The organism is Thermatribacter velox (genome assembly GCF_038396615.1).
Classification (GTDB): domain Bacteria; phylum Atribacterota; class Atribacteria; order Atribacterales; family Thermatribacteraceae; genus Thermatribacter; species Thermatribacter velox.
In genome coordinates this window covers 346,028-403,698 of record NZ_CP121689.1, presented here as the reverse complement: position 1 = coordinate 403,698, position 57,671 = coordinate 346,028, and the positions used below count along the sequence as shown (strand labels likewise).

The 57,671-nt window shown below is 45.8% G+C and carries 57 protein-coding genes, 2 tRNA genes and 1 other RNA gene (2 of these 60 running past the window's edge); 10 read left to right on the top strand and 50 right to left on the bottom strand.

What is annotated here, in order from left to right:
- Nucleotides 1–2,689, bottom strand: the 5' portion of a protein-coding gene (locus QBE54_RS02000; protein WP_369018691.1) for an MG2 domain-containing protein. Its footprint begins 2,666 nt before the window's first position; only the first 2,689 of its 5,355 coding nucleotides appear in the window; it begins with the start codon at nucleotides 2,687–2,689; the stop codon falls past the left edge of the window.
- Between the two features lie 28 nt (nucleotides 2,690–2,717).
- Nucleotides 2,718–3,959, bottom strand: a complete 1,242-nt coding sequence (locus QBE54_RS01995) for a uroporphyrinogen decarboxylase family protein (protein ID WP_369018690.1) — start codon at nucleotides 3,957–3,959, stop codon at nucleotides 2,718–2,720.
- Nucleotides 3,960–4,177: 218 nt separating this feature from the next.
- Between QBE54_RS01995 and QBE54_RS01990 the strand changes: the two genes are divergently transcribed.
- Nucleotides 4,178–5,020: a lysophospholipid acyltransferase family protein gene (locus QBE54_RS01990; protein ID WP_369018689.1), complete on the top strand. Its 843-nt coding sequence runs from the start codon at nucleotides 4,178–4,180 to the stop codon at nucleotides 5,018–5,020.
- Nucleotides 5,021–5,094: 74 nt separating this feature from the next.
- On the top strand, nucleotides 5,095–5,970 hold the full coding sequence (locus tag QBE54_RS01985; protein ID WP_369018688.1) for a cation diffusion facilitator family transporter: 876 nt from the start codon (nucleotides 5,095–5,097) through the stop codon (nucleotides 5,968–5,970).
- Nucleotides 5,971–5,974: 4 nt separating this feature from the next.
- Here the strand turns inward: QBE54_RS01985 and glmS are convergent, their stop codons facing one another.
- The 18 genes from glmS to smpB form a co-directional block, all read right to left on the bottom strand.
- Nucleotides 5,975–7,792: a glutamine--fructose-6-phosphate transaminase (isomerizing) gene (gene glmS, locus QBE54_RS01980; RefSeq protein ID WP_369018687.1), complete on the bottom strand. Its 1,818-nt coding sequence runs from the start codon at nucleotides 7,790–7,792 to the stop codon at nucleotides 5,975–5,977.
- 3 nt (nucleotides 7,793–7,795) lie between these two features.
- Nucleotides 7,796–8,434 (bottom strand): V-type ATP synthase subunit D, encoded by a 639-nt coding sequence (locus QBE54_RS01975; RefSeq protein ID WP_369018686.1) that lies wholly within the window; start codon nucleotides 8,432–8,434, stop codon nucleotides 7,796–7,798.
- Nucleotides 8,435–8,439: 5 nt separating this feature from the next.
- Nucleotides 8,440–9,810, bottom strand: a complete 1,371-nt coding sequence (locus QBE54_RS01970) for a V-type ATP synthase subunit B (protein ID WP_369018685.1) — start codon at nucleotides 9,808–9,810, stop codon at nucleotides 8,440–8,442.
- Nucleotides 9,800–11,584 carry a V-type ATP synthase subunit A gene (locus QBE54_RS01965; RefSeq protein WP_369018684.1) on the bottom strand — a complete coding sequence of 595 codons (1,785 nt, stop codon included), beginning with the start codon at nucleotides 11,582–11,584 and terminating at the stop codon, nucleotides 9,800–9,802. Before QBE54_RS01965 ends, QBE54_RS01970 begins: the two co-directional genes overlap by 11 nt.
- A complete protein-coding gene (locus QBE54_RS01960) occupies nucleotides 11,584–12,183 on the bottom strand; it encodes a hypothetical protein (RefSeq protein WP_369018683.1) in 600 nt (199 codons plus the stop codon). The genes QBE54_RS01965 and QBE54_RS01960 overlap by 1 nt, the downstream gene beginning before the upstream one ends.
- Nucleotides 12,180–12,491: a V-type ATP synthase subunit F gene (locus tag QBE54_RS01955; protein ID WP_369018682.1), complete on the bottom strand. Its 312-nt coding sequence runs from the start codon at nucleotides 12,489–12,491 to the stop codon at nucleotides 12,180–12,182. Before QBE54_RS01955 ends, QBE54_RS01960 begins: the two co-directional genes overlap by 4 nt.
- 14 nt (nucleotides 12,492–12,505) lie before the next feature.
- Nucleotides 12,506–12,943 (bottom strand): ATP synthase subunit C, encoded by a 438-nt coding sequence (locus tag QBE54_RS01950; RefSeq protein WP_369018681.1) that lies wholly within the window; start codon nucleotides 12,941–12,943, stop codon nucleotides 12,506–12,508.
- 5 nt (nucleotides 12,944–12,948) lie between these two features.
- Nucleotides 12,949–14,886 carry a V-type ATP synthase subunit I gene (locus QBE54_RS01945; RefSeq protein WP_369018680.1) on the bottom strand — a complete coding sequence of 646 codons (1,938 nt, stop codon included), beginning with the start codon at nucleotides 14,884–14,886 and terminating at the stop codon, nucleotides 12,949–12,951.
- Nucleotides 14,876–15,970: a V-type ATPase subunit gene (locus QBE54_RS01940; RefSeq protein WP_369018679.1), complete on the bottom strand. Its 1,095-nt coding sequence runs from the start codon at nucleotides 15,968–15,970 to the stop codon at nucleotides 14,876–14,878. Before QBE54_RS01940 ends, QBE54_RS01945 begins: the two co-directional genes overlap by 11 nt.
- Entirely contained in the window at nucleotides 15,967–16,284 is a 318-nt protein-coding gene (locus tag QBE54_RS01935) for a hypothetical protein (protein WP_369018678.1), read from the bottom strand. Before QBE54_RS01935 ends, QBE54_RS01940 begins: the two co-directional genes overlap by 4 nt.
- A gap of 444 nt (nucleotides 16,285–16,728) precedes the next feature.
- Nucleotides 16,729–18,114, bottom strand: a complete 1,386-nt coding sequence (gene aglA, locus QBE54_RS01930; protein WP_369018677.1) for an alpha-glucosidase AglA — start codon at nucleotides 18,112–18,114, stop codon at nucleotides 16,729–16,731.
- A gap of 66 nt (nucleotides 18,115–18,180) precedes the next feature.
- Entirely contained in the window at nucleotides 18,181–19,029 is an 849-nt protein-coding gene (locus QBE54_RS01925; protein WP_369018676.1) for a carbohydrate ABC transporter permease, read from the bottom strand.
- A 36-nt stretch (nucleotides 19,030–19,065) separates the two neighbouring features.
- Nucleotides 19,066–19,884 carry a carbohydrate ABC transporter permease gene (locus QBE54_RS01920; RefSeq protein WP_369018675.1) on the bottom strand — a complete coding sequence of 273 codons (819 nt, stop codon included), beginning with the start codon at nucleotides 19,882–19,884 and terminating at the stop codon, nucleotides 19,066–19,068.
- Between the two features lie 127 nt (nucleotides 19,885–20,011).
- Nucleotides 20,012–21,298 carry a sugar ABC transporter substrate-binding protein gene (locus tag QBE54_RS01915; protein WP_369018674.1) on the bottom strand — a complete coding sequence of 429 codons (1,287 nt, stop codon included), beginning with the start codon at nucleotides 21,296–21,298 and terminating at the stop codon, nucleotides 20,012–20,014.
- Nucleotides 21,299–21,414: 116 nt separating this feature from the next.
- Nucleotides 21,415–23,007: a sensor histidine kinase gene (locus QBE54_RS01910; RefSeq protein ID WP_369018673.1), complete on the bottom strand. Its 1,593-nt coding sequence runs from the start codon at nucleotides 23,005–23,007 to the stop codon at nucleotides 21,415–21,417.
- Between the two features lie 110 nt (nucleotides 23,008–23,117).
- Complete coding sequence (locus tag QBE54_RS01905; protein ID WP_369018672.1) at nucleotides 23,118–23,921, bottom strand: helix-turn-helix domain-containing protein; 804 nt, start codon at nucleotides 23,919–23,921, stop codon at nucleotides 23,118–23,120.
- A 236-nt stretch (nucleotides 23,922–24,157) separates the two neighbouring features.
- Nucleotides 24,158–24,515: a transfer-messenger RNA gene (gene ssrA / locus QBE54_RS01900) on the bottom strand.
- Between the two features lie 7 nt (nucleotides 24,516–24,522).
- Nucleotides 24,523–24,969 (bottom strand): SsrA-binding protein SmpB, encoded by a 447-nt coding sequence (gene smpB, locus QBE54_RS01895; protein WP_369018671.1) that lies wholly within the window; start codon nucleotides 24,967–24,969, stop codon nucleotides 24,523–24,525.
- 129 nt (nucleotides 24,970–25,098) lie between these two features.
- On the opposite strand from smpB, the gene QBE54_RS01890 reads away from it, so the two are divergent.
- Nucleotides 25,099–26,025, top strand: a complete 927-nt coding sequence (locus QBE54_RS01890) for a tetratricopeptide repeat protein (RefSeq protein WP_369018670.1) — start codon at nucleotides 25,099–25,101, stop codon at nucleotides 26,023–26,025.
- Here QBE54_RS01890 and QBE54_RS01885 read toward each other — a convergent pair.
- From QBE54_RS01885 to QBE54_RS01810, 16 genes are all read right to left on the bottom strand, one after another.
- Nucleotides 25,995–26,417 (bottom strand): DUF1667 domain-containing protein, encoded by a 423-nt coding sequence (locus QBE54_RS01885; protein ID WP_369018669.1) that lies wholly within the window; start codon nucleotides 26,415–26,417, stop codon nucleotides 25,995–25,997. The genes QBE54_RS01890 and QBE54_RS01885 overlap by 31 nt on opposite strands.
- A complete protein-coding gene (locus QBE54_RS01880; protein WP_369018668.1) occupies nucleotides 26,380–27,582 on the bottom strand; it encodes an NAD(P)/FAD-dependent oxidoreductase in 1,203 nt (400 codons plus the stop codon). The genes QBE54_RS01885 and QBE54_RS01880 overlap by 38 nt, the downstream gene beginning before the upstream one ends.
- A 46-nt stretch (nucleotides 27,583–27,628) precedes the next feature.
- Nucleotides 27,629–29,062 carry an NAD(P)/FAD-dependent oxidoreductase gene (locus QBE54_RS01875; RefSeq protein ID WP_369018667.1) on the bottom strand — a complete coding sequence of 478 codons (1,434 nt, stop codon included), beginning with the start codon at nucleotides 29,060–29,062 and terminating at the stop codon, nucleotides 27,629–27,631.
- Between the two features lie 33 nt (nucleotides 29,063–29,095).
- On the bottom strand, nucleotides 29,096–29,701 hold the full coding sequence (locus QBE54_RS01870) for a glycerol-3-phosphate responsive antiterminator (protein ID WP_369018666.1): 606 nt from the start codon (nucleotides 29,699–29,701) through the stop codon (nucleotides 29,096–29,098).
- 185 nt (nucleotides 29,702–29,886) lie between these two features.
- The gene (locus QBE54_RS01865) at nucleotides 29,887–30,054 is read right to left on the bottom strand and encodes a hypothetical protein (RefSeq protein ID WP_369019449.1); all 168 of its coding nucleotides are present in this window, start codon (nucleotides 30,052–30,054) and stop codon (nucleotides 29,887–29,889) included.
- 14 nt (nucleotides 30,055–30,068) lie between these two features.
- Nucleotides 30,069–30,875 carry a histidinol-phosphatase HisJ family protein gene (locus QBE54_RS01860; RefSeq protein ID WP_369018665.1) on the bottom strand — a complete coding sequence of 269 codons (807 nt, stop codon included), beginning with the start codon at nucleotides 30,873–30,875 and terminating at the stop codon, nucleotides 30,069–30,071.
- A gap of 94 nt (nucleotides 30,876–30,969) precedes the next feature.
- Nucleotides 30,970–31,239, bottom strand: coding sequence for an HU family DNA-binding protein (locus tag QBE54_RS01855; RefSeq protein ID WP_369019373.1), 270 nt, complete (start codon nucleotides 31,237–31,239; stop codon nucleotides 30,970–30,972).
- Between the two features lie 61 nt (nucleotides 31,240–31,300).
- Nucleotides 31,301–31,561: a stage V sporulation protein S gene (locus QBE54_RS01850; RefSeq protein WP_369018664.1), complete on the bottom strand. Its 261-nt coding sequence runs from the start codon at nucleotides 31,559–31,561 to the stop codon at nucleotides 31,301–31,303.
- A gap of 169 nt (nucleotides 31,562–31,730) precedes the next feature.
- Nucleotides 31,731–32,174 (bottom strand): NUDIX hydrolase, encoded by a 444-nt coding sequence (locus tag QBE54_RS01845; protein WP_369018663.1) that lies wholly within the window; start codon nucleotides 32,172–32,174, stop codon nucleotides 31,731–31,733.
- 26 nt (nucleotides 32,175–32,200) lie between these two features.
- Entirely contained in the window at nucleotides 32,201–33,079 is an 879-nt protein-coding gene (locus QBE54_RS01840) for a DUF89 domain-containing protein (protein ID WP_369018662.1), read from the bottom strand.
- Between the two features lie 17 nt (nucleotides 33,080–33,096).
- Nucleotides 33,097–33,795 carry a TrkA family potassium uptake protein gene (locus QBE54_RS01835; protein ID WP_369018661.1) on the bottom strand — a complete coding sequence of 233 codons (699 nt, stop codon included), beginning with the start codon at nucleotides 33,793–33,795 and terminating at the stop codon, nucleotides 33,097–33,099.
- Between the two features lie 50 nt (nucleotides 33,796–33,845).
- Complete coding sequence (locus QBE54_RS01830; protein ID WP_369018660.1) at nucleotides 33,846–34,247, bottom strand: thioesterase family protein; 402 nt, start codon at nucleotides 34,245–34,247, stop codon at nucleotides 33,846–33,848.
- A complete protein-coding gene (ftsH, locus tag QBE54_RS01825; RefSeq protein ID WP_369018659.1) occupies nucleotides 34,234–36,162 on the bottom strand; it encodes an ATP-dependent zinc metalloprotease FtsH in 1,929 nt (642 codons plus the stop codon). The genes QBE54_RS01830 and ftsH overlap by 14 nt, the downstream gene beginning before the upstream one ends.
- A gap of 22 nt (nucleotides 36,163–36,184) precedes the next feature.
- On the bottom strand, nucleotides 36,185–36,751 hold the full coding sequence (gene hpt, locus QBE54_RS01820) for a hypoxanthine phosphoribosyltransferase (protein WP_369018658.1): 567 nt from the start codon (nucleotides 36,749–36,751) through the stop codon (nucleotides 36,185–36,187).
- Nucleotides 36,752–36,758: 7 nt separating this feature from the next.
- Nucleotides 36,759–38,138 carry a tRNA lysidine(34) synthetase TilS gene (gene tilS, locus QBE54_RS01815; protein WP_369018657.1) on the bottom strand — a complete coding sequence of 460 codons (1,380 nt, stop codon included), beginning with the start codon at nucleotides 38,136–38,138 and terminating at the stop codon, nucleotides 36,759–36,761.
- A gap of 30 nt (nucleotides 38,139–38,168) precedes the next feature.
- Nucleotides 38,169–38,245: transfer RNA gene (locus QBE54_RS01810), tRNA-Met, on the bottom strand.
- Nucleotides 38,246–38,802: 557 nt separating this feature from the next.
- Here QBE54_RS01810 and QBE54_RS01805 point away from each other — a divergent pair.
- Nucleotides 38,803–40,197: an ATP-binding protein gene (locus tag QBE54_RS01805; RefSeq protein WP_369018656.1), complete on the top strand. Its 1,395-nt coding sequence runs from the start codon at nucleotides 38,803–38,805 to the stop codon at nucleotides 40,195–40,197.
- Nucleotides 40,198–40,270: 73 nt separating this feature from the next.
- Here the strand turns inward: QBE54_RS01805 and QBE54_RS01800 are convergent, their stop codons facing one another.
- Both QBE54_RS01800 and QBE54_RS01795 read right to left on the bottom strand, forming a co-directional pair.
- Nucleotides 40,271–41,431: an ATP-binding protein gene (locus QBE54_RS01800; RefSeq protein ID WP_369018655.1), complete on the bottom strand. Its 1,161-nt coding sequence runs from the start codon at nucleotides 41,429–41,431 to the stop codon at nucleotides 40,271–40,273.
- Nucleotides 41,432–41,954: 523 nt separating this feature from the next.
- The gene (locus tag QBE54_RS01795) at nucleotides 41,955–42,302 is read right to left on the bottom strand and encodes a desulfoferrodoxin family protein (protein WP_369018654.1); all 348 of its coding nucleotides are present in this window, start codon (nucleotides 42,300–42,302) and stop codon (nucleotides 41,955–41,957) included.
- A gap of 112 nt (nucleotides 42,303–42,414) precedes the next feature.
- On the opposite strand from QBE54_RS01795, the gene QBE54_RS01790 reads away from it, so the two are divergent.
- From QBE54_RS01790 to QBE54_RS01780, 3 genes are read left to right on the top strand one after another with little or no spacing between them, the layout of a single operon-like run.
- The gene (locus tag QBE54_RS01790; RefSeq protein ID WP_369018653.1) at nucleotides 42,415–43,362 is read left to right on the top strand and encodes a TIGR00269 family protein; all 948 of its coding nucleotides are present in this window, start codon (nucleotides 42,415–42,417) and stop codon (nucleotides 43,360–43,362) included.
- Nucleotides 43,340–44,542, top strand: a complete 1,203-nt coding sequence (locus tag QBE54_RS01785) for an acetate/propionate family kinase (RefSeq protein WP_369018652.1) — start codon at nucleotides 43,340–43,342, stop codon at nucleotides 44,540–44,542. Before QBE54_RS01790 ends, QBE54_RS01785 begins: the two co-directional genes overlap by 23 nt.
- A gap of 12 nt (nucleotides 44,543–44,554) precedes the next feature.
- Nucleotides 44,555–44,983 (top strand): C-GCAxxG-C-C family protein, encoded by a 429-nt coding sequence (locus QBE54_RS01780; protein WP_369018651.1) that lies wholly within the window; start codon nucleotides 44,555–44,557, stop codon nucleotides 44,981–44,983.
- A gap of 35 nt (nucleotides 44,984–45,018) precedes the next feature.
- Here the strand turns inward: QBE54_RS01780 and QBE54_RS01775 are convergent, their stop codons facing one another.
- Both QBE54_RS01775 and QBE54_RS01770 read right to left on the bottom strand, forming a co-directional pair.
- On the bottom strand, nucleotides 45,019–46,527 hold the full coding sequence (locus tag QBE54_RS01775) for an FGGY family carbohydrate kinase (protein WP_369018650.1): 1,509 nt from the start codon (nucleotides 46,525–46,527) through the stop codon (nucleotides 45,019–45,021).
- Nucleotides 46,528–46,541: 14 nt separating this feature from the next.
- Complete coding sequence (locus QBE54_RS01770) at nucleotides 46,542–47,273, bottom strand: SDR family oxidoreductase (RefSeq protein WP_369018649.1); 732 nt, start codon at nucleotides 47,271–47,273, stop codon at nucleotides 46,542–46,544.
- A gap of 120 nt (nucleotides 47,274–47,393) precedes the next feature.
- Here QBE54_RS01770 and QBE54_RS01765 point away from each other — a divergent pair, with 120 nt between their 5' ends.
- Both QBE54_RS01765 and QBE54_RS01760 read left to right on the top strand, forming a co-directional pair.
- Nucleotides 47,394–48,599: an FprA family A-type flavoprotein gene (locus tag QBE54_RS01765; protein ID WP_369018648.1), complete on the top strand. Its 1,206-nt coding sequence runs from the start codon at nucleotides 47,394–47,396 to the stop codon at nucleotides 48,597–48,599.
- A gap of 24 nt (nucleotides 48,600–48,623) precedes the next feature.
- Nucleotides 48,624–49,115 carry a ferritin gene (locus tag QBE54_RS01760; protein WP_369018647.1) on the top strand — a complete coding sequence of 164 codons (492 nt, stop codon included), beginning with the start codon at nucleotides 48,624–48,626 and terminating at the stop codon, nucleotides 49,113–49,115.
- An 18-nt stretch (nucleotides 49,116–49,133) separates the two neighbouring features.
- On the opposite strand, the gene QBE54_RS01755 is transcribed toward QBE54_RS01760, so the two are convergent.
- Together QBE54_RS01755 and QBE54_RS01750 are read right to left on the bottom strand one after the other, a co-directional pair.
- The gene (locus QBE54_RS01755) at nucleotides 49,134–49,559 is read right to left on the bottom strand and encodes a PaaI family thioesterase (protein ID WP_369018646.1); all 426 of its coding nucleotides are present in this window, start codon (nucleotides 49,557–49,559) and stop codon (nucleotides 49,134–49,136) included.
- A gap of 21 nt (nucleotides 49,560–49,580) precedes the next feature.
- Nucleotides 49,581–49,654 (bottom strand) — tRNA-Gln (locus QBE54_RS01750).
- Between the two features lie 177 nt (nucleotides 49,655–49,831).
- Here QBE54_RS01750 and QBE54_RS01745 point away from each other — a divergent pair.
- Nucleotides 49,832–50,263, top strand: coding sequence for an OsmC family protein (locus tag QBE54_RS01745; RefSeq protein ID WP_369018645.1), 432 nt, complete (start codon nucleotides 49,832–49,834; stop codon nucleotides 50,261–50,263).
- An 85-nt stretch (nucleotides 50,264–50,348) separates the two neighbouring features.
- Here QBE54_RS01745 and gltX read toward each other — a convergent pair whose 3' ends face one another.
- The 8 genes in view from gltX to QBE54_RS01705 are tightly spaced (at most 36 nt apart) and all read right to left on the bottom strand, a layout consistent with a single transcriptional unit that may run on beyond the window.
- Entirely contained in the window at nucleotides 50,349–51,824 is a 1,476-nt protein-coding gene (gene gltX, locus QBE54_RS01740) for a glutamate--tRNA ligase (RefSeq protein ID WP_369018644.1), read from the bottom strand.
- Nucleotides 51,821–52,228 (bottom strand): PaaI family thioesterase, encoded by a 408-nt coding sequence (locus tag QBE54_RS01735; protein ID WP_369018643.1) that lies wholly within the window; start codon nucleotides 52,226–52,228, stop codon nucleotides 51,821–51,823. The genes gltX and QBE54_RS01735 overlap by 4 nt, the downstream gene beginning before the upstream one ends.
- Nucleotides 52,229–52,235: 7 nt before the next feature.
- Entirely contained in the window at nucleotides 52,236–53,366 is a 1,131-nt protein-coding gene (locus tag QBE54_RS01730; protein WP_369018642.1) for a divergent polysaccharide deacetylase family protein, read from the bottom strand.
- Entirely contained in the window at nucleotides 53,335–54,510 is a 1,176-nt protein-coding gene (locus QBE54_RS01725; RefSeq protein ID WP_369018641.1) for a S41 family peptidase, read from the bottom strand. Before QBE54_RS01725 ends, QBE54_RS01730 begins: the two co-directional genes overlap by 32 nt.
- 22 nt (nucleotides 54,511–54,532) lie before the next feature.
- Nucleotides 54,533–55,762 (bottom strand): murein hydrolase activator EnvC, encoded by a 1,230-nt coding sequence (locus tag QBE54_RS01720; RefSeq protein ID WP_369018640.1) that lies wholly within the window; start codon nucleotides 55,760–55,762, stop codon nucleotides 54,533–54,535.
- Nucleotides 55,762–56,625: a cell division protein FtsX gene (locus QBE54_RS01715; RefSeq protein ID WP_369018639.1), complete on the bottom strand. Its 864-nt coding sequence runs from the start codon at nucleotides 56,623–56,625 to the stop codon at nucleotides 55,762–55,764. The genes QBE54_RS01720 and QBE54_RS01715 overlap by 1 nt, the downstream gene beginning before the upstream one ends.
- Nucleotides 56,622–57,329, bottom strand: a complete 708-nt coding sequence (locus QBE54_RS01710) for a cell division ATP-binding protein FtsE (protein ID WP_369018638.1) — start codon at nucleotides 57,327–57,329, stop codon at nucleotides 56,622–56,624. Before QBE54_RS01710 ends, QBE54_RS01715 begins: the two co-directional genes overlap by 4 nt.
- A gap of 36 nt (nucleotides 57,330–57,365) precedes the next feature.
- Nucleotides 57,366–57,671, bottom strand: the 3' portion of a protein-coding gene (locus tag QBE54_RS01705) for a WecB/TagA/CpsF family glycosyltransferase (RefSeq protein ID WP_369018637.1). 447 nt of this gene lie beyond the right edge of the window; 306 of the gene's 753 nt are visible here — the last part of the coding sequence; its start codon lies beyond the right edge, outside the window; the stop codon is at nucleotides 57,366–57,368.

Below are 57,671 nucleotides of genomic sequence, written 5' to 3'. Positions count from 1 at the left end.
AACGACCATACACATCAAAGTAGGTGGAAGAAACCACGCCTGTCTCGGGGTCTCTGACTTCAAATAAATAGCGCCCAAATTCCCGAGGTCGGAAAACCATCTCACCCCTTCCCGATACAAGCTCAACAGGGGCTTCTTTCTCGAGCGCAAACTCTTCCTGCATACGATAGCGAACGCCTGTTTCCTCTTCAACCAGAACGTAATGGTGAAACACTTTAAATATGCGCACCAGAGCTGAAGAAAGAGGGAAAGGTATGCCTTGAGGATCCACCGCACAAATTGTAAACGGGACTTCCTGCCCGGGCTCGTATTGCATAGAGGGATAAAATATGCCTAAGTAGAAAGGATAGGGATGGAAGGGAAGGCTAAGACGCTTGCTCACCGGCCGACCCTGCGGGTCCAGCAACGTAACCAGCAAGGTTAGTTCAAGAGTCGAGGGTGGCCTCAGGTTCGAAGGGGCGTTAAAAGCAATTGTGGTTTTTCCCTGGGAATCCAGCTGATACTCGCCCAGCGTAATTTCTACCGGTGCAAAATCGCGGCGGGAATCACCAAAGGTGAACTGTCCCCAATCAGGATGTTTGAATTCTTTAGTACTAAACCTTGCTGAAACTTTAACAGGCATGTGAGCAGCTGGTGCGCCAAAAAGATACTCCCCAAAAACCTCAAGACTGAATTCTTCCCCAGCATGCAACTCGCGTAAAGGTGTAGAGAGGTTAAGGCGAAGACGAGGAGGCACAAAATCTTCCACCAGGAAACTAGCCTCTCCCAAAAACCCTTCCTCACCTTGCCCTGGAAGATAACAGAGAAGTTGATAATTGCCAGTTAAAGCTTCCTGAGGTAGCTCAAATTCAAAGATGGCACTCCCTTCCTCAGAGAGCATTGTCGTAGTTTCAAAAAAAGTCCTTCCCAGAGGCGAGACAACTTTGAAGGCTATCGGAAAACGCTCTGGAACCTTGAATTCTGGGCCACGCAACAAAGCCTTGGCCAGGACTTTTTCACCAGGCCTGAAAATGCCTCGAGGTAAAAACAAAAAGGCCCGGTAGCCTCGACGTAAATAGGGCACCCCTCCTATTTCAAAATCGCCCTGAGAAAAGCGCTCTTCTTCAAGTACAAGAAACGAAACATCCTCTCCTTTTTGAACGGTTATCAGGAAAGGACGTTCGTCATTTGCTGGCCACGCTCTGTCTTTTTCAAACAGGAAAACTCCCCGGTCATCGGTAACCCCCTCAGCAAGCAACTGGTTGGACCTTGAAAACACCTTTACTTTGGCTCCTCCGCAGGGAAGAGCATCGTGCAAAGAGTTGGCCCATACCAGTACCCCATGTTCAAAAACCTTCGAAACCACGCCAATATCGGTGAGGGAAACCACTGCCTGGTCTCTAACCCAGGGATCGCCTTCGGCACTCTGGATTACCACCAGGTAAGTTCCCGCTTTTCCTGAAACTTCCGAAAGCACATCCACCGCCCGACGCACGGGAACGTTGAAGGGTGCATCAACTACAACTTCTCGCTCTACTACTAATCTGGAAAGGTCCTGAAAGGCAATGTTGTCTGGAAAGGCAAAGGCAAAGGGGATGTTGTTATCGTATAAGCGGAAAATTCGCAAATACACACGGCTCACGTTCACCAGCTCTACGGGTAATCTGGCCTCCCCAAAATAGGAAGCGTAGCTACCGGAAGCAGGAATCGAAATTGAAGGTTCCAAGTCGGGCATCAAGAAAGCCTTTTTAAATTCCTGGGCTAAAACTGCTCCCGAGCGAGCAGGAAGTCCTTTTTTCAGGCGCACCAGAACCCGATCTCGGGGTTTGAATTCTCCAGTGATTTCGAATCCCCAAAAGTAGGCCCGCACCGAAAATGGATACTCTGGCTCAAGCTCTACAAAGGCCGAAAGCGCATCGGCATCTGGTGGAGTTGAGGTATAAAAATAAATTACTCCCTGCTGTGCTCCCCGAAAGTAAGCACCACTACCCGTTATCTCCATAGCGTAGAAAGCCTGCATTTCCTTACGGAAGCTCCCAGCAAGTCCCAGAGGACCGACTTCCGAAGTCAAGCCTTCTGCAATTTCCAGGTAGAAAAGTGGTTCTTCAAGAGGCGCAGTATAAATTAAAATCTTTTTACTTGGCGGACCAAGAGGTATGTGGACGGGTATTTCCTGCCCCTTGCTGTTTTTCACGATCAGGAAACCTCGCAATCTTTGCGGAGACACCGGAAGTGAAAATTCAGCTTCAAGCACGATACTTCCGTCTCTTTGATAGTCCACCTGACGTACGTCGAGGACCTTCAAAGGAGCGGTTCGGATATGGAAACTTGAGGAACCAGATAGAAAACGACCAGCAAGGTCCGTAAAGTCAGGGCGAAAGGAAAAAGTATACAAAGTTGCACTACGGAGTGTCTCGCTGGTTTTGAAAACCAGCGTCTTTGGATCTTCAAAAACACATTCCCCGGCAAGTGAGGGAGAAATGTAAAAAGGCGCTTCGCTCACCGGGAACGGTTTACCAACTTTTTCAGAAGAAACCACTGGTTGCGAAAAGCTAAAACGTACTTCTTCAAGATACTCAGAGACCGTAGCTCCTTCCCCGGGAGAAAACCCGACTACCTGGAAAACATCCCCCTCAAAAGCAAACGCACAACTACCACACACCAGGACCAAAAGGAAAACCAGCCAGAACCAGCACCAGATACTTTTCATCTTTCCCCTCCTCCCTTAAAAGAGAACCTCAATATCGAAAGTTATGAACCTCTTCAAACATGGCAATGATATTCTGGGGTGGTACGCCAGCCATTATGTTGTGCACCTGCTGAAAGACATAGCCACCCGCAGGAGCAAAAGCCTGCAAGTTACGGCGTACATGTTCACGTACTTCTTGAGGAGTGGCAAAAGGAAGTACCGTTTGAGTGTCGCATCCTCCACCCCAGAAAACGATATCTTTGCCAAACTCTCTTTTCAGGCGTTCCGGCTCCATATCCTTGGCAGCAATCTGTACTGGCTGAATAATATCCAGACCAGCTTCGATTAAATCGGGCAAAAGTTGATAGATGCTTCCACAACAATGCAAAGCTACCTTTAGATGAGGATACTTCTTCTTTACAGTCTGCCAGAGAAGTGTATGGCGGGGCTTGAAAAATTCCCGATACATTTTGGGGGAGATTTGGGGTCCAGTTTGCATGCCCAAATCGTCGCCAAAACCAATAATATCCACATAGGGACCTACAGCGTCCAGATACTTCTCAAGATTGGCCAGGTGATACGCTACCAGCTTATCCAGAAAACGGTGTACACGAGGGGGGTTAAGCGCAATCTCGGTTAAAAAATTGTCCATGCGAAAAGCAAATTGCGCCGTCTCCAGAAGGTTACCGCCAAAAGCTGCATATATTGCCCGGTTTGTCGACCGGCGAACCCTTGCTGCATTTTCCCGATGAATGCGCAACCCTTCATCGTCAAAACCAGCCGGTGCAGGAGGAGTTCCCAGACGAAACCACATAATTTGCTTTAGGTAATATTCAAGACGTTCAAATTCTTGATCAGGGTTCTCTAAAAGAGGAAAGTAACACTGCTCAAAGTACAGGCAACCCGGACGCTGAACACATATGGGTTGTCCTTCATCTCCCCGAACAATCCAGCCTTCATCGGTCTTTTCCACCTCAATAAAAGCAGGGATTTTGCAGGGAGTGCCATCAGGAAGTACCCAGTCTTTCCAGTACCACTCGTTCTTGTAATAAAGGTACCCCACATCCACTACGTCAACGCCAAAAAAATCCAGCACATCGTCTTCAACAATGGCAAGCTGCTGGATAAAGTCGTAAACATAAAGAGGACTATCAGGAAGCCCTAAAGCTTTGCGCAGGTCCCGATAGGCCAGGGCCATAATACCTGAGGAACGATGACCACCAAAGTCAATGGGAATCCGATCGGGTTCCTGATGATTACAGGACGTAAGCACTCGTTCTCGTGAAGTCATCACCAACACCTCTTACTTAAGAGCATAGCACCAAAAACCAGATTTTTCCACTACCACTTGCAGAGTTGCTTATACCAGGAAAGTAATCTTCGGGTCATACTGTGTTACAATGCTTAAAGCAAATGAAAACCCTTGTCTTTTGAAAGGGCGAACAGCCATCTCCAATGGGTGCTATTTTAACTTTATTGCAAGTTGTTGCTTTCCTGCTTCCCGTTTCTTTGAGCAGAAAATGCTTTCTACTTCTGGGAGAAATTCTCTTTCTCTCTTTCCGTAAAAAACTAGACTATGTTCGTAGGCAATGGCAACTGATCTTTCCCGGTGTTTCATCTTCTCAAATAGAGAGCAATCTTCGAAAAGTTTTTCGTCATCTTGCCCTGTCTTTACTGGAAGTTATACTCATAAAATACAAAAAAGAAAAAGCACTCTATTTCCTAATTGAAAAAGTAAGAGGAGCAGAATTTCTGCAAAGAGCCTTTCAGGAAGGAAAAGGAGTAGTCCTCGTAAGTGCTCACCTGGGCAACTGGGAATTGCTTGCTGCTTGGCTGGGATATCACAATTACCCCGTAGAAGTGGTATACAGAGACCTAATTCCTCCTTTAGTGAACAACTTCATGAAAAGCTGCCGCAGCGTTTACCGAACAGGCTGGATCCAGTGGAACAAAATAAATGAAGTCCGCAAGGCTTTGCGTCAGGGTAAAGCGGTGGCTATTCTAGTCGACCAGAAAGGCGAAGGCAAGGGAATGAATTGCCCTTTTATGGGAATTACGACTCTCAGTCCTACCATCCACGCCAGACTGGCCAGGCTCTTTGGATGTCCTGTGATACCAGCCTTTATAACTCGGAAGGATGAAAAGTTGAAACACGAAATCGTCTTCTTACCTCCCTTTTTCACCCCGCTTTCGCAGAACAGGAAGTACGATATCTTTTCTGCCGTTGCTCTGTGCAACCAGATAATTGAGGTTTTTATTCGTCAGTTCCCAACCCAGTGGTTGTGGTTCACAAGGAGATGGAATATCAAAAACCCCTCCGAGAGTAAATTCGAGCAGAGATTTTCTTTTTAAAAAAAGTTTTTCGTGGTAACATATTTAACGTTTCGCAAACCACAAAAACCCAATTCTATAAAAAAGGAACGAACATGCCACTAACCGAAAAAGAAAATACGTTTCACTATGTGAAATACGCCGTATTGCTCAGTGTTTTTGGTAATCTGATTTTGTTCTTTCTCAAGGTGTATTTTGGCATTATCTCCCACAGCCTCGCCATGATAAGTGATGCCTTTCATACCCTATCAGACCTTTCTACTTCAGTCATCGTGCTTTTCGCCGCTCGCGAAGCCAGGCGCTCTCCTGACTCAGAACATCCTTTTGGCCATGGTCGAGCAGAAGACATTGCCATCGTCTCCATGTCAACCTTGCTTATTGTGGTCGCCTTTGAATTCTTGCGCAGAGGTTACACAAGGTTTTACACTGGAAACACTGTAAGAACCTCCCTCCCCCTGCTTGCAGTAATAATCTTGAGCATAATCACCAAAGAACTGATGGCCCGGGGAACTTTTCTTTTAGGGAAAAAGGCGAATTCCAGCCTTATCAAGGCCGATGCCTGGCACCACCGAAGCGACGCCCTCTCTTCGTTACCCGTAGCCCTGGTGTGTATTTTTCCCAATTACCCACTTGTTGATGCTGCAGTCACCATCTTTATCGCCTCACTGATAGGAATAGTTGGAATTCAACTACTCAAAGAAACTGTTTCCAGATTAATGGGGCGTGCTATCTCTAAAGAGGAAGAAGAAAAGATCAAAGAAGTGATAACCAGAAGCTTTCCCGAAATAAAAGACATTCACTCCATAACCCTCCACGATTACGGCGGAAAAGGGGTAATCACTCTTCACGTTACGGTTAAAAGCAACCTTTCCGTTCTGGAGAGTCACCAGCTTGCTGATAGCATAGAAAAGGCAATACACCAAGCTACTGGCTACCAGGGCCTGGTACACATTGAGCCCGACCAGGATTGATGAATTACTCTACAGTAACACTTTTGGCCAGATTCCTTGGCTGGTCAATATCGCAACCCTTCTCAAGAGCCACATAGTAAGCAAAAAGCTGCATGGGAACAATGGCCAGAAAAGGTAACAGGCATTCCGTAACCCGAGGGATATAAATCACCTCGTCGGCTTGCTCAGCTACTTCCTGGTCTCCAAAACAACACAAAGCGATGATTTTCCCCTGGCGTGCTTTGATCTCTTCCATGTTACCAATTATTTTAGAGCGAACCACATCCTGCCCTACCAGAACAAAAGTGGCCAGATCGGGCTCCACCAGAGCAATGGGGCCATGCTTCATCTCCCCGGCACTCAAGCCCTCAGCATGGATATAGGAAATCTCTTTAAGTTTGAGAGCCCCTTCGAGTGCCAAGGGGAAAAGTACTCCCCTTCCTAGGTAAAGGAAATTCCTGAAAAGGTAAAACTTCTTGGCCAGTTTGCAAATATCTTCTTCCCGTTCAAGAATGTCTCGAATCAGGCGCGGCAAGGTTACCAGTTCTTCAAGTAACCTGCGTGTTTCTTCCTTACCTAAACAACCCCTGTGTTGTCCCAGATAAATGGCAAAAAGTAAAAGCACCGCCATCTGACATAAAAAGGCTTTAGTCGAAGCCACGCTTATTTCCACACCAGCCCGCGTGTAAAGCACCCAATCTGAAATGCGGGTCAAACTACTTCCCAAAACATTGCACACTGAAACCACTCGACAGCCCTTCTCCCGAGCCAGCGAAACCGCTGCCAGAGTATCTGCAGTCTCTCCAGACTGGGAAATGCTCAACACCAGAGTTTTCGAATCGACCAGAGGATCGCGATAGCGGAATTCAGAAGCATAATCTACCTCGGTAGGTATGCGAGCAAACTTCTCAAGAAAAATCCTCCCCAGCATACCAGCATGGCAAGCAGTACCACAGGCAACAATGACCACACGTTCAAAATCGATGGGAAACTCCTGTAATTCTTCAAAGTACACCTGGCCTTCAAGTAAATTTACTCGGCCTGCAAGGGTATCCTCAAAAACCTGGGGTTGTTCGTGGATTTCTTTAAGCATGAAATGCTTGTATCCACCCTTTTCAGCACTTACCGGGTCCCAGGGAATAGTAACCACCGATGAACCGGATTTTTTTCGACCCTCAAAATCGAATATCTCCCAACCACTTCTGGTAACTCTCACTATTTCTCCGTCTTCAATAAAAACTACTCGATTGGTATTTTGCAAAAAGGCCGGTACATCAGAGGCCAGAAAGTTTTCTCCATTGCCAACTCCTAAAATTAGCGGACTGGACATTCGCACACCGTAAATTGCTCCCGGATCTTCCTTGAAAAGGATGCACAGTGCGAATGAGCCTTTCAGCTTTCCTACTGCTTTAACCAAGCGCTCCAGAGGAGTACCTTCTCCTTCCAAAAGATGAACAATGACTTCGCTATCGGTTTCCGACCGGAAAACATGCCCATCTTCACTCAAGCAAAGCCGTAAGGAACGATAATTTTCGATAATGCCATTGTGAACCAGCGCAATGCCACCAGCGCAGTCAAGATGCGGATGAGCATTCTCACGAGAGGGAATACCATGAGTTGCCCAGCGGGTGTGGCCTATACCGCAAAAAGAGGGGAAGTTAAGATCGGCAAGATCCAACTCAAAATCCCTGATCCTACCCTTGTTTTTAACTACACAGATTTCTTCTTCTCCAAGGAGAGCAATACCCACCGAATCGTAACCCCGGTATTCAAGCCTTTTAAGGCCTGAAAGAATAAGCGGTAAGGCGGGGCGTTCACCAACATAACCTATAATGCCACACAAAACCTATACCTCCTTGCTCTTTCCTTCTCGTTTTTTCAAAAGTTTCATCTTGAAAAAGTCTTCCCTGTCCTGCTCTTCCAGTATATCACGTATAAGTTTAATCTTTTCCACATGATCAGGAATGACTACATTTTCCAAAGCATTCACCCTCTTCTGGGTCTTTTTGATTTCCACAGCCAAGCGGTACACAGCGTTTTCAACCACCGCCAAACGAATGATTAAAAAAACCACTTTGCGAAAGGCAAGGTAGGCTTTATCCAGTGCTGCGCTGGTGCGATAGACACCATAAGCAGGACGGCTCTCTTCCTTTCTATCCCAGCTTATCTCCGGGATTTCCACTCCCATAATGCTTTTCAGGCGGACATCGAGGTCCTGAATTTCAGGAACCGCAAAACCGATTTCCTCCACCCGCTCGATGCCTATATCCAGATTAGCCCGCTGCAGAGCAAGGTAGGCAGCCTGAAAAACACGATCCATTTCCTCCTGAAGGGTTTTTGCCTCGTCAAGATAACGCATCATCTCCCTTACCAGCACATTCCTTTTGCGATCCAGCAAAGAATGTCCCTCTCTAGCCAATTCCAGAGAGCGCTGCAGTTCTATAAGATTACCCCTGGTAGGAGAAACGTTGCTGAAAATCGGCATCGCTTTCAACCCTTCCAGTATTTTTCAAGATACTTTTCTTTTACCTGATGCAGCTCTCCGCGAGGCAGCAAGGAAAGCATCTTCCACCCTAAATCCAGAGTTTCTTCTATACTTCGCTCCTCCTCAAAACCCTGCTTGACAAACTCTTCTTCGAAACGCCTGGCAAAATCAAGATACTTACGATCCACTTCGGTAAGCTCTTCTGTCCCAATGATGGTAGCCAGAGAACGCACGCTTTGTGCATGGCTATAGCTTGCAAAAAGCTGAGCAGCAAGCTCGGGATGGTCCTCACGGGTATATCCTTCACCCACCCCATCCTTCATTAAGCGGGAAAGTGAAGGCAAAACAGCAATGGGGGGATAAATACCCTGCCGGTGCAGGTCTCTGCTTAAAACTATCTGACCCTCGGTAATGTAACCGGTAAGGTCAGGTATGGGATGGGTGATATCATCGTTGGGCATAGCAAGAACCGGAAGCTGAGTAAGAGAACCGCGTCGACCCTGGATGATGCCTGCCCGCTCGTAGATACTGGCTAGGTCGCTGTACATGTAGCCTGGATACCCTTTTCTTCCAGGAACTTCTCCACGGAAGTTGGATATTTCCCGTAGAGCTTCACAGTAATTGGTCATATCCACCAGGATGGCCAAAACGTGCATTTCCTCATCAAAAGCCAGATACTCAGCAATGGTTAGAGCAACTCGCGGAGTGGCAATACGTTCTACAGTTGGGTCGTCAGCAAGATTGAGAACCATAACAGCATTTTTAATAGCACCAGTTTCTTCAAGGCCTCTCCGTACAAACTCTGCTTCGTCGTGGCGCAATCCTATCGCAGCAAAAACTACTACAAATTCCTCATTTTCACCTCGCACTTTAGCCTGACGAGCGATCTGTACAGCAAGCCGGACATGAGGGAGCCCACTCCCGCTGAAAATAGGCAGCTTCTGGCCCCGAATCAAGGTCATCATACCATCAATAGCTGAGACACCAGTTTGAATAAAGCTACGAGGATAAACTCTGGACACAGGATTAATTGGCAACCCCCCTATATCGCGCTTCAAGGAAGCCATCACTTTACCCTGACCATCGCGAGGCCTGCCCAGACCATCCAGCACTCTACCAACCAGGTTTCGGGAAAGAGGAACCCTCAAGGGCTCACCCAGAAAACGCACCCGCGTTTCTTCACGAATCAAGCCCTTGGTACCCTCAAAAACCTGGACTACAGCCTTGTCTTCCTCAAGGAGCACCACCTGACCCGCTCTGCGTTCTCCTCGGTAAACAATTTCCACCAGATCTTCATAGCCAACACCGCTTACCCCCTGGACCACTACCAGAGGACCAACGATGCGAGAAAGGCCTACATACTCTTTAACTGGCACTTTTAGCACCTTCTTTGTACCTGGCTCGCAAATTATCAAAAAATTTCTCTATTTCCTCTCTCAGTGTATCAAACCGTTCGAGCTGATCGTTGGGAATTTCCTCTTTCATTCTCAAAAGCTTGAGATAAACATCCGAGCGTTTAATCTCACTGATTGCCATTCCCGAAGCAATCAATTCCCTGGCCCTCTCATAAAAAAGCAGAATGAGTTCCATCATCCTGAATTGCTTCTCAAGAGTGCAGAAAGAATCAACATTGCTAAAAGAATTCTGCTGTAAGAATCCTATCTTAATCAATCTCCCTGTTTCCACTATTAACTTATGCTCATCGGGAAGGACGTCCTCACCCACCAGCTTAATTACCTGCTGCAAGCGGTCATCTTCTCCAAGCAATGCCATGGCCCGCTCCCGCATACCATCCCAGTCTTCACCAACATGTTCTCTGAACCATTCCTTTAAATCCTCACCGAAATCGCTGTAACTGGTCAACCAGTTTATGGCCGGATAATGCCGAGAATAAGCAAGGTTTCTGTCCAGAGCCCAGAAACAGCGCACAAACTCTTTGGTATGACGGGTAACCGGCTCAGAAAAATCTCCACCTGGAGGAGAAACGGCTCCAATGATGGTAACCGAACCTTCTTCACCAGAAAGGGTTTTAACCCGACCAGCTCGTTCGTAAAATTCAGAAAGCCGACTGGAAAGATAAGCTGGATATCCTTCTTCCGCTGGCATTTCTTCCATTCTACCCGAAAGTTCTCGCAGAGCTTCAGCCCAGCGTGAAGTAGAATCAGCCATCAAGGCAACGTTATACCCCATATCTCTGAAGTATTCAGCTATGGTTATGCCCGTATAGATGGAAGCCTCGCGAGCCGAAACAGGCATATTGGAAGTGTTGGCAATGAGAATGGTACGCTCCATAAGTGGTCGACCAGTACGCGGGTCGACCAGACGAGGAAATTCTTCCAGAACATCCGACATCTCGTTGCCTCGCTCCCCACAACCTATATAAACCACCACATCTGCATCTGACCATTTAGCCAGCTGATGTTGAGTAACCGTCTTTCCAGTTCCAAAACCACCTGGAATGGCCGCCGCACCACCTTTGGCCAGCGGGAAAAAGAAATCAATCACTCTTTGCCCAGTAATCAAAGGGATGGTTGGTAACAATCTTTCTCTAACAGGACGGGGAATTCTTATTGGCCATTCCTGATACAGGGTCAAATGATGAACATTCCCTTTCTGGTCCGAAATCAGGAGCAAAACATCGTGAATCTTATAATCACCACTGGGCTTGGCTTCGACAACTTTACCCGATACATGAGGTGGAACCAGTAAGCGGTGTTCAAAAAGAGGTGTTTCCTGAACCAGAGCAAAAATTTCGCCGGGTCGGACAGTATCTCCAACTTCTTTTTTCATTTCCACCCGCCATCTCTTGTTCTCATCCAAAGGAAATATCTCAACCCCTCGAACCACAAAATCCCCGTGAAGCAAAGCTATCCGATCCAGGGGGCGTTCTATACCATCAAAAATCTTTCCAATGAGACCCGGACCAAGATAAGCGGAAATAAGCTTTCCCGTGCCTCGCACCGGTTCTCCAACTTGTAAACCAGTGGTGCTCTCGTAAACCTGAACTGTGAAACTTTCTTCTCCTATGTCCACTACTTCACCAATAAGACCTTCCTTTCCCACTTTAACCATCTCATTCATCATAAAGCCCTGTGACCCAGTTGCTCGCACCACTGGACCGTTGATCAAATAAATGCGTCCTTCTCCCATCAACTCCACCTCACTTCTTGCCGCAACAACTCCTGAAGGTGCTGTTCTTGCTCGGTAATCCTGGTAGTCAGGGTATTTTCCACCCGCTCCTTTCCATCCACACTCTCCAGCATTACCCCAAAATCAAGGTCAGGTTCTTCTTCAACCCTCTCAATGAAACTCGAAAACTCATGCATTTTAAGCTCGTTAGCCCAGGGTAAACACAGAGCATTACAGCGCAGTATCACTTTCTGCCTTCCCATAACCCTGAGGGCTTCTTCAAACCAGCGAAAGAAATAAAGCCGTTTCTCCTGCTCACCCAACTCTTCAAAAGCTCTCTTTACATCCTCGATAAAAGCAAAAAATAGCTTTTGTAAAAAGGCATCCTTTTCACGACGTTCCTGCATTAAAATAATTGCATTCTGAGCATTAATCCACTTCTGGGTTTTAAGGCGCAGTTCACGCAGGAACTCCTCTTTTTCCCAGGCAAGCTGTTCTTCAAGCTTTCTTTCCTCTTCTTGAATCTCTTCCTGAGCCTTAATAAGCGCATCTTCCAGCATATCTTCGGCTTCTTTAATGATCGCTTTGCGCATCAGCTCTATCTTATCAACTAATCTCATTTCACTTTCACTCCAATAGCACTTTCAACATAGTTAAGGATGAAATCCTTGTTGCGACGGGTTCCATGACGGTCTGGAATGATGGTCAAAAGGGGCAAATCTCTGGAAAGTTTGAGACGCTGCACCTGGTCAGGCACAACCTCAGCAATTTTTTCAGTCATTAAGATGACGCCAACCGTGGGATCCTTTTCGACTTCCTCAAGCACGGGAAGAATCTCCTCACGGGTGTGTACCACAACCCCTTTAATCCCAGCCAGACGCAATCCTATCTGGGTATCAATGTTATCGCTGATTAAGAAAAAACGCACTCTATCACCTTCTCCTACATTCTTCCCAAAATCAGAACGGAGATGATCATTCCGTAAATGGCTATACCTTCAGCAAGACCCACGTAGGTAAGGGTGCGTCCAAAAAGCTCTGGCTTTTCGCTGATGGCCCCAATTGCCGAAGAGCCGGTTATCGCCACGGCGATACCTGCTCCAATTGCAGCAAGACCAGTGGCCAGACCAGCTCCAAGCAAACCAAGGCCAGAAGATACAGGTTGCGTAGCCACTGGGGCATTTTCAGTTTGGGCCAGTGCATTGGGTAGAGCAAATCCAAAAACAGCCAGTGAACACACGCCCAAAAAAAGGAGACTGCTCCAGAAAAGTCTCAGGAAAGTCTTTCTGGAAAGACGCCATTTACCTTTCGCGGCCATCACCCCAATTAAAACTAAAAGTCCCAGAAAAATTCCGTAAGTAAGAATCATCGCTGTTGCCATTTCACTTACCTCCTCTCAGTAGATATTTCCCTAAAAGTTACCGGCTGGAAAGGCCTACCTCGTCCAGCAAAAAACCTGGAAAAGAGCTCGTAAAACTCCAAACGCAAAGCCTGAATAAAAACTACCAGACCCTCAAGGCCCAGGATAAGGAGATTGCCAAAGATAATCACCAAAACCCTGGAAACCCCAGAAAAAGCTCCTCCTCCCTGCACCATCTGAGCAATGCTCAAAAAGGCCAGAAAAATTCCTGCGTGATTGATGGCAAAAGCAGCAAGTCGAATAAAAGAAAGAGTGTTGCTTAAAAAGCGAATAATCTCATCAAAAAGCACAAATGTGGATTCAACAGCTTTCTCCCTTCTCGCCGAAGGCGAAGCTTCAAAAACCTCGTGCAAATAGATAACCACAAGCAGGACCACCAGAAGGCTTAACCACAGGTTAGCCGGACGAGGTAACTCTCCATAACGAAAATACGAAAAAACCAACCAAACTCCCAACCAGTAAAAAGCAAAAGCCGCCAGCCCGGAACTTCCCAGCAAAAACTTCTTCCAATGTCCTGCACGAATTAAGTTAAACATGCCCAGGCCCATCCCCAGAGCAAGCAAAATAACACCTATCGCTACCGATATACCCATGAGGTACGAAATTTCCTCAATTGGGCGCACCCACAAAGCAGGTAACAAACTTTCAAAACCCAGGAAACTACCATACAAAAATCCAAAAAGAACCGAAGAAAGCCCAGCCCAGCCAAATACCCAACCCAGATCCGAGCGTTTCTTTAGATAATAGACAAAACCCGCCAGTGCCAAAATGGCACCATGACCTACGTCACCAAACATAAAGCCAAACATGAAGAGAAAAGTCAGGGCAACCACCGGTGTAGGATCGACTTCCCAGTAAGAAGGTAAACCATACATTTTAACCAGGCTCTCAAAGGGGCGGAAAAAGGAATGATTAGAAAGTCTCACCGGTACCTTTTCCTCCAGCACTTCCCGAGTATCTGGCTGTTCTTCAATTACCAGCGTTTCTTTTTCCCACTCAAAGAGACGCTGAATTTTCTTCTTCTCCCTTTCGGGTACCCAACCCGACAAGGCAAAGAGACTTTCACTGAAACCAACCCGCTCCTGCAATCGGTAAACAGAACGCAATACGTAAAGATGGTCCAGAAGCTGATAGATAAAAGTGCGGTTTTTGTAAAAAATCTCTCGCAGTTCGATGTTCTTGCGCTCGATTTCCAGACACAGCTTTTTGATTTCATCAGAGACTCTGAAATAAACTTCTTCAACGGAACCCTTTAACATGGCACGAGGTAGGGTGTGTTCTTCAAAACCGATGGATTGAAGGATGCTTTCCGCTTCTTTTTGCATTCTGGGAAGCGTAAAAACCATAATCCACTGTGACTCTCGCTCCCTCTCTATGTCCACCACCAGAATGGGGGCATCGTTGACACTCTCGATTAGCCGATCAAAATACATACTCAATATGCGCCCAAACTTTATCGAGAAACCCTCAAGGCTTATCAGGTCTTCAAAATCGACGTCCAGGTAACGAAGGGTCCTGAGGTGCCTGCGCATATGCTCAAAGCGCTCCACCAGTCTTTTCAATTCCGAAATCTCGCTGAGTTTTTGGTCCATCTTTCTCTCCAGTAACCGCGCCTTTTTTAAGGAGAAATTCAACCGAGAAGCAATTTCTGGACTGAAAACAGGCCGGGGTGAAGGTTCTTTTCCAGAGAGTTTGTGAAGCTTGCACAGCAAAGAAAAAGCCTCTTCAAAAGAAGTTCCACCATCTTCTTTGAAAAAAGGTTTGGTTTCAGGAGGCAAAGCATTCTCCAGAGACAAAGGCTCAAAACACTCCGACGCAACGATCTCTTTCAATAACCGTTCCATGCCTTCCTGCTTCCGCTTAACCCCCACAATGATTAAGCGGCACATCCTGTCAACGGCCACTCAGGCTCACCACCTTGAGGGGTCTTATAAAATAGCGCTCTGCCAGGCGCACATCCAGCGCATATCGTATATCTTCGATGACCGTAATCAGGTCACGAGTTTCAAAGGTTTTGAGCGTAACAAAGGCAATCAACACCTCCAAAGGAGCAAGATGTTTGCGAAGCAGAAGGCGCGCCAGCCGGTAAAGGTAAGAAAGGATGCTTCGTTCGAATATCTCATCCAGTACTTCACTGCTCTCCTGCCAGTTATAAAAAACACTTCGGTAGGGCGAAGCGAGAAGCATGTTCATAAATTCTTCCAGGCTCTGGCTTCTGACCAGTCTCATCAAGCGTTGAGAATCAAAATACCTGTAAAGAGGTATGGTGAGTCCGTAGACTTTCTCAGGAAGCATCCCAAAAACAAAGCGCATCCTGTATATAAGCTCTAGGTTCAACAAATCTGCTTGCACACCAAAAAAGCGTAAAACAGCTTCACGGTCTCGGGACGAGAAGTTTTTCACCTTTCTGGGCAAACCAGCCAGGTACCAGTAGTCCAGGGCATTTTCGATAACATCCATGGCTCGGGATTCACTAAATCGTTCTTTTGCAGCTTGGAATAAATCATAAAAAGCGGTACCCTCCAGCCCATGGGTAAGTTCGTCAAGGTTTTTACTTCTCAAAAGAGCCCGAAAATCAACTTTACTCCAAGGAGAAAGGTCAAAAAGTTTTTTCTCTATATCCTCAGGACTCGCCTGCGCACCTAACACCACGTACTTGGTAACCAGCTTGAGATTCTCAATTTCAAAACCAGTGAGGAAGAAGTCAATAATGACTCTTTCCTTAAAACTGGCAAACTCGCGCAAACTAAAAAGCTCGTAAATTGTGGACTGATTGACCAGGATTTCCAGGTCACGGCGGTGAATCTCATCGGGCTGAATATCTTGAAGAACCTGCTGGTAGGCGGGTGTATTCTGAAGATAACGAGCAATTTCGGGAACAGAGTGGAGACTCAAAAGGTTTTGAAAGTCCTGGTCCGAAAGCATCTTCCCAGCTTTTGCTAAAGTCTTACCCAGTAAACCAAAATTCTCAAAAATGAACACACTCATTCCCCCAAAAGCAGGCGCAAAGCTTTTTCAACCAGCAGGGTTTTGCTCGCTTGATAACGCTCCTCCATAAGCTGCTTAAATTCTTTCACCCGTTCCTCACTTTTTTTGCGAAGCTCTTCCACTGTTGCTTTGGCTTCCTGGGTCATTCTTTTCTCTTCCCTGCGCAGATATTCCTGCTGCCCCTTTTTCTTCATTTCAGCAATCTCCCGAGCTTTATCAAAAAGTTGCTTTCTCTTCTCTTCAATACTCTCAATAATTTCCCTGCGTTCCTTCTCAATAGCAATCAATCTTTCCAGAATTTCTTTTTTATCCACCAGGTTAACCCCCTTGGTAAATCAAACTTGTATGATACTACTTCTGGCATCACTTTTCAATATTTGTGGTTACAATTTTAAGAAGTTGTACGAGAAGAACACTAATCAAAGCTGTAAAAAGGCAACCGAAATACCACTGCTTTCCCAAGCAAGTTGGTCAATGCAAGTAGAAAAAACATGGAGGTTTTGTGCTGATAAAAGGGAGTTTTTAAAAATCTAGGAAGTTACCAGATGAACAATTGTTAATCACAACTCATAAAAAGCCTTTTTCCCTGCCAAAGCTTTTTAAAACTGTAGCCTTTGGCAGGGAATCCAGACAAATACACTCCTATTAAGCCTTCTCCTAAGCGAAATGATTTATTCCAGTATTCTTTCACCAAAAACACTATCCGTTTCGCTTAACATATTCTCAAACTTTTAGCAAAACTAAATTCAACTCCACCCTCATCGATAACCAAAGTACCTGGCTAATTCCTCATTGATGGGTAAGCTCATAATCTCTTCAAGTACTGCCTGAATCTGTTCAAAGGACTTGGTACGGGGGTCTCTAACCAGAAATTCTTCAAGCACTCTCTTGTCTTGGCTCAGGAAAGCTTCCAGTGCCCAGCGCATGCGCAGAATCCTGGGCATGAGATACATCTCTTTGATTCTCCAGGTCAAATCGGGCTCCAATTTCTCTGGATACAGACCATCTTTTCTCACCACCACAGGAATCTCTACCACCACATCATCAGGTAGACCAGAAATAACACCCTGGTTTTGCAAGTTGAGAATCAAACGAGCTTCTGGTCCACCTGAAAGAGCGTTTATGAAGGGAATGTGCTGTTCGCCACTCATCTTCTCTTTGCTGAAGAGCTCCGGATATATCTCAGTGAGTTTGGAGTGGGGATGTTTTTGAATCTCCTGGGCAAGGTCCAGGAGTTTGCGCTTGCTTTCTCTCAACTGCTGGTGATAGCGAGGGCGTTCCACTTCATTATCAATTCCCCCAAACTCTCCATACCATCTTCTCTTGGTCTCCAGGTTGTAGTTGTACTTCCAGCTTCCATTGCGGCAGGTATCCCCAATGGGCAACATACCATAGAAACGGTACATATCAATCACGGCCGGGCTCAACTGGACATCCCAGGGAGTGCGAGGTTTCCAGGAAGAAGCATTCTTCTCTATCCACTCTTCAAGCAGGGGGTAGGCATCCTTTCCCCGGTACAGGAAGCGATTCATCCAAATGCCATGATTAACGCCTGCAACCTGCCAATCCACTTCCTGAGACTCAAGACCCAGGGCACGGAAAACCTCAAACACCCCTGAAAAACCATGGCAGAAACCAATAACCTTTGCTCTGGTAGTCTGAGTGAGTAATTGGGTAACCTCAAAAACTGGGTTGGCAGTTTGCAACAACCAGGCTTCAGGACAGAGTTTTTCCATGATTCTGGCAATCTCCAGGGACAGCTTAAGATCCGGATAAGAACAGATGACATAGGAATAGGTGGAAACCATGTTGAACTCCTGGCTGTCAATACCCCGGTAATAACCGTGCTTTTCTCCAGTTTCGGTGACCTTTTCGTAACGTTCAGGATAAAGAGGAGCAGCAGTGTTGATTACAAAATCTGCTCCCTCCAGAGTCTGTTCAAGACTGGTGGTTTTTTCAAAGGAAAGCTGAGCGCCAAGCTCCTCTGCGTACTTCTGAGCCAGGAAATGAACGGTATGCAGTTTTTCTTGATTTATGTCCATCAGGGAGATAAAAGCTCCAGAGAGGTTTTCAGTCTTTGCTATATCACCTATCAGCTGTAAAGCAAAACGCACACTTCCTGCTCCTACTATGGAGATTTTCATCGTGGGGTACCTCCTTTTGGTGTATAAAGTGAAATTTATCCAAATTCAACTCACTATTCTTTACATCTACCCTTTCAAGCCAGTAAGGGTAATACCCTCCACAAAATAACGTTGGGCCGCAAGAAAAGCTATTACCATCGGACATATAGACAAAATAGTGCCTGCCATCAGCAAATTCCACTGAACGTCCACATCACCACGAAACATTGCCAAACCAAGAGTCAGAGTTCTTTTCTCAGGACTATTAAGAAAAACCAGTGGGTAAAGATAGTTGTTCCACATAGAAAGGAGAGTGAAAATACCAAGCGTAGCCAATGCTGGCTTGGAAAGAGGTAAAATTATCCTGGTAAACCTTCCAAAATATCCACAACCATCAAGAATAGCAGCTTCTTCAAGGTCTCGGGGAATGGTTAAGAAAAATTGCCGCAAGAGAAACGTGCCATAGGCAGCCGTCAGGCCCCACATGGGGAGTATCAAAGAAGCGTGAGTATCAATAAGACCAAAGTTGCGCATCAGAATAAAAACCGGAACCAGAGTAACCTGACCGGGAACCATCATTGTCGCAAGATATATTAGAAAAAGCAGGTTTCTTCCAGGAAAGCGTAGTCTTGCAAAAGCATAAGCTGCCATGGAAGAACTTGCTAAAACCCCAACTGTGCACAGAAAAGAAACTTTTACTGTATTCCATATATAAAGCAGAAAAGGCACCTCTTGAAAAACTTTGAGGTAATTGCCCCACAAAAATTTTTTAGGAATAATGGCAAAGGGACGCAACATTAACTCTGAATAGGATTTTAACGAAGCAGAAATCACGGGTAAAAAGGGACCAAACATCAAGATTGCTCCAACGATTAAAATAACATGTACCAGTATCTGCCAACCCATGGTTTCTCCTTCGAGTTTTTTTAAAGCCATATCATCAGCTCCTTCTATCGCAAATTGAGTTCGCGCTCAATAGTGAACCCATCGTCTGGCAAAACGCATTTGCAAAATAGTAAACCCAAGAACTATCAGGAAAAGCACATAGGCAACTGCTGAGGCATAACCCATTCGGAAAAATTGGAAAGCGCATTTATATATGTATTGGACCAAGCTGATAGTAGCAGTTCCTGGACCTCCCCCGGTTAGAACGGTAGTAACATCAAAAACGCGAAAAGAAGATATAACCGACATAATGGTAACGAATAAAGTAGCAGGTGAAATTAAAGGTAAAGTGATATAACGGAACATTGTCCACCTACCGGCTCCGTCGATTTTGGCTGCTTCATATATCTCTGCGGGAACATCTTGTAAAGAAGCAAGAAAGATGACCATATTGTAACCAACATCTTTCCACACTGATACCGCAATAACCGATGGCATCGCCCATTTATCAGAAGTAATCCAGGGCACTGGACCAAGCCCTATTTTACGAAGGAGGAAGTTCAAGAAACCAAAGTTGGTATCATAAAGCCACTGCCACATTAAGGCAGCAGCCACTGAAGAACACACTACAGGCAAAAAATAAATCGTTCTAAAAGCCTTTAAGCCAAATACTCTTTTATTAAGGAGCAAGGCCAAAAACAAAGCAAGCAAAATCTTACCCGGGATGCTTCCAAAGGAAAAATAAGCAGTATTTCGCAATGCATCTTTGAAAATAGAATCTTTCGAGAGTCTCTGATAATTTGTAAAACCCGTCCACTCTTTTGTTCCAACCAAATTCCAATCTTGGAAACTCAAAATAAAAGAACTAACAATAGGATAGGCAACAAAAACGCTTATGACCGCCATACTTGGTAAAAGGAACAAACAAGCTGCTAAAATGTCTTTCTTCTCCCATTTGGACAACTAAATCACCCCCAGCCCCTGGAGCAACGGGCTTGCCCCAGGGGATATACAGACTACACCAAACTTTTTGTCAGTTTTTGCTTTTCATTATCTCCTCAATCTCAGCTTTAACTTCTGTAATTGCTGTTTTGGCTTCTATACCAGCACTCCAAGTTTTTTGTAAAGCCGGTATTAGAACTCCTTCAATTTCGAGCCAACCTTTGCGCAAGGGCAATGTTCGCCCGTAAGTAGAAGATATAAGCTGGGTTATTTCCTTGATTTTCCTGGGGGGTTTGGTAGGATCAAGATAGAGATCCCACAATTCAGGTATCTTAGAAGTGGGTGGTATTCTTTTGGCTTTTGCATAGAGGCGATCACCAGGGCCACCAGGTGCCCTCAAAAACTTAAGAAATTCCCAGGCCTCCTCAGGGTGCTTGGTACTGACGCTAATACCCACGGTGTTGGATTTAACAACGGTGGTGTTGGGAATGTCTTCGCCAGTGGGACAATGAATAACCTCAAAATCTAATCCCTCGATATTCTGCATACCCAAGATCTCTGCAGCAGAAGCCCTGCGTATAGCTATCAGATTTTGAGCAAATAAGCGAGTAACCGCTTCTTCAGTAGGTAATTCGAGCGGATTAGCAAAAACACCTTCACGAATTAAAGACGCTATTTCATCTAATCTCTTAACAGCCTGTGGTTGATCAAGCGTAAACTTGCTCTTAGTTTGATCAAAAATATCTCCTCCAGCAGCCCATATAAAAGGTAAAAAATAAGCTATGTTCGTGAAAGGTGCACCGTATCCATACTTGCGCTCAATACCACTACCTCCGGCTATGGATCGAGCGGTTTCCACAAAATCCTCCCAGGTCCAGCCAACCCTAGGAACGTCTATACCAGTGTCTTTGAACATTTTGATGTTGTAGGCAAGATAGAGTGGAGCCGTGCCCCAGGGCAAACCATACATTTTGCCCTCGTACATGCTCTCCGGCAACCCCATTTCGTAATAGAGACTGAGATCTATGTTGTCCCTTTCAATAAGCGGATCGAGATTCATCAACGCATTAGCATCCATAAAATCTGCAAAATAATAGGAATTAATTCTCATTACATCTGGAGCAAGGCCACCGGCAATCATGGTCAAAAGTTTGGTGTGGTATTCAGCATGAGGCGCAGCTATAGGTTCGATTTCAATGTTTGGGTATGTTTTTTGAAACTGCTTTATAATTTCTTCTTCAATTCCTATCGACATAGGATTACCCCAAAAAGCATATTTGATCTTGACTCTTTCTTGAGCTCCTGCTGTTGCCAACAAAAAGCTTAACGACACCAACAATACAATACAGAAAACAACGTTCAAGCGTTTGACAAACATAAATATTACCCTCCTTTTCTTAGAGAATGCGAAAAGCAAATTCCTTTCTCTTTGTAAGGGTTAAGAGGAGTTATGTAAAGACACAGATTTTTTCAAAGTGTGGATTATTTTTAGATTCAGGAAGGCCGGGAAGTTTTTTCAGAAGCGGGCACAAAGGGCAAGGTGGCAACAACAACGGTAAATCCATCTTCCTGCTTCAGGGTAATTCCTGAGAAACCACCGTACATTAGGTAGAGGCGGTAATGGGTGTTAAGAATGCCGATTTTCGAAGTCCATTCCGGAGAAGCTTTTCTGGAGTTCTCTGTTGCATTGCGCAACATTTTCTGTAACTCTTCCAGTTTTTCAGGTTCAAAACCAGGCCCATTGTCTTCAACCTTTATCTTGAGATAATTACCATCACGCTCCACCACAAGCCTTATTTCTACCGGCTCCAAAGTTTCCTCTACAGCGTGTACGAAACAATTTTCTATTAGTGGCTGAACGCTAAACTTCAAAACAGTTGCATCAAGTAGTTCTTTGGGGACTACTTCGTGATAGGTGAACTTGTCTCCAAAGCGAAGTTTTTGAATGGCAACGTAATTTCTTACACACTCCAGTTCTTCACGCAAAGTTACCAAACTTCCTGCATTCTTGGTAACATAGCGGAATATTTCCGCAATGGCTTTTATAGCTCTGGGAATAAGATGGTAGTCTCTGGGATTTGCAAGTGAACATATTCTGCTCAAGGCATTAAACAAAAAGTGAGGATTTATATAGGCCTGCAAAGCACGAAGTTCAGCTTTTTTGTTACGATACTTCAGTTCCCGGATCTCTATTTCTTTAGAATATCCAAAAGCAGTCAATATAGAAGCTACAGCGATAAAAAGAATAGCAACCATTACAAAAACAGTCATCACCCTGCGCATGGGTAAAAGCAAATATTCACTGGGCCTAACCACTGTAATAACCATCCCCAGACTACTGTCCTTCACGAACGCGCCCACCCATTTTTCACCGTCTTCTTCGTAAAATAACGTGCCCTGCCCCTCCTGAGGATGTTCGAGAAAATATTGTACCAGAGGCCTTTTCGAATCATCGCGTAAGCCAACTACAGCCCCTCTGCTCTCTTCAAGAGGAGAAGCTATCAGAAGTCCTTCCAAAGAGTAAATGTTAACTGGAGCTTTGTTCCATACCCAATTAACACTTTTTCCAGTATCATCAGAAACCGCTTTTGATACATCCAAATCCAATCCACCAACTCTAAGGGGCTTGCTACCTTTCAAAACAATACTGATCAGGGTAACCAGAGCAGAACCACTACCTGAATCCTTGAAGGGAGCGCTCACAATGGTACCAGTTTCCCAGAGGAAAAAACCGGGGAAAAACTCCACCGGATACTTACCACTCAAAAAATCCTTCCAAAAGGGTCGGTTCCTAATCTTTGTTACCTTGGCGTTCGAAGAAGCAATAATTGCCCCATTGGGATAAGCAACCCAAGCTTGAACAACGCCAATATTCTTATTTCTCAAATCATCAAGCCGTTCTAAAAGGAGTTTTGCTTCTCCCGCACCCGCAAGATTCGAGCTCGCCAGAGCATCCAGACTTGAAGCAATACGCACAACCGTCCTTTGCAACTGTTCAGCATAAAGCCGAGCTTCCCACAACACCTTTTGACGAGATTCCCTTATCAGTACCCCTGAAATTGTCTGCAGAGTAAAAGACCCAACCACTCCTGTTGCTATCAAAAGAAGACTCAGAACTATGACAAATTTATGCCTGAAAAATCTAACTAACCCTCTAAGGCTTGTAAAACGATGAAAAAATGTGCATAGTTGATTTGCTAACCTTTTAAGAGTTTTTTGCATTTCTCCCGGTACTCGGTTGGAGAACAACCTACCAGTTTGCGAAAGACGCGAGCAAAATATCTGGCATCTTCGTAGCCAACAGTTGTTGCTACCTCCTGGATTTGCAAAGAACTCTTTCTAAGAAGGCACTTCGAAGCCTCAATCCTTAACCTGGTAATATAGTCTACCACACTTTCCCCTATAAACTTGCGGAAACTATAACTAAGGTAAGCCGGACTCACCCCCACCTGCCGCGCTATTTCGGGAAGAGTAATTTTGTTGCAATAACTTTCCTGGATAATTGCTAAAGCCCTGCCCAGATAATCTGGAAGAGTAAACGTTTCAAGATTAATGGGCAAAAGGAACTCTTCCACAACTTTAGAGCGTATCTCTTCTTCAATTTGTTGTTGTCTTTCACGTTCCAAAAGCAAGACACTCTCGAGTTTTGCAAAGAGCTTAGCAAGATCTTCACTTCCTACTGGTTTAAGCAAGTAGTCCCAAACGCCAATTCGCAGGGCCTCCTGCACCAAAGGGAAATCGTCGTAACCGCTTACAACCACGCTCTTTCCTTGCCAACCCCTTTCTTGGGCAAGTTTCAGCATAGTCAGTCCGTCCATTTCCGGCATTTTAATATCGCTGATAATCAATTCGGGTGAAACAATCTCCAGAAGCGCTAAAGCATCCAAGCCGCTCGGGGCCTTGGCAACTACTTGATAGGTATCAGAAAGCTCACAAATTAAATTTTCGAGGTAATCAAGCGTAGACTCCTCATCATCAACTAACATTATTTGCAAAAACAACCTTTTACCCCCTCCGCTTCAACTCAGGAAAAAAAGACCAAAAGAATGTCTAAAATCATTCCCTCTGATATATTATAATTCATTCTATCGTCAGAACCTGCGTACAGCCCCTCTATGAAATATTCCGAAGAAGTTCTCCTAATGCAAAAACCTCAAGTATAGAAAGAAGCAGTTCTGGGGTTGCAAAGCGGAAAACAAAGCAAGTTGGATCACTCAGCACCGCCATTAAAACAAACTGGTGGAGGCGGCGGGAATCGAACCCGCGTCCGAGACCTACAGGCCAGAAAAGCCTACGAGCGTAGCCTCAGTTTTAAATTTCGCTTGAGGGCCTCCCTGAGGCCGGATGCTCCTCAAGCTATCCCCTTCGTTTCTCGTCCCGGGAAGTCGGGGAATTTTCCCGGAACCAGCCCGCTCTTTGACGCCATCTGAGCTTAGCAGGCGGTCAGCCCAGAGGCGTGCTGCTTTTCAATTAAGCAGCAAGTGCCAGTTCGTTGTTGGCGTTTATTGTTGTTCCACCTTTTTTACGAGCCCCGGTGGAGACCTCGGCTCGCCTTTTCTAACCCGTCAAGGCCCCGTCGAAACCAAGTCGCCCCCTCATTGATTAGCGAAACTTTTCCAGATGCCGAAGCTTGCGCTCTTCTTCTCGCTCCTGAATTTCCCGGCGTCGATCGTAGACCTTTTTGGGTTTAACCAGAGCTATTTCCACTTTCGCCCGGTTGCGGTCATTAAAGTATATCCGCAAGGGCACAATTGTCAAGCCCCGTTGTTCACTCCAGGAACCCCAGCGCACAATTTCCTTTTTGTGCATAAGGAGCTTGCGCGGTCTTTTGGGATCGTGATTGAAAATATTACCAAAATGGTAGGGAGCAATGTGTAAATTGTAAATCCACATCTCCCCATTTTTCACTCTACAGAAACTTTCGTTGAGACTCACCGCACGGTTGCGCAGAGCTTTTACCTCTGTACCCTGCAACTCTATGCCTGCCTCAGCAGTATCGATAATCTCGTAGAGATGTCGTGCCTTCTTGTTTTCAGCTACCAGTTTCACTCCAAATATAACCTGCCTTCAGTAAAAAAATTCCCAGCATGGACTCCTTCACAAAGGAACCCATTTAAAAATTTAGACTACCTGTATATTATATTGTATATTATATAGCATAGAGAGAGGTGACAGGCGTTGAAACCAAAAGAAATACCAGACCTGGATGAAGTGAGAAAATGGATTGAAGAATATGGCAAAAGAGTGGTCAACATAAAAGACCAGAAAGGCAGAGAAATGGAAATCATAGAACTACGGGATAGAATAGAAGAGGCTCTTTCTTTCTATCGTGAGCGAGGAGCCTTTATAGCACCCGAAGAAACCCGTTTGGGCAATCTGGATGCTGAATTGCGCAAAATAGCTCCCTTATTTGTGAAAATGGTGGGTGCAAAAACCTTGGAACAGGAAAGAGCCAAACACAACCCACCGAAAGAGCGTTTTTACTGGTGGATAGACCAGATTGTCCGCGAAGAGAAGCGCAAAAGAACCAAAAAAACGCTCACCAGCGTTACGGTAGCACTCGCGGTATTGCTTGTGCTCTACTTTCTAGTATTCCGCCTGCCACCAGCCGAAAAACAATATCTCGACGCGCTGTATGAAGCGGAACAGTTTATTGGTGCCGGAAAGTTTGAGGAAGCATTAGCAAAGTGTGAGGAAGCGCTATCCATTTTTCAAGATCGGCCTACCCCTTACATAATGGCGGGATGCATCTTAGAAAAGCTTGGTGAGGCAGAAAAAGCGCAGTCTTATTTCCAGCAGGCACAGAAACTTTACGACACTGAAGCGGAATTCAAACTGGAAAAAGCCACCTGGTACTTTAGAGTCGGTATGTCAGAAGCAAGCAAAAGAACGCTGGGAGAAATACTGAAAGAGGACCCCGAAAATGTTTATGCCCTAAACCTCCTGGGAGCTATCTACGAAGAGGAAAACAACATCGTTGAAGCGCTCAAAGCCTACCAGAAAGTCCTGGAACTTGCTGAAGAAAAGGGTCTTGACACACTCATACCAGTAACCAAAACCAAAATTGCCATGCTTCAGCTCAAGCTACCCCTCAACGTTCCCTGAGCGCTTTTCTCAAGTGATACTGAGCGAGTGGCCAGAAGGTCAACACCTTCGCCGAGAAGGTTGGAAACCACCACTTCTCCCATTTGAATTGGAGCTTGGACTTCGACACTCTTTAAAAATTCCATAAGAGCAGGAATTTTCTCTTTTGGAAAAGGATGGGAAGTTTTGACTGGTAAGCGGCGAAGCTTGCTGCCTTTAAGTTTAACCGTGGTGGTAACCACTCGGCGAGGACAGGAAATTTCAGCAATTGCATATTCTTTTCCCCTGGAACAGCCACCCTTCACCTCCCAGGAGTCGCCCTGCCCTCTGACCACTTCCAGGGTACAACCCTGGGGACAAACTATGCAAATCATCTTACGATAATCCCTGGATTTCTTCTCCAGTAATTTCAACTGTTATCTCTCCCCCTTCTTCAGGCCAGGGAATCCGCCTTGACTCTAAACGTAGCATCTCACTGGGTCGGCACACAGGCACTGGAAAAGTGTAGAAAACTTTCCCCTTAAAGGAAAACAGCAAGTGAGCCTTGTTCAGCGCCCTATAAGCACGAATAAAAAGCATCCCTTGCCGGGGATTGCAAAGATAATGAGGCAAAACAATTTGAATCCCTTCACCAGGTAGCAAGCGAAAACGGGGAGTGCGCTTTTCGCTTTCTTTCCAGTGTTTCCCCGCAATTTCACCCACCAGAGTTACATAATCAACCAGGTCAAAAACCGCCACCACGTTACCGCAGGCAAAAAACCCCTCACGCATAGTTGCAAATCGTTCATCAATATAGGGACCACCGCTTCGCTCACAAAGAGGTATACCAGCCTGGCGGGAAAGTTCGTTTTCGGGAATCAGACCTACCGAAAGAAGCACTGTATCGCAGGGAATGGCCTCCTCGGTTCCTTTTATAAACTGTCCCTTTGAGTCAACCTCACACACTACTACCCCTTCCACCCGCTCCTCACCATAGATGTAAGATACGGCATGAGAAAGCAAAAGGGGGATGTCAAAATCCAGAAGACACTGCACATAATTTCTTACCAGCCCACTCAAGGTGGGTCTGATTTCAACCACCGCTTCTACTTTTGCTCCTTCAAGAGTCAACCTTCTTGCCATAATCAACCCTATGTCACCAGAACCAACAATGACAAATCGCTTTCCCGGAAGATATCCCTCCACATTGACAAGATACTGGGCAAGGCCTGCAGTAAAAACTCCTGCAGGGCGACCTCCCGGAATGTTAATCATGCCCCGGGTTCTCTCTCGACAACCCATACTCAGAAAAACTGAACGAGGCCTAAATTCAAAAATTCCACCCCGCTGAACCGCGGTGACTCTTCGATCTGGAGAAAGGCGTAAAACTGGAGTTTCCAGCAATACTTCCACGCCTGTTCGCTTCAAAGCCTGAGCGAAGCGCTCCGCATACTCAGGACCGGTAAGTTCCTCACCAAATTTATGCAGGCCAAAGCCAGAATGGATGCACTGATTGAGAATGCCTCCCAGCTCTTCCCCTCGTTCCAGAAGAAAAACCCTTCTGGCTCCATTTTCCCAGGCAGAAAGTGCCGCCGCCATGCCGGCTGGGCCTCCACCAATAATCACCGCGTCAGCGTCAAAGCACTTAGGCAGAAAAGTTCACCTCCTTGGTCTCACCCGCAAGAAGCCAGGAACGCTTTCCTGATTTAACCAGACTTCGATAATCAATGCCCAAAACTTCCATCATGATTTTGGGAAGGTGCATCCCACAAAAACTCCCCTGGCAACGCCCAGCTTGAGTACGAACTCTGCGTTTCAGGCTATCCAGAGTTCGAGCTCCTGGAGAAAAAAGAAGAGCATGTTTTACTTCTGCCAGGGTTACCTCTTCGCAGCGGCAAATAATTTTTCCCCAATCAGGGTCTTGGGCAATAAGCTTTTCCCTTTCCTGGTCAGTGAGTTCCGAAAAAACCGGAAAAGGTTTCCTGTATTCAAAGTTCCTTTTTTCAACCAGACGAAGACCACGCGAACGAAGTAAATCCCCAACGTAAGCCGCAATTCCAAAACAAGAGGTCAAACCTGGTGACTCGATGCCACACAAATGCAAAACTCCTGGAAAACGTTGTGAAAAAAATATGTGAAAATCGCGATCGGGAAGTGTGGGACGCAAACCTGAAAAATGAGTAATACTGTTTTCCAGAGGAAGAGAGGGAACCAGACGACGTGCGCCCTGAGCGACTTCCTCAAGACCCTGAAGGGTAGTCTCTGTGGTATCCGCCTCCTCAAAGTTGGGTCCAGCAAGAATATTCCCTTCAGGGGTGGGGGTTACTAGAATACCCTTACTTTCTGAAGAAGGAACCGGGTAAATAACCCGTTTTACATAGCCAGCAAACATTTTATCCAGCACGAAATATTGACCTCGATAGGCCTTGATTGCCTCTATTTTGTCTCCGCAAAGCCAGGCCAGACGGGAGGAAGAAAGACCAGCACAATTAACCGCAAAGCAAGCAGTGTATTTTTTACCACCAGCATGAAGGGAAACTCTTTTGCCATCTTCTTCAAAAGCAGTTACCTCAGCATCAAAAATAAACTCAACACCATTTTGAAAGGCAGTTTCAGCCAGAGCTACCGTCAGCTTAAAGGGTGAAATAACCCGGGTTTCAGGATCGTAAAAAGCTGCATACACTTTATCGCTAAGGTAGGGTTCAAAATTCTTTATCTCTAAAGGAGTAACGATTTCTCCCGAAGACCCACCCCTTGCCTTGAGAATACGCAAATAAGTCTCTTCCTCTTTCGAAAAAGCCACAGTGAGTGCCCCACAGCGCAGGAAAGAAATCCCCAACTCCTTCTCTGCTTCATCCAGAAGAGGGAGTGAACGTAGGTGAAGTTCGCCCTTCAAAGTGGATGGAGTATGGTAGCTTCGAGCATGGAGAATACCGGTGTTGGCTTTGCTTACTCCACAGCAGATATCCAACTCTTTTTCAAGCAAAAGCACTCGCAAATCAAAGCGCGATAAATACCAGGCAACCGCACATCCCACCACGCCGCCACCAATGATAACCACATCATAGCTTTCGCTCACCAGTAGCGCTACCTCCAACCTTAGTCTACCGTATTATCCACTACATCCCAGCTCTTTATTGAGCAACCACATTTTCTGATAACTCGTGGAAACTCCTTGGGCACCACCGCGTAAAATTTTTACCACGTCGCTCTTTTTGCGAATAAAACCGCCGCAAATAAGCGGAGGAAGTTCCTCCAGTGGAAGGATTCCCTTTAAATGGGGAAAGATGATTCCGGGGAGAATTTCCAGAGCATCGGGAGAAACCTCTCGAACTACGCGCAGCGCAGTACGCAGGGATTCGCTGTCTATGAGGAACAACCTGAAAATGGTTAAAAAACCAGCCTTGCGTGCCAAAGTTAAAGTACGCAAGCGGGTAGTGATGACTCCACTAACAGCTGGAAATTTCTCTTTCAAAAAGCAGAGACCGCTCTCGTCAGAAGCAATGCCTCCAAAAAGATCCATATGCACAAACAGAAAGGGCCGGTACTCCTCAAAGAGCAAAGAAATAGTCTCCAGGTTTTGAATGTCTCCTTCAAGAAGGAAGAAAACCGAACAAAGGTCCAGAGAGACCTTCTGGTTAATCATTAAATCCAGATTCGAAGGCCGCAAAGCGCCAATAACTGGTTTTCTCTTCAGGCTCTCCAAAAAGCTGCTCATCGCAAAAATAAAAGCCTTCCAGAAAGAATACTTCTGGAAGGCTTTCTCCTTTTCTCCACGCCTTTTACATTATAGCATATTTTTTAAAAAGCTGGTTGTAAACTGAACACAAAATGAGCTTTCTTCAGCCAAACTTCGTTTTTTATCCCGTCGGAAGACACAACCAGGAACAAAAAACAAAGAGCTTAGCGTCTCTTAAAATCAAGTGCAGAAAGAAAAATTACGATCAGCAACACAAAATAAACCCAGATGAAATTTCTGGTCCAGAAAGAGTCAGGGTAATCTTGAACCAGCTTGACGTACAAAAAGGGAGCAAAAATCACCAGAAAAACCATGGTGGTAATCATTCTCAAAGGAGAAAACATTTTCATGGTAGAGAATACTCTCTGAAACCGCGCTTTGAAAAAGCAACCAGACCTTCAAAACCTGCCTTTTTCAAAAGTTCCCGAGCCCGGTCAAAATCTCTCCCCACATCTTCAGGGCGGTGAGCATCAGAACCCAGGCAAACTTTTATCCCCATTCGTTGAGCACTTTTTAAAATAGGGAAAGAAGGGTACGCATCCCGAACCATTTTTCTCCATCCCGCAGTGTTTAGCTCCAGCACCATACCCATATCAGCACAGACCGCGAGTGCCTCTTCTTCTTCCGGAATAGGCCGGGTAGGAAAAAGCCCAAATTTTTTAGGGAGGTCAAAATGGGCAACAACATCGAAAAGGCCAGTCTTCATTCCCTCAATCAAGACCCGGTAGTACTTTTTATAAACCAAATCCACAGGATAGCGTTCGAAGAAACGAATATATCTGGGATTGTCGAAGGGCCAGCCGTCTATAAAATGAACTGAAAGCAAGAGGTAATCCCAATCAAACCCCTCCAGTAAATCGGTCAATGCTTTCTCTTTTCCAGGGATATAATCTACTTCAAGACCTAAACGGATTTCAATCGTCCCTTGGTAGAGTTTTTTGAGCTTTTTCACTTCTTCAACATACAGACTCAGCTCTTCCTCAGGAATGGCTGCAATCCTTTTCCGACGGTGAGGAGGGAGAAAGTATTGCGGAGAGTGTCCTGAAAAGCCTATTTCAGAAAGACCTACTTCAATCGCTCTCTGTACGTATTCCTGGTACGTGCCTTGAGCATCTCCGCAGCGAAAGGTATGAATGTGGTAATCACAGAGCATAGCACAAACCCCATAAAAAAGGAGGGAAAAATCCCTCCTTCTTCAAAAAACCAACCTATCTTTTCAAAGAAATCTTGTTACTTGTAATAACCGCTTACTTGACTGCGTCTCTCAGCATTTTGCCTGGACGGAAATAGGGCACCTTGGCAGCAGGAATAACAATCTCTTTGCCGGTCTGTGGATTACGCCCTCTGCGGCTTGCTCTCTCCTTAACGCCAAAAGTACCAAATCCCACCAACTGAACCTTGCCGTTGCTCTTCAGCTCATTTTCCACGACCTTTAAGAAAGCATCTACCACTTTTGCGGTATCCTTTTTAGTGATGTTAACCCCTTCTTTTTTCAGCTCCTCAGCCAATACATTCACAAATTCCTGTTTGTTCACTTTTAGGACCCCCCTTTTACAAATTTAAAATTTTTGTTTCCCTCTACGCCGGAAGTACGATGAAACGTATTGCGGTTTTTTCCGTGTCATCGATTTTTACATCCACAAATGCCGGAATGCATACCAAATCGATGCCACTTGGTGCCAGGTATCCCCTCGCAATGGCTATCGCTTTTACTGCCTGGTTTACAGCTCCTGCTCCTACTGCTTGCATTTCCGCCCTACCGTGTTCACGTATTACCCCAGTTAGTGCTCCTGCCAGAGCTGCCGGTCTCGTTCTTGATGAGATCTTCAAGAGCTCCATAGATGAACCTCCTCAAGCTGAGCTATGCTGCTTCTAAGGGATATCTCTTTTCCCGGACCAGGGAAACAGCTATCCCCCCTCAAATAGGTATTGTAAGCCATATTGCCTTTTTTGTCACTATTTTTGGGCCTTCAAAACAAATTTTCTGCTAATTTTTTCAAAACGACAATCAATTTTCCTGATTCGAGCTTCCCAGCAAAATATTTTTCAATTTGACAAGCAAGTCTCTCTCGTTGGGATAGGTTAGTTTTTGCGTTGCTTCAACAAGCGGAAGCCAGACAACCTGCTGCACTTCATGAAAATCCGGAGACGGCTCCTCAAAAGTCAGGGGCTCTGCCAGGAAATAGTGAACGGTTTCATGAACAAGAAAACCATCCCGATGATAAGAATAGGAAATCTGGCCAGCCTTCCCCTTCAAACGTACTTTCAAACCAGTTTCTTCAGTCATCTCACGCAAGGCACAGTTTTCAAGCTGTTCTCCCACCTCGAGATGACCCTTAGGAAGAGTCCAGGCTCCTGAATCTTTCTTCTGAATCAGTAAAACCTCTATGCCCCTTTTACCTTGACGGACAACGATTCCTCCCGCAGCGACAACGTCTTTTTTTTCTTCCACGATAACCTCCTCCAACCGCAAAAGAACTATACCGGCTGCGGTGTTTTCTGTAAACCTCTTTGCAAAACAAGTGCTCCCCGGGGAACTTCCAACTCCCGTGCCACCGGAACGCACTTGGCTTTCAAAAGGAAGTACACCCTGTCTCGCCTCCAGGAACTCAGGCTTTCAAAATTGGCCTGTCCTTTGGAGATAACCAGGTCTGCTTCTTCCCAAGCCTTTTGCACCTCGGGTAAGGCCTTCTCCAAGTCAATGCCTATTTCTGCCCTGCCGGTGGTTATGATTTCAACTATCGATCCCAGACCTGCCTCTTGAGCATCAAAAAGCGTAGCATCATTAGACATGGGACCACCTTTAACCACAAAAAAGACCTTCTTAGCAGGTGTAATTTCTTCCAGGAAAACCCGGTCAAAAACCACTTCACCAGCGTTGTCCGCTGCATAAAAGATGGATTCTGCCTCTTCCAAATCCTCCAGAAAGGCCTCCAGATGACACCTGCCCCAACCTTCATCAGTAATCTGAGCCAGAATTTTTTCGGGACTAACTTCTCGATACACCCCAAGATCGATAATGTTACCAGCAATGGCAACTTTAACTGCTCGCTCCAGCCTTTCTTCAGGTGGCCCTTCTTCCACAAAGGCTTTAAGGCGAGGATAAAGCTGTAAGGCAATTTGATTGTATTTCCTTTTCTCTTCTCTATAAATATCATCAACGCCAGTCATCGTTTTGGCAACCTGATGAGCAAGAGAAGTCATATAGGCTGGAGTCCATTCAGGGTCTGCGCTGGCGAAACGCTTACAAACCTCTTGGGAAATGCGCCAAACCAGATTCTTAGGAGCTCCAGCAAGCAGCGCTGCTTCTTGGGCCTGCCTGATGTTACAGGAAAAGCATTCCAGTTGAGCCTTCATAACTACCGCACCTCCTGCTACTTACCATTTTTACCATTAACACGGACTTCTCTACCCCGATTTGACTCGCTGCTCCTGAAAAATTGTTGCAATTGCTGTTCATTGCCCAGGACGTAAATTATATCTCCCTTGAGTAACATTTCGTCCGCCGAAGGCGAAACGATGTACTCCTCACCACGCTTAATGGCCAGCACGTTAATACCATACCTGTTGCGCAACTGAGCCTTGCCCAGCGTCAACCCATACAAAAATGGAGGAACCTTTGATTCCACAATGTTGTATCCCGGAAACAGTTCTTCAGTACGAATAGCATTGGGAAGAGCCAAAGTCTTGGCCAGTTTAAAAGCCATATCCTGTTCAGGGAAAATTACCCGGTCTGCCCCAATTTTGCTAAGAATCTTGCCATGCATTTTGTTAATAGCTCGTGCCACAATGAAAGGAACACCCAGCTCTTTAAGAGTAATAGTGGTGAGAACGCTGGATTGAATATCATCTCCAATGCTGACCACAGCTACATCAAAATTTTTAATACCCAGTGCTTCCAACACTTTCTCATCGGTCGTGTCTGCCTGGACGACTTCGGTTATTTTGCCCGCAAGTTCTTTAACCGGTTCTTCCTTGATATCAACGCCCAGTACTGTAAAACCCAGCTTGTAGAGATCCAGAGCCAAACTGCTCCCAAAAACTCCCAAACCAAATACTGCAATCTGCCGCATGCCGGCTTACCTCCACAAATATCAGAAAACCAAGAAACCAGCTACCCTACTTATTTTTCAGCTTTAGCCTGTAACTTTTGCAAAAACTTTTCGCGATTGATTACAAACCTTTCCAGTCGGCCTTCTCCAATTTTTTCGACTTCGTCAAAAGCCTCCGCTTCAAAAACCAGTTTATTCCTGTATATCTCTACCAGGGTAGCACGCACAGTCACTTTCATTCCCTTAGGCGTAGCAGCAACATGGCTCACACTGACCCGGGTGCCTACACTGATATACCCCTCCGGAAGATGATTCTTAACCGCCTGGTGTGCTGCGTTGTCCATAAGCGAAACCAGCATAGGAGTGGCGAAAGCGGGAACCATATCCGGATCAAAGCGGTCAGCAGTATTTTCGTCATTCACTGTCGTCTCAACAACACCCGTCAGACCCACCCTCAAATCACTGGATTTCATTGGCAGACTTTCCTCCTCTTTCCTGCAAAGTATTCTCAGAGTCTTCTTCTTTATTATCGGTACCTTCCGAAATTTCTCCATCCTGACCATTAGAAACAGCAGTATCAGGAAGCTGCAAAATGCGATCGATGTCCTCTTTACCCAGTACTTCCCTTTCTATAAGTTCCATCGCAAGACTATCAAGCTTATCGCGGTAACTGGTAAGGATAGAGCGAGCCTGTTGATATGCCCGATCAATAAGTGCTCTTACTTCCTTATCAATGGCATAAGCTATCTCTTCGCTGTAATTGCGATCTTCAGCAATATCCTTGCCTAAAAACACTTCCTTGTGTCTTCTGCCCAGAGTCAGTGGACCAAGAATTTCGCTCATCCCATATTCACAAACCATTTCTCGAGCAATTTCGGTAGCCTTTCTCAGGTCGTCATGAGCCCCAGTCGTGACATCATTAAAAACCAGTTCCTCAGCCACCCGACCCCCCAGCAGGATGGCAAGTTTGGTGAGCAACTCCTGTTTGCTAATTAAATACCTGTCCTCAGTGGGAAGCTGTAGTGTGTAACCCAGTGCTGCTCCACCTCGAGGAATGATGGAAATCTTGTGAACCGGGTCACTGTTGGGAAGGGCTTTGGCCACCAGGGCATGACCTGCCTCGTGATAGGCTACGATTTTCTTTTCTCTTTCGCTGATGATAACATGACGCCTTTCCGGACCAGCAACCACCTTATCAATAGCCGCTTCCAGCTCTTCCATCCCGATAACCTCTTTACCTTTGCGCGCCGCAAACAAGGCAGCTTCATTCACCAGGTTAGCCAGGTCCGCTCCCACAAAGCCCGGAGTCCTGCGCGCCAGAATGCGAACGTCTACGTCTTTAGCAAGCGGTTTCCCTCGCAGATGCACCCGCAGTATAGCTTCTCGAGCAGCTACATCAGGACGGGGAACAGCAATGCGTCTGTCAAACCGACCAGGGCGCAAAAGCGCAGGGTCCAGAATGTCAGGACGATTGGTAGCCGCAATCAGGATTACTCCCTCGTTGGGGTCAAAACCATCCATTTCAACCAAAAGCTGGTTGAGCGTCTGTTCCCGCTCGTCATGACCACCACCGAGACCCGCTCCCCGGTGGCGACCCACTGCGTCAAGTTCATCAACAAAAACGATACAGGGAGAATTCCTCTTAGCAGTGGCAAATAAATCTCTGACTCTCGCGGCACCTACGCCAACAAACATTTCGACAAAGTCTGAACCGCTGATGCTGAAAAAGGGTACGCCAGCTTCTCCAGCCACCGCACGCGCTAACAACGTCTTGCCAGTACCCGGCGGCCCATAAAGCAATACCCCCCGGGGGATACGCGCTCCAATACGCTGGAACTTACGGGGATTCTTCAGGAAGTCAACCACTTCCTGCAGCTCTTCTTTCACTTCGTCCACACCGGCAACGTCGCGAAAAGTAACCTTCACTTTTTCAGGGTCCACCATCTTGGCGCGGCTTTTAGCAAAAGAAGTTACTTTGCTCCCTCCCTGGAGCTGCTGCAAAAGGAAAATCCAAACCACAATCAGAAGTACAGTGGGAAAGAGCGAACTCAATATTCTGGCCCACCAGGAAGGCTCTGCTGGAGGTTTGGCTTCAATCTCAACATTGGCATTGCGCAAAATGCTGATTAGCTCTGGATCTTCAGGAGCATAGGTGGTGAAACGTGTGCCATCGTAAAGTTCTCCATAGATGTTGCGGTCCATTATGGTTACCCTTACCACCCGATGCTGATTGACCGCTTCCAGAAATTCGGTGTAATTCATCACCAGGGGTGGAGTTTCTCGCTGCATGAGAGAAGTAGCCAGCGAGATGATGATAATCAGAAAAAGGAGGTAAAACCCTAAATTGCGGTAAAACCTCCCGTTCGGGTAATTGGTATTCAACCTCACCGGATCAACTCATCCTCCATTTCTACCTTGTAAACTCAGGCTGATAATATTCTGGTTTCAACACAAAAATAAAGGGATAATTACGATACTTTTCAGCAAAATCCAGCCCATACCCCACCACAAAAAGGTTGGGAATCTCAAAACCCACGTAATCTATTTTCAAATCCGGAACTAAACGCCGCTCTTTTTTGTCAAGCAGAGCACAAACCCTCAGACTGGCTGGATTTCGCGTGGAAAGCACTTCCAAAAGGTGTTTCAGGGTAAGACCGGTGTCAACAATGTCTTCCACAATCAAAACATCAACACCGGTGATCGACTTGTCGAGGTCCTTTAAAATTCGCACCACTCCACTCGATTCCACGCTGCCCCCATAACTTGATATCGACATAAAATCAACACTAAGCGGGAGCTTTATATTCCTGATCAAATCGGCCATAAAAATAAAAGCGCCCCGCAAAATCCCCACCACTCGCAAATCCTTGCCCTGGTAATCTCTGGTAATTTGTTCCCCAAGCTCTCTTACTTTTTGCTGAATGTCTTCATGGGGAATAAGTACTCTTTCAATAAAGCTATCCTGGTCAGACATCATGGCAACCTCACACCTTGCAAAGGATAAAGAGCATACGCTTGCTATTTTCCTTAACCTTTACTCGTTCGTCAAGTGCAATCCCAGGAATCCAGATTATCTTTTCTGCATCACAAAAAAGGGGTAAACTCCTCCGCCATTCCCAGACAACACCCATTTTCTGAAAAAGCTCCTTCACTTTTATTTCCTTGCCCCGATAGATTATTCTATCTCCAGAACGAAAATTGCGCACCCTGAGAGGAAGGCGCAGGGTATCAAAATCTAAAATCGCGCTCCAGCGGCCAGGCTTTTCCCTCGTTTCTACCTCACATTTTCCCGCATCCAGCAATTTACTCTCCACATGCAAGCCAAGGTCTTCAAAAAAACATGTACCGGGAACTTCCAGAAAACGTTCCCAATCAGGATAAGAGAGTAAAGGTAACGCAGTAGGACTGCCGAAAATTTTTCCTTCTTTTATGAAAACCTCAAACTTACCCGGCAAATCCATTTTTCCTCTGCCCCTTTTTATTAAACGCACCAGAGCCTTTAGGTGTTCCTGACTTATCTCCAGAAGATCTCCTCTTACCTCTTTTATAAAAAACCTTACCGCATCGAACAGTAAATCTGGAGGCAAATTGAGCAAGGCACTCAAGGGAAGGGACACCAGGTTGCCCTTTCGCTCAACAGGAAGCGAGATTTCCGATTTCCTTTCCTCTATAATCCTCTGCACATTTTCAGCAAGACGAAACAGCGCCCTTTGAAAGTCGGGGTTAAAAACCTCTTCAAGAAAGGGCATCGCCAGGTGGCGCACCCGGTTTCTGAAGAAGGTCAGCCTGAAATTAGAGCTGTCCTCGATAAAGGGAATCTCTTTCTCACTTAAAAACTCAAGTATTTCCTTTCTCTCCACAAAAAGTAGAGGACGAATGTACTTGCCAGCAGCAGGCTTCATTCCTTTTAAACCATCCAGGCCACATCCTCTCAAGATATTCATAAACAAGGTTTCTGCCTGGTCGCCAAGGTTGTGCCCTAAGGCTACCACATTTGACCCAGTTTCAGCAGCAACCTGTTCAATAACTTCATAGCGGACCCGGCGAGCAATCTCCTCCAGTGAACCCTTTTCCTGTTCCCAGAGTTTTAAAACCCCTCTCCGCACCACTACAATCGGAAGTCGGCGTTCCAGAGCCCAGCGAACACAAAAACGTTCGTCCCTTAAGGCTTCCTCTCCCCGCAAGCCATGATTGAGGTGCAAAAGTACCAGCGCAAAATTCTTCTTTCTCTGGATGCATCGGAGGACTTCCGCCAGTGCTACCGAATCAGGACCACCAGAGAAGGCAACCAGAACTTTGTCCCGAGGATGAATCAGTGAGTAAAGGTCTATGAAATGGGAAACACGCTCTACTAAATCTGACACCAGGCACCAGATCGAAAGGCTAAAATAATATGGTGGCGGTGCAGGGATTCGAACCCCGGACGCTCCGGGTATGAGCCGGATGCTCTAACCATCTGAGCTACACCGCCACAAGCACTTTATATTATATCGCTATAGCCCGAAAATGACAAGAAGTGCACCAAAGCACGATAGTATCAATTTATTGTAGGGACCCCAATTCCAATTCTTTCCCTTCTCTGGCTTTGCTTCTTTGAGTCCCACTTATCCAGGGGGTGCTGGTAGCAGGGTCTTTGGAAGTTCACATTACCAAAAGGCAACCGGATGCTTCCTAGACCGCTTTTGCGCATTATCCTGAAGGGCCCTCCTCTGGCTCTATCCTGGCAGACTTCCCGATTTTATGATATTTACTTTGTTCCTCATCCACAAATAATACGCTTATCTTATCCCGCTGAGATGGTAAAGTCTTTTTATCTACACTAACTTGAAAAATGCATCACCAAGGGTAAGACAATGTGGAATTGATATATATTCCCGAAATACAGAGCCTTCAAACACCAAACCCTCAAAATATGTCGGATTTTGTCGATTAGATTCGATAAAAACGTGCGTTTTTATCTAACGCCTTAGATAAATTCGAACGAATGTGATAAAATGAACCACAGCAAACCATCAAGGAGTGAGCATGGTGCAAGTTGACGAGCTTTACCTTATGAACCCGTGGTGGCGCGACCCAAAGGCGATACATGGTGACCGACACATTGGAGCTTTCGAGGGAAGTACCTTTAAATACTATCCAGAAAAGTTATTCAATGAAATCTCCCCAGAAAGACCCGGGATATACACCATAAGGGGACCACGTCAGATAGGGAAAACAACTTTTCTGAAACTTTACATTCGAGAGCTCGTAAAAAGAGGCATAAATCCCTCGAATATCTGCTTTTTCACCTGCGATGGCATAAACGACAGATTTGCGCTGATAGACACCATAAAGACTTATTCCCAAATTTTTGCAAGGAAAATTCAGGAAATCAGATATCTCCTTATAGACGAAATTACAACCATAGAAGATTGGCAGAAATCAATGAAGTATTTGGTAGATATTGGCTTGTTAGAAGACTGTCTCCTTGTTCTCACAGGGTCTTCTGCTTACGACTTGAAAAGATCCAGCGAGAGGTTGCCTGGAAGAAAAGGATACGGCAAAGATTTGGTCTATACCCCCATCACTTTCAGAGAATTTCTGAAGAACCTGGGCGTGCATGTTGATGGAAAAACAATGGAAGAACTTCTCTCCCTTTCCGCTCAAGATCTGAAAACACTTTACCTTAAAAATGGCTTTTTAAAGGAATACTTTCTGAAATACCTGAACACGGGTGGCTTCCCAAAAGTTATAGACGACTTTTTGAGCCTGGGTAGAATCAGTGAGCAAACGAAAAACATTTATCGAGATTTCATTTTAGGAGACGCAGAAAAATACCTGGGTTCGAGAGCCAATATACTGGAAATATTTAGGAAACTTCCAGCCATTGTTGGGCAGAGATTCTCCTGGAATTCCCTCGTCAACCTTTTTATGGGTGCTATACAAAGTGTTGATACGGTTCAGAAATACCTTGAGTACCTGGGTTACAGCTTCATTCTGGCAAATATTTTCTTCGTCGACGTTTCCAAAAGAACCATTAGATACAAAAAGCAGAAAAAGGTCTATCCGTGTGATAAGGTAATTGCCGACATCATCTCTGAAATCAGTGGAAAAGAGATCGGACTCCCTCAACTTATAGAGATGTTCACACTCAGACATCTCATAAAAGACGAGAATCTCATTCCCCATGGTATGAACCTATACAATGGACCATTTTTCTGGTACTCAGACCGTGGAAACGAAATCGACTTTGTTTATGAGCACAATGGAAGCCTGGTACCAGTTGAAGTAAAATACCAAAACAAAATCAACAAATCAGATTATTACGGAATGAAGCGCGTTTTCGGGAAAGGCGTTCTCATCACTCAAGATATGGTTTTCAAGGACGAAAATATCATCGGAATCCCTGCCTGGCTGTTTTTTGCAGTGTTTGAAGAAGCATGAATTATTGCGCTTTATTTCTCTTTGTGAACCGGAAGCTTCCAAAGCGATAAAACAAATTTATAGTCTTCAACGATCAAATGTAGTACCAGGGCAGGATATAAACTCCCCTTGCTAATTGAATGACCTTCTCCGATGGGCAAACGATATATGCAACATTCGCATTTAACTCTTTTTTTGCTGATACTATCTTTTTGATGTCGCTCAAAGAAGGTTTGTCTGATGCCTTTACCTCAAAAAGGGCTACTTCTTTATTCAGAGTAACGACAAAATCTAAATCGAAATTTTTCTCTCTGAGATAAAATATCTGTGCGTCAAAGAGATCAGCCTGTATTTTGAGCTGGTAATAAACGAAATTTTCCAGAAGTTTCCCAAACCATTCCCTTTCTGGATCTATCTTGAGAAAATGTCTTACCAGTGCAGAATCTATAACATAAACTTTTTTCCTCTTTCGCAAACTCTTTCTCAACGAACCATATCGCGTAATCTTTTCCATAACCATTAGGCTCTCCATAACAGATAGGTACCGGTACACGGTTGCTTGTGATATGCCTATGTGCTTTGCTATCTCTGTCTCGTTCAAAAGGGAAGAGATTGTGGAAAAACTTTCGACGAGGAACGAGGCGAAAGCCGAAAGATCGATCACCCCCTGGAGAGTTCTGAATTCTTTCTCCATATATGTAGAAACGTATGTCGCATACCACTCACGCCAGTTTTTCTCCATGAAGAACGCCCGGGGAAACAATCCTCTGGCGAAAACTTCTCTTAAATCAAAATCCGGTGGCTTTACGTCCAGAATTTCTCCCTTTAGCAGATATGAAAGTGTAGGACCTCTTTCTACTACTTCTCCTATAGAAAATGGATAGAGTTTCAAATAAACTGCTCTACCGGCAAGACTTTCTGAAATTTCTTTTGACAGCAAGAGAGCAGAAGACCCCGTCAGAACAAAACGACGATCTCTCTCGGAATCAACAATTTCCTTTACAACAAGGAGTATATCGGGCAATCTTTGAACCTCGTCGATTAACACCATCTCTGAATCCGGTATCACGGCTTTTGGATCTTCACGCGCCAGGTGAAGCGTATAGACATCATCGAAATTAAGGTAGTACGCATCAGGAAAAAGATTTTTAATCATTGTGGTTTTTCCGACCTGTCTGGCACCTACCACAACTACAACCTGAAACTGCTGCAGCAAATTCTTTGCTCTCTCTTCTACCCACCTATGAACATACATACTCTAACTCCATTCGTATTATGAATAAAAATTATTCAAATCACGAATAGCTTATCATGAAGCACCAAAAAGGTAAAGGCTTACCCTGATGATAGCGTCGATTCATTTCAGAGCCTCAATTCTAACTCTTCCCTTCTCTGACTTCGCTTCTTTGAGCCTCGTTTATCCAGGAAGTGCTGGTAGCAGGTTCTTTGGAAGTCCACATTGCCAATTGTCAAAAGGAAACCGGATGCTTTTTGGGCCATTTCTACGCATTACCCTGAAGGACTCTTCTCTGGCTCTATCCTGGTGGACTTCCCGATTTTGTGATATTTACTTTGTTCCTCATCCACAAATAATACGCTTATCTTATCCCACTGAGATGGTAAAGTCTTTTTATCCACGCTAACTTGAAAAATGCATCACCAAGGAGAAGACAATGTGTAATGGATATTTCCGAATCCTACGAATAATTAACGGTATAAACTCCTCTAAAATATGCTGCTTTAGCAACCTTTTCTCCACTACACACAAGCAACTCAAACTACTCAAGTGCCACAAATTCTTCCCATCCCCCATGAATATTGCAAAAAACGAGTACAAAAATGCCTGAAAATTCATCTATGTTGACATGGACGCTAACTACAGGAAAGCTAATGGTCGGTGTGAAATTAAAAGTGGCAATGTGAGAAAGCTGTCTGTTTCTTTTGTGTACCCCTAAAAGCTGAACACAGGTTATATAGTGCTCCAGGGTGTTGGGGTGGGGAGTTTCTTTGCCTACGGTTACCTTAACTATGGGGCAACTACACTGATCACACTTCTCGATCTCCACCGCAGGGAGATGCTTTTCCCAGCCCGGGGCGTCCTTTTGCAATAACTCTCCAAAACGCACATTTACCACCTCCTGCCCTTTGTAAAATGTTAATGCTTCTGATTGGAGAAAGCAACCATTTTGAAAAAGCCGAACTTTGTGGTAGATTGGTGCAACAGAGGAGGTGAATCTTTTGAAGTGTACTCGATGCAAGCAGGAAGCAGTGATGAAACTGAAAAGGCACAACTCCTCCTTTTGTCCTGAATGTTTCGACATTTTCTTCAGCCGCCAGGTTGAACAGGCCATAAAGAAAAACCGCATGTTCAGCAGGGAAGAACCAGTACTGCTTGGAGTATCTGGAGGTAAAGACAGTATGAGTCTCTGGTTCTATCTACACCAGGCAGGCTATAAGGCGCAGGCTGTTCACTTTGACCTGGGCATGGGAGAGTATTCCCTGCGTTCCAGAGAAATAGTGGAAGGGTTTTCAAAACAACACCAGCTTCCACTTGAAGTCATCGAGGTAAAATCTTTAATCAACTATTCAATCCCGGAAGTGACTAAAAAAGTGCGCAATCGCCCCTCCTGCTCAGTATGTGGAATGATTAAAAGGCACCTGCTCAATCGTTACGCCTGGGACAACCATTTCTCGGTTTACGCCACCGGGCATAATCTTGACGATGAAGCAGCAACCTTGCTCGGTAACATCCTGCACTGGCAGGATGGCTATTTAGCTCACCAAAGTCCAGTTTTACCCAGCCCTCATCCTAAAATGGTACGCAAAGTAAAGCCCTTTTACACACTGACTGAGGAAGAAATACGCTGGTATGCCAGACTCCACGACATTCCTTTCATAGCAGAGCGTTGCCCCCTTTCCAAAAGAGCAAAAAGCTTCCACTACAAGGAAGCTCTTGATTTTCTGGAGGAGAAATCTCCGGGCACCAAGCACATGTTTTTACTGGGTTTTTTGGAACGGAGAGATAGGTATTTTGCCAGCAATCAGGAAAAAGTAGAACTTGGTGAGTGTTCACGGTGTGGCATGCCCACCACGCTTGAGGTGTGCTCCTTCTGCCGCCTTATGGAAAGACTCGACTCTCAAAAAGAAAGGAGCGAGGAAAACAATGCTCATCATGGCAGTGAATAGCGGTGGTTCTTCTATCAAATACGAAGTCTTTGATATCCGGGAAAACAGTTTTCGCTCTCTTCTTAAGGGTAATTTGAAGCGTCTTTACCGAGAAGATGCTCACCTGGAGCAGAAAACTCCTGATGGCAAAACCGTTAGAAAAGAAATTCCCCATGCGGATCATGAAAAAGGACTGAGGTTCATTGTGGAAGAACTCGGCTCTCCACAAAGTGCTATTCAGGACATCTCTGCTCTGGAAGCAGTAGGCATAAAGCTTATCAACGCAGGTAAAGAATTCACTTCGACCTGCCTCATTGACCAGAAAGTCATTGAAGCTTTACAGAACTATTCCTCAGTAACCATGGTCCACAATCCCCCGGCACTGTTGGCTATAGAAATTTTCAGAAAAATTTTGCCCCAGACTCCTCTGGTAGGAGTCTTTGAAACCAGTTTCCACAGGAGCATTCCAGAAGCCCATCGGGCGTACGGCCTTCCCTGGGAGCTGTGCCAAAAGCACGGAATAGAAAAACTTGGCTTTCATGGCAACTCCCATCGCTACATTGCAGAAAGGATTCAAGCGCTTACCACTTTCAGCAAAAAAGTTATCTCCTGCCATCTGGGGAGTGGCTGCAGCGTCTGCGCCATCAAAGACGGCAAATCTTTTGATATATCAAGCGGTTTTACGCCCCAATCAGGAACCATCATGTCAACCCGTCCTGGAGACTTCGACCCCCAGGTCATCACCTTCTTGCAGGAAAAAGAGGGCTTCACTCCTCAAGAAATCGACCAGCTTTTGACCCGAAAATCCGGGCTTTTGGCCATCTCTGGTAAATCTGCAGAAATGTGGGAACTGGAAAAACTTGCCACCGAAGAAAAGGATAAGAGAGCCGAATTGGCTATAGAAGTGTTTGTGTACCAGGTAAAAAAGTACATTGGTGCTTTCTTTGCACTCATGAACGGCGTTGACGCACTGGTTTTCACCGGAGGAATTGGTGAAAATGCTCCCTCAATTAGAGAACGTATCGCTTCAAATCTCGATGCGCTGGGAATTGCCATCGACCACGAGAAAAATCAGCAAACGGTCGGCCAGGAGAGAAAAATCAGTTCGCCAGATAGTAAGGTTGAGGTGTGGGTTATTCCCACCAATGAAGAATTGATGGTAGCCAGAGAAGTGTATCACCTGTTAAAACAACAAAAATAAGGAGGGAAAGCCATGAAAAACGCTGGAGATTACCATGATCTGGGCTTCAATTGCTGTGAGTCAGTACTGCTGGGAGCGAGTGAACTTTTGGGAGTAAAAAGCGAACTCATCCCCAAAATAGCCACCGGTTTTGGAGGAGGAATAGGGCACACTGGGAGAATATGCGGTGCGATAACCGGAGCAGTTATGGCACTGGGTATAAAATATGGAAGAACCTCTCCTCAGGATAAACACACCCGGGATCAGCTTTATCTCAAAACTGAAAAATTCTTGCAGGATGTGGAAAAAGAGCTGGGTTCGCTTAACTGTATAGACCTTATTGGAGTGGCCCTCAACACCGAAGAAGGCTTGCGTGAATATCGAGAGAAAAACTTGAGAGATAAATGCCACGAAATCATTGAAAAAGTAGAACAAATACTCAGAACCTACCTCACAGAGTAGCTGGTGTTTCAAAACACCAGCTACTCTGTATCAACTCACTTTTTGCGCCTCTTGTAAAAGGGAGCAAGAAAGTAGGGCACTTTCTGATATTCTCGATAAAACTCTTCATAAAGGCCTGCCGCAGGAGAGGGATTGAAACATCTGGTCTCTACTTTAACCGTCTCTTTAGCTTCCGATAGGTTCTTTGCATCGCCAACTCCTATTTTGCAGAAAAGAGATGCCCCCAGAACCGTGGCTTCCTCGCAAGAAGTAGTAGTAACTGGCAGGTTTAAAACATCCGCTCGAATTCGGTTCCACAACTCATTCCTGGCGCCCCCACCAACCACTCTCAGACCACGAGGTGAAAAGTGATACACTTCTTCAATTGCTTCCTTGGCCTGTCGCAACTGGAAAGATAAGCCTTCCAGCGTGGCCCGGAAAAGCTGAGCCCGGCTCGAAGTTAATCCCAAACCAAGAACGGTGCCTTCTGTACCCTGGGGCTTGTTGGGTCCAGAAGGCATGAAAGAAGGAACCACCACCACTCCATTGCTCCCGGGAGGGACACTAAGCGCATCCTGAATCATAATCTGGTAGATCTGGGGGTCGTCTTTCACATCCGAGAAAAGATTTCTTCTCACCCATTCCACAACTCCCCCAGCAATCATCAGCATCTGGGGATTCCAGTATCCATCCTCGGCATCAAGTTCTATCAGCATGCCCAGCTCAAAAGCTTTGCGAGAAGCCAGATATTTCTTGGAGCGGAAAGCCGCTATCTCCCAGGTGCCCGAACTCAGAATCAAATCTTCCTCGCCAGCTAATGAACCTACCAGCGCAAATTGCGTATCATGACCGCATACAACAACCGGGGTACCCACCGGTATTTGAGTTTCCTGGCTGGCTTTATCATGAATCTTTCCAATCACTTCTCCCGGATAAACAAGAGGCGGGAAAAATCCTGGGTCAAGCCCTACCAAATCCAGTAATCTCGACGACCACTTTCTTTCCTGAAGATCAAGAAGCATTGAGGTCGAAGCAGAAGTAAAATCCAGAAACATTTCCCCACACAACCGAAAACTCAAAAGACCTGGCATCATCAAAAAAGTATCAGCTTCCTCCAGAGCTTGTGGGGCATTTTCCTTGAGCCAGAGAAACTTCAAAAGGGTATTGAAAGGCAAAACCTGATAACCAGTGATTTCAAAAGCCTCCCAGGGATTTATCAGCTGCTCTATCCTGGTCACCCAGGAAGAAGTACGACTACACTGCCAGGAAATGACCGGATAAGTCAGGGTACCGTCTTTTTTGACCGGGGCTCCGTCAGCTCCAAAGGTGGTTACTGCAACTGCTCTAACTCCCTTGCCAACTTCCCCTACAACCTTGCGAATGGCTTTGCAGAAAATGTCCCACATTTCCTCAATATCCCATATCAAAAATTCAGGATTTTCCTCTTGAGGGCGGGGAGCATTGGGAAAAGAAGCCACGGAAAGAATTTTGCCCTCTTCGCTGATAGCCACAGCACGGAGACTGGTCGCGCCACAATCGAGAATCAGAAAATACTGAGCTTGCATGCAACTAACCTCCTTTATATCCAGGGTTCCTTAGAAAACCTGCGCACTGACACCTCATCAATAACCGCATTGCCTCGCTTGCTAATCAAAAACCACACAATTTCAGCAATCTCCCGGGGAGGAACCAAAATTGAAGGATCCAGGTCCGGACGCATGGAGGTAATCATCTCTGTAGCCACACCACCTGGAGAAACCACGTGAACTCGAATCCCGTCTTTATGAACTTCCCGCGCCAGAACCTTGCTAAAGCCAAGCAGGGCGTGTTTGGAAGCCGTATAAGCCCCCTGGTTTACATAGCCTTTGTAGGCAACCACCGAAGCAATGTTCACAATGGTAGGCACCTGCGAACGACGAAGGTAGGGAAGCGCTGCCTTACAGATTAAAAATGGAGCCCGCACATTAACCGCCATTTGCAAATCCCACTGCTCGAGAGTGGTCTCTTCCAAAGAGGCGGGAAAAGCTATTCCAGCATTGTTGACAATAACATCGAGTTGACCAAAGTGCTCCACAGTTTGCTCGACCACCTTTTGCGGAAAGAAAGGATCGCTCAAATCCCCAGCGCAAATCAGGGCCCTTGCTTCAGAAAGAGTATGTTCTGTGCAAAAAGCGAGCAAGGCGTCCTGAGAACGTGCAACCAGGGTAAGACGCAGACCCTGACGGGCAAAAAGCTCTGCAATGGCCCGTCCTATACCACGGCTTGCTCCAGTCACCACAGCCACTTTATCTCTCCACTCCACTCCCTCCATTGCAAAACCTCCCCAAAAGCCATTTTGTTCTCAACTCTACCAGGAATAAACAACCTCAGTAATAAGTTTACATTAAAATACGCAATAATTGGTCTTGTTTGGGAAAGGAGGAGCAAAGAAGTGCCCAGGATTGAAATTGCCCCTAACGTCTTCTGGATAGGTGTAAACGACTATAACACGGAGCTTTTTGAAGGCCTGTGGCCAGTAAGTGAAAAAGGTGTATCCTACAACTCCTATCTTCTCAAAGATCAGAAAAACGTTCTCATAGATCTGGTAAAGTCTTCCTATTTTGATGAGTTCCTTTATCAAATAAAACAGGTCATAGAACCCCGAGATCTCCATTACATTGTGGTCAATCACATGGAACCAGACCATAGCGGAACCCTGAGTCTCTTGCGAGAAGTAGCACCACAAGCAACCATTCTCTGCACGCCTCAGGCTCAGCCAATGATACAGGCTTTCTACCACCTTGAAAAAGGAATACAAACTGTTCAAGACGGCGATGAGCTGTCCTTGGGCACCAAAAAATTGCAGTTTTTTTTCATCCCCTTTGTGCACTGGCCAGAAACTATGGTAACTTTCGAACAATCTTTCGGCATTCTTTTTTCCTGCGATGCCTTTGGGGGCTATGGTGCTCTGAAGGGAACAATCTTTGATGACCAGTGCCAAAATCTGGATTTCTACATCGACGAAGCCCTGCGCTACTATGCAAACATTGTTGCCAAATTCAGCGCTATGGTCAAAAAAGCCATTGCCAAACTGTCCGACATCAAGCCCAACGTGGTAGCCCCTTCCCATGGTTTGATTTGGAGAGGCAATCCTCAGCAAATTGTGGAACTGTACCAGAAGTGGGCCGATTTCCAGACTACTGGCGGCGAAGCAGGCGTCACTCTGCTTTATGGAACCATGTACGGGGCCACCGAAAAAGCAACCGAAACCTTCATGCAGGGACTGCTGAAAAGTGAAGTTCCATTTGAAGTTTTCGACGTACGGAAAATTCATCCCAGCTATATCCTCAAAACCCTATGGCAGAATCGCGGGGTCGCTGTAGCGGTACCCACCTACGAAACCGGTTTATTTCCTCCCCTTGCACACCTTCTGGACCTCGCTAAACGGAAGGGGATAGCTGGCAAAAAAGTGGTCTACCTGGGCAGTTTTGCCTGGTCTGGAGGAGCTAAACGGGAGTTAGAGAAGTGGTGTGCTGACTTGAACTGGGAAATGATAGATAGTCTGGAATTCAAAGGAAATCCTACTATTCAGGAATTTCAGAAAGTAGAAGAACTGGGAAATAGGTTTGGTAAAATGATAAAACAGGTGTCCATTTAAAAAATCCGAAAGGAGGAAGTGGAAATGTTGAGCAAAAAACTCGAAGAAGCCTTAAACGAGCAAATCAAAAACGAACTCTACTCGGCTTACCTCTACCTGGCCATGGCTGCTCAGTGCGAAGCCCAGAATCTGAACGGTTTTGCCCACTGGCTTAAGGTTCAGGCTAAAGAGGAAATTGGCCACGGTATGAAAATTTATGACTTTGTCAACGACCGGGGAGGAAGGGTTATTCTGAAAGCTATCGAGCAACCCCCGGTGGAATTCGGCACTCCTTTAGACATGTTTAAAAAGGTACTGGAGCACGAGCAAAAAGTGACTTCCATGATTAACCAGCTCTACGAGCTCGCCAAGCAAGAGAACGACTACCCAGCCCAGGTAATGCTGCAGTGGTTTATCGATGAGCAAGTGGAAGAAGAGAAGAATGCTTCCTACATCCTGGCCCTGCTGAATTACACAGAAGGCAAAGGTCAGGGTCTTGTGCTGCTAGACCGAGAACTTGGAAAAAGAGAAGGATAAATAACTGGTTGGAGGGGGTTATTCCCCCTCCTTTTTAGGGGGCCTTCTATAGCAGAGGGCTCGTGCTATGGCCACTGTTTCTTCACCTTCTTCTGCGTTACAAAATACCCGGATATCGTAAATGCCAGTTTTTCTGGTTAGTGCCACTTCTTGTGCTTCGGCAATTAAGGAAGCCTCTTTAACCGGTTTAATGTAGTTAACCTGCACACTCATGGCTACTGCATCCTCAAGGTGGGAATTGCAAGCCAGCTCAAAAGCTTCATCAATGAGAGCAAAAATGCATCCTCCGTGCACCACATCGAAAATATTGTAATAGCGAGCGTCGGCCTCAAGCTTTACTCTGGCGTAACCTTCTCTGAGTTCCAGAAGTGAAAAGCGGAATAAATTAGCGAAGGGCTCTTTCTGAAAGCGTTTCTTGAGCTGTTCCAGTTTCTGAGTACTCACAACCAACCTCAAAAAAAGAATTGGCTGAGAGGGGTGGATTCGAACCACCACTACGTGATCCAGAGTCACGCGTCCTACCCTTAGACGACCTCTCAGCTCAGGCAAGCATTATCTTATCATTCTCAAGCCCTTTTTTCAATACCCAACTGGCTCAAGCTGAAAAGCGCTTCAGGGAACAAGGTGCAATTTACCACCAAAACAGGAATTTAAGCCCCCAACCGGGGTTTTAAAAAGTAAACCAAAACACTTTAGTGCGAAAAGGAGTGATTGAAATGCTCAGAAGAACATCACGAGCAATCTGGATGGGAAATCTCAAAGAAGGAAAGGGTACAGTTGAGCTTGGTAGTGGAGCTTTTAAAGGTAGTTATTCTTTCAGGTCGCGTTTTGAAAATGGGAGTGGAACCAATCCCGAAGAGCTTATTGCCGCAGCACATGCAGGATGTTTCGCGATGGCGCTTTCACACCTTCTATCTGAAAGTGGTTATACCCCGGAAAAAGTGGAAGCCCAGGCTACCATTAGCATGGAAGCCGTGGAAGGAGGATTTAAAATCAAAAGTAGCCATCTTGAATGTACAACCCGCGTTCCCGGGATAAGCGAGGAAGAGTTCTTGAATATTGCCCAGAAGGCCAAAGCAACCTGTCCAGTAAGCGTTTTGCTTTCCAGTATTGACATTACACTTTCTGCTCGCCTGGAGCAAAATTAAACCTCTTCAAATTCTCCCTTTAGGGGAGTGGCAATCAGGACGCACCGTCCTGAATTCCACTCCCCACCAGGAAATACAACCCCCATTAAGAAAGCATAGTAAGAGTTCTTTCGATTCTACTTATGACCCGTTCTTTTCCAAGCACTTCCAGTAGTTCAAAAAGTCCTGGACCAACCCGCTTACCGGACACTGCAACTCGAAGAGGATGAATCAATTTTGCCGCCTTGACTCCTAACTCTGAAGCGGTACTTCTCACTACTTCTTCCAGCTCAGAAGCCGTAAAGGTATCTAACTCCTTAAAGCGTTTCAGGCAAACCTCCAGACGTTCCCGAGCCCCAGCTTCTTTGAGCACCTTTTCAACTGCCTCTTCGTCATAGGGATAATCTTCTTTGAAAAAGTAAATCGCTTCTTCAATAAGCTGTGCCAGGTATTTAATGCGTTCCCGCATAATGTCCAGTACCTTCTTACAATACTCCCGAAACGCTTCATCAGCGAAATCCACACCAGAGAGTCCGTTTTTGGGTGCAATTTCCAGAAAAATCTCCAGTAAATAATCAAGGGAGGCTTCCCGAATGTATAATCCATTCATCCAGTTAAGCTTGTCGAGGTCAAAAACTGCGGCACGCTTGGTTACCCGCTCTATCGAAAAACCTTCTATAATTTCTTCCCGGGTAAAAATCTCTTTTTCCTCTTCCCCGCTTGCCCAACTCAAGCGCGCCAGATAATTGAACAAAGCATCGGGGAGATACCCTTTATCACGATAATAGGTCACCGAGGGTGAACCATGGCGCTTGCTAAGTCGGGTTTTGTCTTTACCCAGAATCATGGGAATATGTGCAAAACTGGGCAACGGAAAACCCAGAGCTTTGTAAAGCAGTACTTGGCGCGGTGTGTTGGAAATATGATCGTCCCCTCTGATTACATGGGTTATCTTCATCAGCGCATCGTCAACCACGCAAGCAAAGTTGTAAGTTGGCATACCATCAGATTTGAGTATTACAAAGTCATCCAGTTCCTGATTCTCAAATTCTACTTCACCCCGAAGAAGGTCCAGAAAAGTAGTTTTTCCTTCTGGTATAAAAAAGCGCAAAACGGGCTTACGGCCCTCGGCAAGTAGGGCTTCTTTTTTGCTTTCGGTGAGAGAAAGACACAACCTGTCGTAACGCCAGCTTCTCCCGGAAGCAATGGTCTTTTGCCTGCGCTCCTCAAGCTCCTCTGGCGTACAAAAACAGTGATAGGCTAATCCTGCATCGAGGAGCTTTTGCGCGTATTCTCGGTAAAAATGTAAACGTTGGCTCTGAAAGTAAGGCCCATAATCACCGCCTACTTCCGGTCCTTCATCCCAGTTAAGGCCTAACCAACGCAGGCCTTCCAGAATTACCTCCACCGATTCTTCGGTAGAGCGAGCAACGTCTGTATCTTCAATCCGCAGAATAAAAACTCCTCCATACTTCCTGGCAAAAAGCCAGTTAAAAAGGGCAGTGCGCGCTCCCCCCAGGTGCAGAAAACCGGTTGGACTGGGAGCAAAACGCACCCTAACTGTATCGCTAACTTGGGTCATTTTCTAATCACTCCTTGTCTGGGAATAACGAATATTCCTTTTCCAGAGGCCACAACTTTGCCATCCTGAACAATTTCCCCGAAAACCTCTATAATTCGTCCCGAAACCTTTTCCACTTTGCCTCGCAAAAGAACCGGATGACCAGTCAGGCAGGGATGGTGATACTTCACCTCCAGTGAACCAGTTACCGCAAGTAACCCATCGCTTTTCACGCTGTGCGACATCACTTCGTCAAGCAGAGAAGCCACAATACCCCCATGAGCCACGCCCTGAAAACCCTGAAAAAACCAGGGAACGACCGTTTCTCCAACCGTATATTCCCCTTCTTTTCTAAAATCAATTTTCAAACCTATGGGATTATCTTTGCCACACAGAAAACAGCGGTTGTTATCAACAAAAGCCATGCCTCTCTTACTCCTTTCTTCCAAGATACAAAAGTAAATCCGAGATAAACACCCACCCCAAATCCTGTTCCTGCCCTATTTCCTTCGCGAACTTCGACAGAGCATTATATGTGATTTCATTCGCATGACCAATAGCCACTGCAAAGCCTCTCCGCTTAGCCAGGGAAACTGCCTCGCGAAGTTTGCCAAGAATATACTCCTCTTCAAGAACCCCGTCGATGAAAACATCTCTGCTGAGACAGGGAATACCATGTTCGAGAGCAACCTCACAAGCTACAGAGTTTGAAGAAGTTAAACTGTCAACAAAATATACTCCTTTCCTTCTGGAAAGCGCCGCAAAAAATCTTTGCATCAGTTGGGCATCCGCGGTAGCCAGAGAGCCTTTGTGGTTGTTAAGACCCCGGGCAGACTCTATGCTGGAAAAAGCCTCCTCCAGCATCTGCTCGATGCTTTCTTCCGCTGCTCCCCTTTTGAGCATAAAACTTTCACCTTTGTTCTGGGCCGGGTCTTGTGCCTCCATCGGAAAATGAATTAAAACTTCTTTTCCCTTATCCCGGGCAAGCTGACTCAAAAAAGCGGAGAGTTGAAGGTGAGGGAAAATGGCTACATTCAGCCTGATAGGCAAATCCATAAATTTCTGAGCCACAGAAGAGTTATATCCGAAATCATCAATAATGAGAGCCAGCTTATAAGCAGGCAGTAACCTGACCTCAAAATCTAACCAGGGCCAAAATTCCCTGAAAAAGAGTACCCTCAAAGAGGTTCTGCTTTTCCTTATTTCCCCATAATAGTCAAGTTGCCTCAAAACATCAACAAGCCAGCTCATTCTCTGCTCAAGCTCTTTGAAAAGAGAAACATCGTCAAGAACACCCTTTGCCTGCCACTGCAACAGTTCCTCTTTCAGATTCTCTTTTATTTGAAGTCCGGCGAGATATTTCCGCGATTCATAAAACACAAAAAGTGCGAGCCATCGCCTTTCTTCTTCCGAGGAAAGGCGAGCTTCACTGGTATAAAAATTTCTTGCCCGGGTTTCCTGCTGAAAAAGCTCTCTCCCGAAGAAGAAAACCCCCAAAAAAAGGAGGACAACAATGAGTGTCAGAAACGTTCTATTCCAGGACTTCCACTGGTTCTCCGACAAGCTTTTTCACCTCATTCAGAGCTCGCTCAAGCTGTAGCTTTTCGTCCTTCTCCTCTACTTGAGGTACAATACCCTTACCATCGATATCGCTACCATCTCCAAGATAATACTTGGAAACCGTAAAAATAACCCCTCCTCCATTGGACAAAGGAAATATCTCCTGAATGACTCCCTTACCAAAGCTCTGCTCGCCCACAAGGAGTATACCTGCGTTTTTCAAATTACCAGCCATAATTTCCGCTCCACTGGCAGTCCCTTTATTGATGAGCACTACAGTCGGTTTGTCCCATTCAGGGCTGATAGGGTTTTTGAGAGTATGCCGGGCACCCTCCCGACTCTCTACAATCAAAAGAGGAACATCCTGGGGAAGAAAAAGCCCAGTAGTGAACATTGCTGTTTGCAAGAGTCCGCCTGGATTATTGCGCAAATCGACGATTAGACCCTGAATGTCATCATGGTTCAGCTCAGAAAGTGCCTTGCGCACCTGTTCAAAGGTCTTGCCATGAAACTCAAAAATACGCAAAACTGCAATCTGGTCATCGAGCTTTTCAACCTCAACACTTTTTATGACGATGACATCCCGAGTTACAGTTATATGCAGAGGTTCCGGTTCTCCCTCTCGTTCTATGGTTAAAGTAACTTGGGTGCCTCTGGGTCCTCGCAATTTCTTGACTGCATCACCAAGCGCCATACCAGCAGTAGGTTCGCCATCTATTTCCAAAATCACGTCGCCAGCCCTTACTCCAGCAGCATAGGCCGGAGAATCCACATAAGGTGAAATAACGGTAAGTTTGCCATCCTTGATAGCCACCAGAATACCCAGGCCTGAAAACTGGCCCTCAACCTGGTCACTCATTTCTATCTTGAAATCCTCTGCATCGAGATAGCGAGCATAGGGGTCCTGAGTAGCGCGAAGTAAGCCCCGAATTGCTTCTTCCATAAGTTTTTGCTCTTCAAGGCGCTCAGAAAAGAAAAATCTCTCCTTAAGAAGCTGCACGGTCTCCAGAAAGGGCTTCCAGGTTCCTGCGTCAAGACTTTCCTCTCCCAGAGAGATAGCCCAAATCCTTACCAAAGCAAAGGAAACCATTAAGCCTACTGCCAGAATGAGTACCAGAATAGTCCAAAAACGCTTGCTCAATTTCATTCGCTTTCACCCCAGATTTCCTCTAAGAGGACTTTTTCAGCCAGCGCAACGGATTGTCTTCTCTGGCATCGTTACCAATCCTTATCTCAAAGTGTAACACAGGTTGTTCGGTAAGCCCACTATTACCGACCTTGCCCAGCACGTCTCCCTTCCTAACTCTGTCTCCCGCTTTGACAGCAATGCTCTGTAAATGAGCATACATGGTGATCATCGAATTTTGGTGGTCAATAATTACCGTGTTACCGTAACCCCGCACACTGCGCGCCAGAACAACCACTCCATCATAAGGAACCACCACATTAGTTCCCAGAGGCGCTGCAATATCTATCCCTGGATTATAGAAAGGAATACCGTAAACCGGATCCTTGTATTCTCCAAACTGCTTGACTATTTTTCCTCGAACTGGCCAGTCCAGAGTTCCCAGTGCAGGCAGGGGACCCTCTACAACAGCTTCTCCTCGCCGAGCAGCTTCTTCTCTGGCCTTGCGAATTTCCTCCTGCAGTTTGGAAATGGTTGACTTTAACTCTTTCTGGGCTTTACGAAGTTCTTCCTGTTTAAGCTGGTACTGCTTTCGATTGGTAGCGATCTTTTTAAGCATTGTTTCCCGAGCTTCCCGGAGCTTCTCGAGTTTTTCTTCCTCAACGAGCAACTTTTGCTTTAAAACATTTTCCAGACGGATTCTCTGCTTGATTTCCTCAAGTTTCGCGTTCAGCAGTGAATGCTCATTAAGAAACTGAGTGATGAGCTGCTGCTCAAATTGCAGGTATTGCTTGAACAGATACCATTGTTCACCCAGAGAAACAGGGTCATCAAGGTTAAGATTAAGAAACCGCTCCCAAATCTTCTCTTCCCCACCATATTTGTAAAGAGCAACCATCGCTTTTTTCACCTGGTCTCTTTTGCTCTCTATTTCTCGAGCAATTCCCTGAGTTTCCTTTTCAAGCGCTTTGCGCTCTTTCTCAAGCGCCACAATGTTTTGGCGAGCGGAAGCCACGTCTTTCTCTATCCTTGCAATCTGCTGATCCAGTTTTTCTACTTCCTTTGCCAGATTACTTTCACTTCTGGTAAGTTCTTCGAGTTTCTGAGCCAGTTCTTTTTCCTGCTTGAGTAGCTCCTGCAATTCCTGCTCATGACGAGCAATTTCCCTCTCAAGCGAAGTCGGGTCGGCGAAGAGCGGAGCCGAAAAGCACCACCAGCAAAGAAGAAACAACAAGGCTACACCACGCCGTACAAAACGTATCCTCCCCAACATCAATATCCAACTCCTTTGAGACCCTTCCTGAAACCAAACCAGGAACCACTCAACCCAACCAGCAACCCAAATAATACATCACCAACTATCAGAATGATCATAACGTCTACAAACTGCAACAGGGGCAAAAAGGGCAAAAAATCAGCCAGGAAACGCAAAAACGCTCTCCAAAAAATCAGGCTGACACCCAGAGCAAAAGCACTGCCTATCAAGCTGCCCGCAAATCCAAACCAGAAGAAAGGTCTTCTGATAAACTTCAGGCTCGCCCCCACCCGGTGCCAGAGCTCAACTTCTTCCCTTCGCAACCAAAGAGCACCACTCACTGCATTGCTCACCATCAAGGTAGCAAAAATCAGCATCAACACACCCAAACCCCCTCCAGTAACCAGTAAAATGTAGTAGAAGGAAAGAAAGTTTCGAGCTTGAGAAGCACCAGAAAGCACCTCATCGAAGACTTCAAGACCACCAAGGTATTCTGCAAGGGGTGCAATCTCTTCCAGGTTGTTACAGGTAATTTCCAGGGCAGGGGGAAAGGGGTTATCCTGAAGCGAAAGATCTTCTCTGGTAAGACCTAAACTCTCCAGGAACCGCTTTTCAGCTTCTTGGGGAGTGACCAGAACCACTTTCCGCACCTGAGGAAAGCTCTTTATCTTGGTCAGCCACTTTTCCACTTCTTCCTGCTTTATCTCAGGCTTAAAATAGGCTTTGATAAGTAAACTCTGAACCCAGCTCTCCTGCAATTGCTGCAAACCAAAAATCCCCACCAAAAAAAAGTTGAAAAGGAATTGCACCAGAAACACACCCACCCAGGCCAGATTAAGCTGCAACCACCTTCGTCGAGCAACGCCGCTTTTTTTACTCATGACGGGAATTTACTCTCCATTGAAGTATGATTCCTGGTAATACCCACTATCCGGCCTTCTTTTATAAAAACGCAACGGGAATCAGGAACCAGTCTGGCTAAGCGATGAGTGTGAGTGGCTACCAGAACAGTTGCACGATGTTCCAGGCTGTACTCATAAAGCATTCTGAGTACAAAGCGGCTGGTTTCGGAATCCAGGTTTTTCGTGGGTTCATCAGCAAGGACAATACGCGGACGGTGAATCAGCGCCCTCCCTATGCAGAGTTTCTGGCGCTCACCACCCGAAAGTTCGCTCACCAGATGCTGCCTCTTATGCCACAAACCCAATGAACTTAAAATGTCTTTAGCCAACAAGTAAACAACCTTGCGAGGAAGTCTCAATACCTCCAGGGGAACAATCAAATTCTCGTAAACACTGCGGTAGGGAACCACCACCTGGTCTTGAAAAACAATGCCCAGATTACGACGCAAAATAGGTATCCGATGATCACCAAGGTGGTTGAGACAGCAACCATCCAGCCAGATTTCACCAGAGGTGGGCCGCTCTTCAAGGGTAACCAGCTTAAGCAAGCTGGTCTTACCAGCACCAGTTGGCCCTATCAAGAAAACCATTTCCCCTTCCTGGATTTCAAAGCTTACTTCGTGAAGGGCACGCACACCGTTTCGATACACTTTGGAAACCTTTTCAAAAAGCAGAAAGCTCACCCTGATGTCAGAACCTCTTCGCTTTTTATTTTCTCATTATACCTTATGGTTTGATTTCCGAAACTTCTGCCTCAAGACGGCAATCCCAAAACGCCAGAAAGCAGGAACAACCCTTCTCGCCCGCCATGGCTCCCGAACCAGCCGGTATAACCACTCCATGCCCCAGCGAATCATCCACTGAGGGGCTCTCTCCTTAAAACCGCTGAGGACATCAAAGCTGCCTCCTACCCCCACCATCACCCGCGACTTTAGCTCGGAGCGATACTTGTAAATCCACCGTTCCTGGCGAGGAGAACCCAAGCCGACAAAAAGGAAATCGGGATTCAAACGATTTACATCGGC

What these genes read in the sequence shown, in the direction of transcription:
- QBE54_RS01995 (WP_369018690.1), bottom strand. Translation starts at nt 3,959, where the DNA reads ATGACTTCACGAGAACGAGTGCTTACGTCCTGTAATCATCAGGAACCC.
- QBE54_RS01985 (WP_369018688.1), top strand. Translation starts at nt 5,095, where the DNA reads ATGCCACTAACCGAAAAAGAAAATACGTTTCACTATGTGAAATACGCC.
- QBE54_RS01975 (WP_369018686.1), bottom strand. Translation starts at nt 8,434, where the DNA reads ATGCCGATTTTCAGCAACGTTTCTCCTACCAGGGGTAATCTTATAGAA.
- QBE54_RS01965 (WP_369018684.1), bottom strand. Translation starts at nt 11,584, where the DNA reads ATGGGAGAAGGACGCATTTATTTGATCAACGGTCCAGTGGTGCGAGCA.
- QBE54_RS01960 (WP_369018683.1), bottom strand. Translation starts at nt 12,183, where the DNA reads ATGAGATTAGTTGATAAGATAGAGCTGATGCGCAAAGCGATCATTAAA.
- QBE54_RS01950 (WP_369018681.1), bottom strand. Translation starts at nt 12,943, where the DNA reads ATGGCAACAGCGATGATTCTTACTTACGGAATTTTTCTGGGACTTTTA.
- QBE54_RS01940 (WP_369018679.1), bottom strand. Translation starts at nt 15,970, where the DNA reads ATGAGTGTGTTCATTTTTGAGAATTTTGGTTTACTGGGTAAGACTTTA.
- aglA (WP_369018677.1), bottom strand. Translation starts at nt 18,114, where the DNA reads ATGAAAATCTCCATAGTAGGAGCAGGAAGTGTGCGTTTTGCTTTACAG.
- QBE54_RS01925 (WP_369018676.1), bottom strand. Translation starts at nt 19,029, where the DNA reads ATGGCTTTAAAAAAACTCGAAGGAGAAACCATGGGTTGGCAGATACTG.
- QBE54_RS01920 (WP_369018675.1), bottom strand. Translation starts at nt 19,884, where the DNA reads ATGGCGGTCATAAGCGTTTTTGTTGCCTATCCTATTGTTAGTTCTTTT.
- QBE54_RS01915 (WP_369018674.1), bottom strand. Translation starts at nt 21,298, where the DNA reads ATGTTTGTCAAACGCTTGAACGTTGTTTTCTGTATTGTATTGTTGGTG.
- QBE54_RS01880 (WP_369018668.1), bottom strand. Translation starts at nt 27,582, where the DNA reads ATGGCGGCGGCACTTTCTGCCTGGGAAAATGGAGCCAGAAGGGTTTTT.
- QBE54_RS01870 (WP_369018666.1), bottom strand. Translation starts at nt 29,701, where the DNA reads ATGAGCAGCTTTTTGGAGAGCCTGAAGAGAAAACCAGTTATTGGCGCT.
- QBE54_RS01860 (WP_369018665.1), bottom strand. Translation starts at nt 30,875, where the DNA reads ATGCTCTGTGATTACCACATTCATACCTTTCGCTGCGGAGATGCTCAA.
- QBE54_RS01850 (WP_369018664.1), bottom strand. Translation starts at nt 31,561, where the DNA reads ATGGAGCTCTTGAAGATCTCATCAAGAACGAGACCGGCAGCTCTGGCA.
- QBE54_RS01840 (WP_369018662.1), bottom strand. Translation starts at nt 33,079, where the DNA reads ATGAAGGCTCAACTGGAATGCTTTTCCTGTAACATCAGGCAGGCCCAA.
- QBE54_RS01835 (WP_369018661.1), bottom strand. Translation starts at nt 33,795, where the DNA reads ATGCGGCAGATTGCAGTATTTGGTTTGGGAGTTTTTGGGAGCAGTTTG.
- QBE54_RS01830 (WP_369018660.1), bottom strand. Translation starts at nt 34,247, where the DNA reads ATGAAATCCAGTGATTTGAGGGTGGGTCTGACGGGTGTTGTTGAGACG.
- hpt (WP_369018658.1), bottom strand. Translation starts at nt 36,751, where the DNA reads ATGATGTCTGACCAGGATAGCTTTATTGAAAGAGTACTTATTCCCCAT.
- QBE54_RS01800 (WP_369018655.1), bottom strand. Translation starts at nt 41,431, where the DNA reads ATGTATGTTCATAGGTGGGTAGAAGAGAGAGCAAAGAATTTGCTGCAG.
- QBE54_RS01785 (WP_369018652.1), top strand. Translation starts at nt 43,340, where the DNA reads ATGCTCATCATGGCAGTGAATAGCGGTGGTTCTTCTATCAAATACGAA.
- QBE54_RS01780 (WP_369018651.1), top strand. Translation starts at nt 44,555, where the DNA reads ATGAAAAACGCTGGAGATTACCATGATCTGGGCTTCAATTGCTGTGAG.
- QBE54_RS01775 (WP_369018650.1), bottom strand. Translation starts at nt 46,527, where the DNA reads ATGCAAGCTCAGTATTTTCTGATTCTCGATTGTGGCGCGACCAGTCTC.
- QBE54_RS01770 (WP_369018649.1), bottom strand. Translation starts at nt 47,273, where the DNA reads ATGGAGGGAGTGGAGTGGAGAGATAAAGTGGCTGTGGTGACTGGAGCA.
- QBE54_RS01760 (WP_369018647.1), top strand. Translation starts at nt 48,624, where the DNA reads ATGTTGAGCAAAAAACTCGAAGAAGCCTTAAACGAGCAAATCAAAAAC.
- QBE54_RS01745 (WP_369018645.1), top strand. Translation starts at nt 49,832, where the DNA reads ATGCTCAGAAGAACATCACGAGCAATCTGGATGGGAAATCTCAAAGAA.
- gltX (WP_369018644.1), bottom strand. Translation starts at nt 51,824, where the DNA reads ATGACCCAAGTTAGCGATACAGTTAGGGTGCGTTTTGCTCCCAGTCCA.
- QBE54_RS01735 (WP_369018643.1), bottom strand. Translation starts at nt 52,228, where the DNA reads ATGGCTTTTGTTGATAACAACCGCTGTTTTCTGTGTGGCAAAGATAAT.
- QBE54_RS01725 (WP_369018641.1), bottom strand. Translation starts at nt 54,510, where the DNA reads ATGAAATTGAGCAAGCGTTTTTGGACTATTCTGGTACTCATTCTGGCA.
- QBE54_RS01720 (WP_369018640.1), bottom strand. Translation starts at nt 55,762, where the DNA reads ATGTTGGGGAGGATACGTTTTGTACGGCGTGGTGTAGCCTTGTTGTTT.
- QBE54_RS01715 (WP_369018639.1), bottom strand. Translation starts at nt 56,625, where the DNA reads ATGAGTAAAAAAAGCGGCGTTGCTCGACGAAGGTGGTTGCAGCTTAAT.